Origin of the sequence: Paenibacillus chartarius (assembly GCF_042432825.1) — a bacterium.
Classification (GTDB): Bacteria; Bacillota; Bacilli; order Paenibacillales; family NBRC-103111; genus Gordoniibacillus; species Gordoniibacillus chartarius.
The window spans coordinates 1-57,671 of record NZ_JBHLWN010000101.1; the positions used below are offsets into that span (position 1 = coordinate 1).

A 57,671-nucleotide genomic window follows, 5' to 3' on the forward strand; every position below is an offset into this window, starting at 1 on the left:
ATATATCAAACAAATGTTCGCATGTGAAGGATTTGCTGAGGCAACTTGATATTCAAATAATATTTTTCGCCTGCTGATAATGGTTGGAGGTGAAGTAACTAGGGTAATTGTTTTCCGCCGCATCGATAACGCCCGTCTGCAAGGCGCTGAACACTTCGCCGTACGGCATCGGCGTCGCGTTGGCGCCAAGCGCGTTCATAAGATCGATATTGACCTTGTTCTGAATGACGCGTACCTTCTGTCCCTTCAGATCGGCGATGGAGTTGATCGGTTTGCGGGAGTAGAAATGGCGGGCTCCCGAGCTGTAGTACGCAAGTCCCTTCATGCGGGATGTCTCCAGGCTGTCCAGCAGCTTCGTGCCGTACTCGCCCTCAAGGAATTTCCACTGATGCTCTTCATTATCGAAAATATACGGCAGGCTGAATACCTCGTAATTTTTGTTGAAGCCGCCTAATGCCCCTGTGCTGACCCGCGTGAATTCGATTGCGCCCAGCTGCACCTGCTCGATAACCGCTTTTTCTTCCCCCAGCTGCGACGAGGGGAAGACGTCGATCTTAATGCGGCCTTCCGAACGCTGATTGACGAGCTCGGCGAACTTCTTGTCGCCGATCGTCGTCGGATAGTCGGCTGGATGCGTCTCGGCTAAACGGAACGTATATTTAGGCCCGTCCGCCTTTTTCTCTTGCCCGCCGGCCGCCCCCGTAGTTTCGCTCGTCCGGCTGCCGCATGCCGATAATACGACTCCGGCCAGCAGCACGAAACCCATGGATGTTGCCATTGTCTTTTTCATTGAACCCATCGCCCCTAAAAGTAAAGTTTGGAATGATTACTTAAACTTGTTCGGAAGCCACATGACCAGCTCCGGAATATAGGTGAGCACGAGCAGTACGATACACAGGACATAGAAGAACGGCATCATCGCCCGCGTGGCCTGCGATATCGACGTATTCCCGATCGCGGCTCCAACGAACAGAACCGTACCGACAGGCGGCGTCAGCAAGCCGATGCCCAGGTTCAGCATCATAATAATCCCGAAGTGCACCGGATCGACCCCGATCGCCGTCACTACGGGAAGCAGGATCGGCGTCATAATCATGATGAGCGGAGCCATATCCATCGGGGCCCCCAAGAGCAGCAGCAAAATGTTGATAATCAGCAAAATTATGATCGGACTGTCCGATATCGAGAGCATCCACTCGGTCACCAGGGCCGGCACCTTAAGGAAGGCGAGCACATAGCCGAAGGAAGCCGAGGCTGCGATTAAGAACAGGACCATGGATACGGTGCGGAGCGTTCTTTTCAAGATGACCCCCATCCGCCGCAGCGGAATGTCCCGGTAGACGAGAAAGGTCAGAATGAACGCGTACAGACACGCGAGCGCGCCGCTTTCCGTTGCCGTAAACCAGCCGGTGAAGATGCCTCCCAGAATAATGACCGCCGTCATCATCGACAGCAATCCGTCGCGGATGATTTTCGGCACCTCGGACATCGGAACCGCTTCGCCTTTTTGATAGCCGCGCCTTACCGCGATGATATAGCTGGTGACCATCAGCGACAAGCAGAGAATAATGCCAGGTACAATGCCTGCGAGAAACAAGCTCGTAATCGAGATGCCGCCGCCGGCTGCCAGCGAATACAGCACGAGATTGTGGCTGGGCGGAACGACGACGCCTTGAATGGAAGCGGATACCGTTACGCCGACGGTATAATCGGTATCATAGCCTTTTTTCTTCATCATCGGAATCATAACCGACCCGATCGAGGATACGTCGGCCACCGCGGAGCCCGATATGTTCCCGAAGAACATGCAAGCCACACAGTTGACCATGGCCAGCCCCCCGCGAATCGCTCCCACGATGACCTGCGCCATATTGATGAGCCGCAGCGCCATCCGGCCCTCGCTCATGATTTGACCGGCCAGAATGAAGAACGGAATCGTAAGGAGCGAATAAGAATTCATCCCTTGAATCATCGTCTGGCCTACGGTCGCGAGCGGCACCTTCAAGTATAGAAGCGTCAAGATGGATGAGCCTGCCAGCGAGAGCGAAATGGGAAAGCGAAGCAGGACAAGCAGTACAAAGCTGATCGATAAGATCCAAATTGCGGTGGAAGTATCCATCATTCGTGTCCGCCTCCGATATCTCCGTGTCTGGACGTGTTGATGCCGAACAGCTGCAGCAGCGCATACACGCAGGTCATCAGTCCGGTGAGCGGCATTACGGCATACAAAATACTGTTGGGTAATCCGGTTGCCGGAAGCTCCGATTCATTCATCATTTTTGTGAAATCCCATCCGTAATACATTAAATATCCGCCGAAAGCGATGATGCTTACCGCGATCACTTTATCAAGCAACCAATTGAATTGCTGCGGCAGCTTGCTTGTAAAGGAATCGATACCCAGATGAAGCTTCTCCCGGAATCCGATCGCTATGCCCATGAATGCGAACCATACGAGCAGAAGCAGCGTAATCTCCTCGGACCAGAACAGTACGAAGTGAAACAGCTTCCGGGTCAATACCTGCAGCGTAACGATGAGAATCATCGACAGCAATCCGATGAGCGCCACGTTCTCAAAGAACCGGTCGATCGCGAGTAATGCTCGTTTGACTTGCTGCAATGCGGCCCCTCCTTTTGGTCATTGTATTCAACCGGTTATGCCGTTATTATAGCGCTTACATTTGAACGGACGTAACGCCAGCCCTTTTAGTTTTTTTTGTAGTTTTTTTAGGTATCACTATCAGATGCCATATAAAAAAAACCGAAGGCGCCTTCGCTTCGCACGGACAGCGGGACCTTCGGGTTATGTGGGTACTATTTTTTATCCAATGCTTTTCGCATAGCAGCGGCTCGACGGGCAATCTACGTATTCTCCGTAGCTCGGGATCGGCGCAAAGCCATGCTTCACGTAAAGCGCAATCGCCTCAGGCTGCTCTTCACCGGTCTCCAGCAGCAGCTCCTTAAAGCCGCGTTCAATGGAACGAGCTTCCAAGTATTCCAGCATACGCGATGCGATGCCCCGTTTGCGGAATGCCGGATCGACGAAAAAGCGCTTCAGCTCGGCTTGCTCGCCGTTCAGCGGCCGGATGGCGCTGCAGCCGACAGCCTGTCCGCTAATGAAGGTAACGATAAACGTAACCTCATCCATCTCCGGAGCATCCAAATCTAGCGTAAAAATTTCTTCAACCGGATACCGCTGCTGCAAGTCCTCGTCCAGCTTGGCGATCAAGCTGCGAAGATCGGCGTTCGTTGCCGCCACCTCGCGAATGATGAGATCATCCCATGACGGTTTATTCATGAATGGCCTCCCACAATTTACTCGACATATGATGCGGCCCCGTTTCCGGCTGCGCCTTACGCAGCGCCGCCTCTCCCCGCAGCCGCTCGTTCTCCGCGAGCAGCGCCGCAAAATCGGCCGCCAGCTGCTCATAGCTCTCGATCATGTGCAGCAGCTCTTCACGTTCATAACCGGCATCGGCAAACAACTGCCGAAGCGCTTCCCGCCACACTAGCGGACTTCCTTTTCCCGACACAATAGCATCCCCTTTCCCGTTAAGCGTCGCCGAACCGGATTTGCACAGCCGGCAGCGGCGCACCGTGCAGCTCGTGCGGATACCCAAGCGAACCGTTCACGAACCGGCAGCCATGCCGCACATAATCATCCCGGCGATGAACATGTCCGTAGCACCACAGCTTCCCTTCGGCATGCTTCCGGTACGGCTCCGCGTCAAAATAATAATAACTCGTCGAACGCTCCAGCTCCCGTCCTTCCGGCACGCGGCTCCAATCCGGAGCCACGTGCGTGACGATAACGTCGGCTCTCTCCACGATCCGTCCCAGCTTCCGCTTCTCTTCCCGGATCAGCTCCTCGAGCCACCCGGCCGGCCCGGCAATAAAGCGGGAATCGTTCGAGTGCTGTTTCCAATGATCGTAAATGCGCGCATAATGGCCGCCCAATATTTGAATGCCGTATTGAAAATCGTACCACATCGTACAGCCGCCGTAGGTGACCCCGTCCACCTTCACGCAGCTGCCGTCCAGGAAATGGACGTTCGGTATGCGCTGCAGCATTCGGCGCAGCTCGTCCACCCGGAGCGCGGACCGGTACTTATATTTGTGACGCTCCGCCGGCGTTTGCAAATAATAATCGTGATTGCCTGCCACGACGAGCACATGCCGGTACACTTCAGCCAGCTTGCGCAACAGCGTTACGTTTTGTTTATTGATATGTCCGACATCCCCGGCAACGACAAGCACCTGCGAAGGAATGTCCGGTACGACGGCCTTCAACAGCCGATGCAGCTGCTGCGCGGAGAAGATCGGATTCCACGACGGCCGCACCCAGAAGTCCACATGGAGATCGGAAATCAGGTCAAAGCTTGGCATGCGTTCACCCCCGGCTAGACGTCTCGATGTCGATATGGATAGATTACCATAGGTTGCAACATGGAAAAAGATGCATTTCCACCCGACCTACAGATCCGCCTCACTTCCCCGCTCCGCCCGCATGCGGGGCATCGCCGCCCAGCGCACCCACGCCCAAGTGACCAGTAGGCCTACAGCCGTAATCCAGTACGGCAGCAGCGTATTCCTCGATTGCAGCACAATGCCTCCGACGTAGGCGGCCAGCGCGCCTCCCCCGGCGCGAAATACGCTGCGCAGCGCGGCGAACCGGTTGCGTTCCGCTTCGGGCACAGCCGACATCGTCTCGCTTTCAATCATGTTGTTCAACAGCGTAAAACAGCCTCCGCGCACAACCAGCACGGCGGCAAACCAATAAGCCCCGAGCGGGATACCGAGCGCGAACGAAAATAGGACATTCAGCGCGAACACTGCATCGAACGCTTTGGCAGGTCCCAGCCTTTCCAGCAGCATCGGCATCAGCAGCGACCCGATGAACAGCGCGAAGCCGTTCGCACTCAGCAGCAGCGACACTTGCTCATCCGACCATCCGTACCGGTATTGCACGATGACATTCGCATAAGGACCGGCAATATTGAAGCTGAAGCTGAATAAAAAGACGGAGCCCGATAAAATGAGCAGCTTGACCGGGGATGAACGTCGGAGCGGCGGATTGGCGGACACGTATGTCGACCGTTCCGGCGGCGGCCGTTTGGCCGGCTTGTCGACCGGAAGCAGAATAGCGCGCAGAACGGCTCCTGCCGCTATGCAGGCTGCTCCCAAATAAAACGTGTTTTGATACAATGTCGTCATCCCGCCCAGCAGACCGGGCAAATAGCCGCCGAGCAGCGTACCGACGCCGGTGAACAAAGTGAATACCGCGAAGAGCATGGAATACGCAAGCGTCTCTTGTTTTTTCTCCGAACAATACTGAAAGAGCAGCTGGATTTCGCTTGTGACGAGAAACGTCAGTCCGACCGACCACGTCAGCATCGCAAGGAGCATATGCAGCTGCGTGAAGCCGAGGCCGAAGCCTGCGGTCGCGGCGCCCATCAGCAGCATGCCGGCCGTGAGCATCCGTTTGCGTCCGAGCCGGGTAACGAGCATGCCGGCGGGCAGTCCGACAAGCCCGGCCGCGAGCGTGCCTGCGGATGTAATCATCCCGATCTGCTGCGGATCGATGTGCAGGGCAAGCATGTGGAGATTTTGAATCATTGTGAGAATGCCGATCCCGATACCGAGCAGCATCTCGGTACCGATAAAGCGAAGAACGCCATCCGGCAGCGCAAGTACCGCGCGAAACGTTGACATTTGTTGTGCCGGTTCCCCCTTCGTTGTCGCGGTCCCAATTAATAGTCCTGTGGTCAATTAGTCCGCATGTCCATATGCTACTCCCGATGGATATTATTTGCAATATGCACTGGCTATTCTGCGCTAAAACTGGGACAATAGAAGGCATAATTCCATATGGGAAGGTGACCCTCCTATGCAGCTCATCGATCGAAAACGGCTGGAGACGGCACTCTCCAGCTTTGCCGGCGCTACCGTCTTCACCCATATCGAGGTAACTCCAGGCGGCTTTGCCCGCAACATCCCGGTCCATATTATTGAAACCTATCTTCACGGAGAAGGCCCTTATCGTGCGGCGCTCAGGCTGGAGGAGCAAGGCTGGATTCGCGTGGAAGGCTTGACCCACATGGTACTGGACGAGAACGGACGGCTGCTGCTCGCCGGACACGACGCCGAGGGCAAGCTGACAACGGCTCTCGAGCTGTCCCGCACTCGTTTTGATTAGAAAGGAGACCTGCCAGATGACCTCATCAACGCTGCGAATGCTGCTCGTCCTTGCCCATCCCGACGATGAAACGTTTATATTCGGCGGTACGATCGCGAAGTACGCCGAGCAAGGCGTCGAGATCTCCCTCGTCTGCGCAACGAAGGGAGAGATGGGACGGCGCATGGGCAATCCGCCGTTCGTAAACCGGGAAACGATGCCGCTGCTGCGCGAAGGCGAGCTGCGCGAGGCGTGCCGGCTGCTCGGCATTCGGGAGCTTCATTTTCTCGGCCTTCGGGACAAGCTTGTAGAGTGCGAACCGGTCGACCGTCTCGCCGGTACGGTTGCCGCCCATATTCACCGTCACCGGCCCCACATCGTCCTGACCTTCCATGAGAGAATCGGCGGCCATCCGGACCATTGCGCCATCGGACGGGCGACCCGAGTCGCTTGCGAATCGCTGCGCGTCGTCTACCCCGAGCTGCGGCTCTACTATATTTCGTTCGGCGAAGCGATGAAGCGACCGGAGCGATACGGCTTCTGTAGAGAGCAAGTTACGAGAATCGACATCAGCGCTTACCGGAAAGCGAAAATGCTGGCGTTCCGGGCCCACCGTTCCCAAACCGAGCTGGACCGCGGACTGTGGGGCCCGGACGAGGAAGTAGCCCGGCAATTCGGGACAACGGAATACTTTATTCAGGCCGAACCTCCGTTCTCCCCCGGCGAAAACGACTTGTTTTCAGGATTTCGATGAAAAAAGTTTCAAACTGTGATGTGATTCCTATTTATCCTCGCCGCAACGTCCTATAATGAAATTATCTTCTTAGCCGATTGCAGGTGAGCTCATGATGACAGATGACTTGATGTATCCAAAAGACTCGCGGCTCAAAGAGACGGACGAGCGATATCGATCCTTGTTTGAATACAATCCTAATGCCATATTTATCCTTGACCGGGAAGGCGTTTGCCAAGCATACAATCCGGCTGCAGCGCTGCTCTTGGGCGGCTGTACGCCGGACATGCAGGATCAGCCCCTGGCGGCATGGTTGAAATCGGAGGAAGCTTCCGTATTCGCCGAAGCATGCATCCGCACTTGGGAAACAGGCGAAACTGCGCATGTAGAGACGACGCTGCTCCTTCGCGGCTCGAGACGCATCGATGTTACGATTACGCTGCTGCCAAGCCTCGTGCAAGGACATATCGACAGCCTGTTTTGCATCGTTCAGGACATTACGCAGCGCAAGAGCGACGAGATGACGATTAACCATCTCGCATATCACGACAGCTTGACCGGACTTCCGAACCGTCGTTTGCTGCAGGATCGGCTGACTGCCATGCTCTCCCCATCTTCTGTTGCACGTCCGGGCGCAGCGGCAAGCTTCGCGATCATGCTGCTCGACCTGGACGGCTTCAAAAACGTCAACGATACGCTAGGTCACTTGATCGGCGATGAAACGATCCGCTATGCCTCCATGCGATTGGAAAACTGCGTAAGGGATCTCGACCTGGTCGCCCGCATCGGCGGCGACGAATTCGTCGTGCTTCTCTCCTCCATCGATACGCCGAAGCAGGTGGCCGAGATTGCCGAACGCATGATCGGCGAGCTGTCGAAGCCGTTCTTCGTCCACGGCCATTCCGTCACCTTATCGGCCAGCGTCGGTATCGCGATGTATCCCGACGACGGCGATTGTCCGGATTCGCTGCTGAGGCTCGCCGACAAGGCGATGTACCGTGTCAAAGAACGCGGCAAGAACGATTACGCATTCGCCTATGGAGAACATCAGACGATCGCTTACAACAGCTTAGCGGGGATGCGCGATGCGCTTGCCGCAGGACAGTTCCTCCTGCATTACCAGCCGCTGATGGATACGCAGCTTGACCGTCCGGTCGGCTTTGAAGCGCTGCCGCGGTGGCGGCCGGACGGCGGAAGGCTGCTGCTGCCCGATCAATTTATTTCCATCGCCGAAGCGAACGGGTTCATCGAACCGTTGACCGACTGGGTGCTGCGTTCCGGCTGTGCCCAAATCCATGAATGGAACTCTGCATGGAACGCGGCCCTGCGCCTGCACGTAAACGTCTCGATTCGCCAGCTCGGCCGCAGCCGAACGGCGAACCGGCTGCTAAACGTCTTGGAAGAGGAGTCCTTTCCCCCGTCTTTGCTTACGCTGGAAATCAACGAAACCGACCTCCTGCACGATCTGGAGCAAGCCGCCCGGCTGCTGCAGGAGCTGTACGAAGCGGGCGTGCGGATTGCGGTCGACGACTTCGGCTCCGGTTATTCGCCGTTTGGCTTTCTCCGCCGCTATCCGGTGCATTCGATCAAGCTGGATCCTTGCTTGATCCGGAACATCGGCAGTGTCAGGGATTCACAGCTCGTCACGGCGATCACCCGGCTGGCGGAGCAGCTCGAGCTGGATGTCGTCGCCGAAGGCGTGGAGACGGCGGAGCAGCGGAAGGCGCTGCCCGGGCTCGGCTGCCGGATCATGCAGGGGTACCTGTTCGGCATGCCGAAGCAAGCGGAGTCGATATCGGACGAATACGGTGCTATATGAAACAATCCCGGTTTCACCTGAGACGTTGAACTGTCCGGCTGGTGAACCCGGGATTTTTGTTATTGTGTGGATGAAACGTTAGCTGCGCGGCTTGGCGCGATTCGTCGGCGTCGCTTGCAGCGGATCGTCAGGCCAATAATGCTTCGGATACCGCCCCTTTAGATCTTTTTTCACCTCGAAATACGTCGAACGCCAGAACGAAGCGAGGTCCTTCGTCACCTGTACCGGCCGCTGAGCCGGCGACAGCAGGTGCAGCGTCAGCGGCACTCGCCCGCCTGCAATGCGCGGCGTCTCCGTCCAGCCGAACACCTCTTGCAGCCGTACGGCAAGCGTCGGCTGCTCCGGATCGCCGTAATCGACCGGAATCCGCGACCCGCTAGGCACCGTAATGTGCGTCGGCGCTTCCCGTTCCAGCCGGGAGCGCTGCTCCCAGCTTAATCCCGCCTCAAGTACTGCCGTCATGGAAAGGCGCTGCAGGTCGGAGCGTCCGCGCATGCCGCCGACATGCGGGCCGAGCCAGTCGTCGAGCGCTGCCAGCAAGCCCTCCTCCGACATATCCGGCCATGAATCCGGATCGTTGCGATGCAGGAAGCCGATTCGCTCCTTTAGCTGCTCGGATGCCTTCGACCATGGAAGTATCGTTAAGCCTGCGCTGCGAATGCCGCTTAGCAATGCCGCGCGCAGCTCATCCTCAGGCGGCTTGTCCCAGATCGCTTCCTTGAGCGTAAGCACGCCGAGCTTCCGTTTTATTCGCGCCAGCACCTGCTGCCGTTCGCCGTCCCATTCGAACGAGGCTTCTTGGACGATGCGATCCGGCATCGCCCGCTCCAGTTCAGGGAGGCTGACCGGCGCGGCGAGCCAGATCCGGCTCTCGGTGCCGCCGTCGTCCACATCGGCGGCGACGATATACGGCGCTGCGGCGAGCCGCTGATCGCCGCCCAGCGCGGCGCCCCGCCCGCCGCTCAGCAGGAACTTGCCGCCGCCGCGCGCTTGCCCGACCCGGTCCGGGTAAGCGAAGGCGAGCAGCATCCCGGCTTCGTCCGGGATGCCTCTCGCGCCGGCGGGGATGCCGAGCATCCGCCGCCAGGCGCCCGCTTCGGCGGCGGCGCGGCTCGCCGCCGCCGGGTCCGCGCCGGCGGTCCGGGCGTCTGCGCCGGCCGCCAGGGCGTGCAGCGCCTCCACGCGGAGGCGCATATCCGCGTCGGCGCCGCCGGGGGCGCCGCGCAGCAGGTCCCGCTCGCCGAGCAGAGCGGCGAGCTCGCAGGCCAGCGCGCCGCGCCCGAGCTCAGCGCCGCGCAGCAGCATGTGCGCGAGCCGTGGCGCTGCGCCCAGCTCGGCCATACGCCGGCCGTGGGCGGTCACCGTCCCGGCCGCGTCCAGCGCGCCGAGCTCCGCCAGCAGCTCGCGCGCCTGCTCGTACGCCGCCGCCGGCGGCGGCGTGAGCCAAGCGAGCTCGGCCGGATCGCGAACGCCCCACACGGCCAGCTCGAGCGCGAGCGAGCTCAGGTCGGCCTCCAGCACTTCCGGCTTGCCGTGCGCCGGCAGCCGCCGCTCCTCCTCCTCGCTCCAAAGCCGATAGCAGACGCCCGGTCCGAGACGTCCGGCGCGGCCGCGCCGCTGATCCGCCGAAGACAGCGGCACAGGCACCGTCTCAAGCCGCGTCATCCCGCTCCGCGGCGAGAACCGCGACACGCGCGCAAGACCGCTGTCCACGACGATGCGAACCCCTTCGACCGTCAAGCTCGTCTCGGCGATCGCCGTGGCCAGCACGACCTTGCGCGTGCCGTCTGCCGCAGGCTGCAGCGCCCGATCCTGCGCCTCCTGCGGCATCGCTCCGTACAGCGCCGCCAATCGTACCCGGCCGCCGCCCGGAGCCGATCCTGCGCTGAGCGCTTGGCCGAGCAGCGCCTCCGTACGCCGAATTTCTCCCGCTCCGGGCAGAAACACCAGCACATCGCCTTCCGTCTCGTCCCGCAGCGCCTCCAGGACAACCGCGGCGACCGCTTGTTCGATCCCCCGGCCGAGCGGATGCTGCGCAGCCGTCACCGCCGCCGTCTGAACCGGCCGATACCGCATCTCTACCGGATACGTCCTCCCCCTGCTGCGGACGACGGGCACGCCGCCCATCAGACCGGAGACCGGTTCCGCGTCCAACGTCGCCGACATGACGAGCAGCCGCAAATCCTCGCGGATCAGGCTCTGGGCCTGCAAGCAAAGCGCCAGCCCGAGATCCGCCTGCAGACTGCGCTCATGAAACTCGTCAAAAATAACCGCACCGATACCGTCCAGCGACGGATCGCTCTGCAGCATGCGCGTCAATACGCCTTCCGTGATGACCTCGATGCGCGTCGCCGCGCTGACCTTCGTTTCGCCTCTCACCCGGTAGCCGACGGCAGCCCCGACCGGCTCGCCGAGCGAGCGGGCCATATAGGCGGCCGCCGAACGGGCGGCCAGCCGGCGCGGCTCCAGCATAACGACGCGCTTACCCTGCAGCCAGTCCTCCTCCAGCAGAGCGAGCGGTACACGCGTCGTCTTTCCCGCACCCGGCTCGGCCACCAGCACCGCACCGGTTTGTTCTCTCAAGCATTGCCGCAGCTCCGGCAGCACCTCGTCGATCGGCAATGTCACCCCCGTCATCCGACGTCCACTCCCCTTCTCCCCACTTCTGTCCTCCGCTACAATTTGCTACAATAGATCAACAGTATGACATATTCTTGGCAACCCCGTATACAAAGGAGACCGCAAACGATGATCCGCTGCCGCTTTGCGCCCACACCGTCCGGACAGCTTCATCTGGGCAACGCCCGCACCGCTCTGCTCGCCTGGCTAGACGCCCGCAGCCGCGGCGGTACGATCGTCCTGCGCATCGAAGACATCGACAAGCAGCGTTCCCGCCCCCAGCATCAAGCATCCATTATGCAAGACCTGCAATGGCTCGGTCTGGACTGGGACGAAGGACCCGACAAGGGCGGCCCATACGCCCCATATATTCAGAGCGAGCGCGAACAGCTGTATGCCGAAGCGTTAGCTCAGCTGCAAGCCGCCGGCAAGCTGTATCCTTGCTACTGCAGCCGCGCCGAGCTATTGACTATGGCCAATGCTCCGCACGGATTGACGTCCGAAGGCCCGATATACCCCGGCACATGCAGAAAGCTGACCGCAGCCGAGCGCTTAGAGCGTGAACGGCACAAGCAGCCTTCCATGCGTTTCCATATGCATACAGCAGCCGACGAGAAAACGTTCGCCTTCGAAGACCGCGTCGCCGGCATGCAGCGCTTCCCTAACGGCGGCGATTTTGTCGTCCTTCGGGCCGACGGCATGTTCAGCTATCAGCTCGCGGTCGTTGTCGACGATGCCGCAATGGGCATCACCGATGTGCTGCGGGGCGCCGACCTGCTCGACTCCACGCCGCGCCAGCTCGCCTTGTTCGTCGCGCTCGGACTCCCGGCGCCGCAGTACGCTCACGTGCCGCTGCTGCTCGATGCGGACGGCAGCCGTCTGGCCAAACGGCACCGTGCACTGAGCCTCGCCGAGCTGCGAGCACAAGGCGCATCGCCCGAGCGGATCATCGGCGTGCTCGCTTGCCTGAGCGGCCTGCTCGATCGCCCTGAGCCGGTACAAGCTCACGAGCTGGTCCGAGAATTCTCTATCAGCCGCGTGCCTCGCGAGCCGGCAAGACTTCAAGCGGAATATATCGGCTTTATGCTCTCCTAATCGCGCAATACTACAGGGCGTACCCACCGCTCATTAATGTACGCGAACATAGTTCCCCGCTTATCGACGAAGCTGCTTCGCATCATTTCTGCAGCCGAACAAAAAAACTCCCGTCGCCGGGAGTTTTTCGTCTTTTATTCGCAGCTCGCCGGCGCCGACACCGTTCCGGCTTCCACATTGATTTTATCCGCAACTTGATCGCGAATAACCGTAACGACCAGCTGCAGCAAGTAATTGATATCCTGCTGCGTCTGCTTAAACTCGCTGACGACCGGAATGCCGTCGAGCTCATCCTGCAGCGCTTCGATCTCCGATTCAATCTTCGCGACCATATCGGGATTTTTGAACGTCGTCTCGAACGCGACGATCTCTTTTTGTTTTTTCTTAATGGCACTAATTAATCCTTGCACCCGCTCGTTTTGCTGAATCAGCTTCTCCGCCTTCTGGTACTGCTGTACTTCAGCGGACTCCGAGATCAGTGCCGCCAATTCTTTCGCCTTCTGAAGCACATCCTCGCGGACGATCATTTCCGTATTCGAGTACGTCTCCATGACCCCGTTCGCCGCAAACTTTCGCAGCAGCTCTTCCTTCTCCGACATTCCTGCACACTCCTTCTGCTATTCCGATCCGTCAAACCGACAGCTGCAGCGGCTCTTCCACGAGCTCGCCCTTCAGCGTCCATGTGTTTGCCTCGGTTACGCGTACAAACGCCATTTTTCCTTCCAAGCTCTTCGGCCCGGCAAAATGCACCAGCTTATTCGTCCGGGTCCGGCCGGCCAGCACATCCGGGTTCGTCTTGCTCTCGCCCTCGACCAGCACCTCGACAACTTCGCCCTTCAGCTTCAGATTCGAAGCGCGAGCCGAAATCATCAGCTCATCGTTGAGCCGCTGCAGGCGCCGTTTCTTGACGTCCATCGGCACGTTGTCTTCCATCGCGGCGGCCGGCGTCCCGTCCCGCGGCGAATAGATGAACGTAAACGCGTTATCGTAGCCAACCTCTCGGACGAGCGACAGCGTCTCCTCAAACTGCTCCTCCGTCTCGTTCGGGAAGCCGACGATGATGTCCGTCGTCATCACGACGTTAGGAATCGCCGCCTTCAGCTTCCCGACCAGCTCCAAATACTGCTCGCGCGTATATTTGCGGCTCATCAGCTTCAGTACCTCGGTCGAGCCCGACTGCACCGGCAGGTGAATATGCTCGACCAGATTGCCGCCTTTCGCCAGTACTTCGATCAGATGATCGTCGAAATCGCGAGGGTGCGATGTCGTAAAGCGGATACGCGGAATGTCGATTTTGCGGATATCGTCCATCAGATCGCCGAACAAATAGTTGATATCGTCAAAATCTTTCCCATATGCATTCACGTTCTGTCCCAGCAGCGTAATCTCCTGCACGCCTTGACGAGCGAGGTCGCGCACCTCCGCCAGCACGTCCTGCGGACGGCGGCTGCGCTCCTTGCCGCGCGTATACGGCACGATGCAGTACGTGCAGAACTTGTCGCAGCCGTACATGATGTTGACCCACGCCTTCATACCCGAGCGTTTGCGCGGCAAGTTTTCAATGATGTCGCCTTCCTTGGACCACACCTCGACAACCGATTCCTTACTGAACGAAGCGTCACGAAGCAGGATCGGCAGGCGGTGAATATTGTGCGTGCCGAAGATCAGATCGACGAAGGCATGCTTCTGCATAATCCGATTGACGACCGCTTCTTCCTGCGACATACAGCCGCAAACGCCAAGCACAAGTCCCGGGTTGCGCGTCTTCAGATGCTTCAGATGTCCGAGCTCGCCAAACACCTTATCTTCCGCATTTTCACGGATAGCGCAAGTGTTGAGCAGGATGACGTCGGCCTCTTCCTTGTCCTCCGTCTCGGTGTAGCCCATCTGCTCAAGCAGACCCTTCATCGTCTCTGTATCGTTCTCGTTCATTTGGCAGCCGTAAGTGCGGATCATATACGACTTCCCGGCCCCGAACAGCTTCAGCTCCTCCGGGATCGCAAAATCATACAGCACCGCGATTTCTTCCTTGCCGCGCTTCTTAGCGTCCTTCAAGGACGGTGGTTGAAAATATATCGAATAATCCTTGTCGGATTTCGTCTCTTTCGTCATTTCGAGGTCACCCCTTTATAAAAGCCTAATCTCATAACCTCGATTATAGCATGATTCGGGAGACCGATTCAAAAGGAAATCCGTTTCACCTCTATGATTAATGTCATTAATCTTCTAAAATCTCCGCCATTTCGCCTGTTTTCACGCCTGCCGCATTTCCTTCATCGGTATCAATGTGCATATCCAGCGCATATTGCTCCGACACCCTTGCAATCACATCCTCGAAGATCAGCGGCCGCTCACCGTTCACTCTGACCCGCAGCCTTTGTTTGTCCGTAATCCCCCACTTGGCCGCATCTTCCGTATGGAAATGAATATGCCGGGCCGCCACGATCACGCCTTCCTGCAGCTCGACCTCTCCTGCCGGACCGCGTACGATAAGCCCCGGCGTGCCGGCGATGTTGCCGGATTCCCGTACCGGCGGATTGACGCCTAACGCGAAAGCGTCCGTACGGGACACTTCAATTTGCGTTTTGCCGCGCGCAGGGCCCAAGATGCGAACCTTGTCGAATTTCCCCTTAGGCCCGATGATGGCCACCTGCTCTTCGGCGGCGAACTGCCCGGGCTGCGACAACGGCTTCAGCTCCTTCAGCTGGTAACCGGTTCCGAACAGCACCTCAATATGCTCAGGGGACAGGTGGATGTGACGCGCAGAAATTCCGATCGGCACTTGCTTCATATGTATCGCCTCTTTCGACAGTGATAATTACCCCTCAGTTTCCCCGCATACAGAAGGAGCATACGGACCTACGTCCGCATGCTCCATGTTCATGCTATGAGATTACTTGAATTCAGCCACAAGCTTCTCGAATTCCGCTTCGGTCAGCTGGATATTTTGCTTCGCGAGGCCTTCTTCTTTGAAGCCGTACACGAGATCCTCGTAGCTCTTCTTCGTTTTATCCTGATAGATGATGCCGGTCAGCATGCCGTTCGTTTCCATCAGCTTCGTCATCGCCATCACGCGGTTCGTCGGATCGTAGTCCGGAATTTCTTCCAGATCGACGACATTTTCCTTGAACCAGTCGTATGTGTTGATTTTGTTGAAGGTAACGCAAGGGCTGAATACGTTGATGAAGGAGAAGCCTTTGTGTTGAAGGCCCGCTTCAATCACAGCCGTCAGCTGCTTCAGGTTGCTGGAGAACGATTGAGCTACGAACGTAGCGCCGGAAGCGAGCGCCATCTCGATCGGCGACAGCGCCGATTCGATCGAGCCCTGCGGCGTCGACTTCGTCTTGAAGCCTTCCGCCGAACGCGGCGACGTTTGGCCCTTCGTCAGACCGTAAATTTGGTTGTCCATAACGATGTACGTCATGTCGATGTTGCGGCGGATCGCATGAACCGTATGTCCCATCCCGATTGCGAAGCCGTCGCCGTCACCACCGGAAGCGATGACCGTCAGCTCGCGGTTCGCCATCTTGAGGCCTTGTGCGATTGGGAGCGAGCGGCCGTGTACGCCGTGGAAGCCGTAGCAGTTAATGTAGCCGGAAATACGGCCCGAGCAGCCGATACCCGATACGATAGCCAGGTTCTCAGGTTCCAGGCCGACGTTCGCCGCTGCGCGCTGGATCGAAGCTTGCACCGAGAAGTCGCCGCAGCCCGGGCACCAGTTCGGTTTCACATTGTTGCGGAAGTCTTTTAATGTTGCCATACCAGCGTCAGCTCCTTGCATTCTTTATAGATTTCCGAAGGTAAGAACGGATTGCCGTTATATTTGAGCACGGAGCGGATTTTGTCCGCTTGGCCTACGTTCAGTTTGATCAGCTGAGTCAGCTGGCCGGTTGCGTTGTATTCCACAACGACAACCTGCTTTGCCTTATCCATGTATGGCTTCAGCTCTTCTGTCGGGAACGGATGCAGCTGGCGGACGGTTGCGCGGTTCGTCTTAATGCCGTCCTTCTCCAGGCGGCCGCGCCCTTCGTCGATTGTACCGCCGGTCGAGCTCATGTTGATAATGAGCAGATCCGGGTTGTCATGCTTCGCATCGACCAGAATCGGGTTGCGGATCTTAATGTGCTTCATTTTCTCCATCCGCTTATCCATCATCTTCTGACGGTTAACAGGAGACTCGGACGGACGGCCGTCTTGATCGTGCTCGACGCCGGTCACGTGGTGCAGACCGTTCTTCATGCCGGGAATAACACGCGGCGATACGCCGTTCTCTGTAAACTCATAACGCTTGAACAGCTTGTTCTCTTCAAGCGGCGGTGCTTCCGTTACAAGCGCGCCGCGGTCGATGACGACTTGCTTGAAGTCGAGCAGCTCGGAAGACTGCTTGCCGAGCGACAGCTGCAGGTCCGTCAGCAGGATGACCGGGCACTGCCACTTCTCGGCCAGGTTGAACGCTTCGATCGTATCGTAGAAGCAATCCTCGATGGAGCTTGGCGCCAGAACGATCTTCGGAATTTCGCCGTGCGTACCGTAGATCATCGCGAGAACGTCGGATTGCTCGATTTTTGTCGGCAAGCCTGTCGAAGGACCGCCACGCTGCGTATCGACGATAACGACCGGCGTTTCCGTCATACCGGCCAGACCAATCGCTTCCATCATGAGCGACAGACCGGGACCTGCGGAGGCGGTAAGCGCGCGAACGCCGCCGTAGTTGGCACCGATAGCCATCGTGATTGCCGCGATTTCGTCTTCCGTCTGGATGACGGTTCCGCCGAACTTCGGCAGCACTTTAATCAAGTATTCCATAACCTCGGAAGCAGGCGTAATCGGGTAAGCCGGCATGAAGCGGCACCCTGCGGCAACGGCGCCAAGGCCGATCGCATCGTTACCGATCATAAACAGCTTCTGCTTGCCGTCGGCAGGCTCAAGCTGGAATTCCGGGATCGGACCGCCGGCCAGCTCGAGTACGAACTCGGCGCCGCGGCGTACCGCTTCGACGTTCTTCTCTACTACAGCAGGACCTTTGCGTCCGAACTCTTCTTCTACCGCTTTATTAAACACCTCAAGCGGCAAACCGAGCAATGCCCAGGATGCGCCGGAGGCGACCATGTTCTTGAACAGGGATGTGCCGAGCTCTTCTGCAATCGCCGTAATCGGCACCGGGAACAGACGGGCTTGAATGCCTTCCGGCATCGTCGGGTTGAATTTCGCGTCGGCGACAACGACACCGTTCGCGCGCAGTTCGTGTGCGTTCAAATCAATCGTTTCCTGGTCGAATGCCACCAGAATGTCCAGGTCGTCGGAAATGCCGCGGATCGGCTTCGTGCTGATCCGGATCTTGTTGTTGGTGTGCCCGCCCTTAATCCGCGAGGAGAAATGACGGTAGCCGTACAAGTAGTACCCAAGGCGATTCAAGGCCGTAGAGAAAATCCGGTCGGTACTCTCTACCCCTTCACCTTGTTGTCCCCCGATCTTCCAAGATAACTGACTAATCAACGTAGTCCACTCCTTTGATGGTCGCCGCTTCAGCGGCTGCGAGGTTCAATCGATACAAGCCTCAATCTCGTAATAATAAAATCTTAACAAGTGTCAACCAAATTCTATGCCTTTACTTGTTAAATTGCAAGAGGATGGGACATAGCGAAAACATAGAATTTTTAGATTGAATCCATATAAAATTGAGAACGGTTTGTGTTCGGCCTAGATTGCAACTGTCAAGCTGTTATCTCCACTGCGGATCGGGATATGGGGGCTACGGCTTCGTTAGCCTCTTGTCCCATTTCATACTATAAATAAGGAGGGGACAAGAGGTTAAAAGCGCACGCTCCGCTCTCCGCCCCCCATAACCCATCCTCCGTTCCGACTAGAGACGACAGTAAAACCAGACCGAACGCAAACCGTTGAAGCGGGAAGCGGAATCGAATCGACCTTATTTACTAGTCGATTCTGTTGATGTGCATGTGCTGACACAGGATTGGCCGACGATTCTTGGAAACACCCCTGCCTGCATTCGGGGCTTTTGATAATTATGTCCCCTGAAACTTTACCGCACCTCGGGCGTCTGGCCTCATACTCTTAGATGCATGAGACCTAGAATTTGTACAGCGACAATAACTCGATAAGTCTGCATACATGCTTGCAAAAATGCAGGGAATTCGGTGTATGGACATCGAGTCTCTCTCAATGCCTGCAAATCTGCAGGGAAATGGAGCAGCTTCTGCCCAATCGACAGCCTAGCAGGCTTTTGTTCCAATAGGTCCGATATCGGCGATTTCGCTGCACAATTGCAGGCATTCGCTTATTAACGGCCGTTCTAGCCCTTGATAACTCTGCTCTTGCGAGAAGTCTTCGTTTGCCGGCCTCCATAAATCTTCGTGTGACCGTCAATAGCGGCTGATACGAGAATGATGGATCAGACCCTATAGCGCAGCGTCCTGGTGCATTTTCCGTCAGTCCGGCAAGTTCTCGCTCAAGAACCGAGTCCAGTTACCTTGGAGGAACAGCGCCGCGTCGTCGGGCTTATAGTGCTTGTAAAGCTCCTCTGCTATAGTTTCGTACTTTCCGGCGTTTTCTAAACCTTGAACCCATTGTTCAATGCCGTCAAAATCGGAGCCGAACGCGATGCTGCGAACCCCGCCCAGCGAGGCGATCCTGTCGATATGGCGAAGTATGTCAGCCGTACGCACGGGAGGCTCGGATTTGACGAAGTACGGGACGAAGGTAATGCCGATGAGGCCCCCGCTGCGGATCATATGCTCGATTTGCGGATCGGTCAAGTTGCGCGGATGCGGGCACAGCGCCTTGGCGTTGGAATGCGAAGCGATGAACGGGCGCGCGGAACGCTCGGCCAGCTCCCAGAAGCCGGTCTCGGATAAATGCGAAACATCAAGTATCATGCCGAGCCGGTCGCATTCTTCTATCAGCTTTCGCCCCCGAAGGGAAAATCCCCCTTTGCGGGGCTCAAGCACACCGTCCGCCGCCCAATTGCCGTAATTCCACGTTATGCCAACGGCACGCACCCCTAGGTACCAGCACGTTCGCAGGTTGAGCAGATCGCCGGCGAGCGCGTCGACTCCCTCCAGCGTCAATATCGTCCCAAGCCGATCGCCGGCGAGCACGGCCTTCAGTTCCGCCTTTGTACTCACTTGCTCCGTCACTCCGGCCTTTAGCACCTTCCGCCGGAACGTATCCACGTATTGCAGCACATCGCGCATACTTGGCCGAATGGAGCGCTCCGGTATGTATATCGCCATTAGCTGCACCTTCACTCCGCCGCGCCGAAGCCGTGCGTACCCGCTGTCGAGCTCGTCATTTTCCACATAGAAATCCAAATGCGAATGATGGACCAGCTTGTCAAGCACGTCGCAGTGACCGTCTATAATCGTTTTATCCAACCCGATCCTCCCTTCCATTTCCGGAAGCCGCAAAAAAACCTGTCTACACTGTAAACAGGCTTTGCTCCTCCATATAAGTTTCGGTCAGCGCGGTTCAACGATCAGCTTGATGGCTGTCCGATCTTCCCCGTCGATAATGATATCGGTAAATGCCGGAACACATATCAGATCGACCCCACTCGGAGCTACAAATCCTCGGGCGATCGCTACGGCTTTTATGGCTTGGTTCAGCGCTCCGGCCCCTATCGCCTGCAGTTCGGCAGCCCCGCGTTCGCGAAGCACCCCGGCCAGTGCGCCTGCTACGGAATTTGGATTGGATTTTGCTGAAACTTTTAATACTTCCATGATTAGTACCTCCTCGGGAATGATGAGTATGGATTCCATTACCCATCCTATTCCCGCAGAAGCCTAAACATTCCGGCTATTCCATGACGAACTCGTCTTCGATGTAACGGATCTTGGCGATCGATTTGGCTTTGCCCGTCTGGGCATCGAGCTCCACCGTCACCGCGTGAAAATGATACTTCCCCTCATCCACGACGAATCGCACCGGCAGCTGCGTCTTGAATTTTTGCAGCACGCCGGCGCGCTCCATCCCGAGCACACCATCGCGCGGCCCCGTCATCCCGACGTCGGTCAAGTAGGCGGTCCCGTTCGGCAGGATACGGTCATCATTCGTCTGGACATGCGTATGTGTGCCTACGACGAAGCTGACGCGCCCGTCCAGGTGCCAGCCCATCGCGATTTTCTCCGAAGTTGCCTCGGCATGAAAATCGACCATGATAAACTTATATTTGTTCTTAAGCTGCTCCAAAATATCGTCGACCTTCCGGAACGGGTCGTCGATCGCCGGCAAAAACGTCCGTCCCTGCAAATTGATGACAGCCAATTCTTGTCCGTGCGCTTTGACGACCATATGTCCTTTGCCGGGGTTGCCCTGCGGGAAATTCGCCGGCCGTACGATCCGCGGCTCATCGTCGATCCATTCAAATATATCCTTATTGTCCCAAGTATGATTGCCCATCGTCAGCCCGTGAACGCCCTGGTCGTAAAACTCCTTTGCAAGCGCCGCCGTAATGCCTCTGCCTGCCGCCGCATTCTCGCCGTTGGCAATATATATCGCATTCGGGTACAGCTTCTTCAGCTTGGGCAGCGATTCCTTAAGCGCTTTTCGGCCAACTGCACCGACAATGTCTCCAATAAATACGATTCTCATCATTGCGAGCCCCTCTACAAAAAAAATCGGAAAGCAGCTCAAGCCGCTTTCCTCATTATACCCTTTCGGGCGGTTATTTCGCGTATTCGACCGCGCGAGTTTCCCGAATAACCGTAACCTTGATATGGCCCGGATAATCGAGCTCGCTTTCGATTTTCTTCGTAATGTCGCGGGCGAGACGGAAAGCCTCGGTATCGTCAACCTTCTCCGGCTGAACCATGACGCGCACTTCGCGGCCCGCTTGGATGGCGTACGACTTCTCGACACCATCGAACGACTCGGAGATTTCCTCCAGCTTCTCGAGGCGCTTGATGTACGTCTCCAGCGTTTCGCGGCGGGCGCCCGGACGAGCTGCGGACAACGCGTCGGCGGCTCCTACGAGCATTGCGATAACGGATGTCGCTTCAACGTCGCCGTGGTGAGAAGCAATACTATTGATGACAACCGGATGCTCCTTGTACTTCTTGCCGATCTCGACGCCGATCTCCACATGGGAGCCTTCGACCTCGTGATCGAGCGCTTTGCCGATGTCGTGCAGAAGTCCTGCACGCTTGGCCAGCGTAACGTCTTCGCCAAGCTCGCCGGCCATGAGTCCCGTCAAATAAGCGACTTCCATCGAATGCTTCAGCACGTTCTGGCCGTAGCTTGTACGGAACTTGAGGCGGCCGAGAATCTTGATCAAATCCGGATGCAGGCCGTGCACGCCAACTTCGAACGTCGCCTGCTCGCCGTATTCGCGGATACGCTCGTCCACTTCTTTGCGGGACTTCTCCACCATTTCTTCGATCCGTGCCGGATGGATGCGTCCGTCCGCTACGAGCTTCTCGAGTGAAGTACGGGCGATTTCGCGGCGTATCGGGTCGAAGCCAGACAGGATGACCGCTTCCGGCGTATCGTCGATAATGAGGTCGATACCAGTGAGCGTCTCCAGCGCGCGGATGTTGCGGCCTTCGCGGCCGATGATGCGGCCTTTCATCTCTTCATTAGGAAGCGCAACGACCGAAACCGTCGTCTCTGCCACGTGGTCCGCAGCACAGCGCTGGATGGCAAGCGTAATAATCTCTCTTGCCTTCTTGTCGCCTTCTTCCTTCGCCTGCAGCTCGATCTCTTTAATCATTTGCGCGGTTTCATGGCGCACTTCCTGCTCGACGTTGGTGAGAATGATGCTCTTCGCCTCTTCCATCGTCAGTCCGGAAATGCGTTCCAGCTCAGACACCTGACTTCTATAAAGCTGATCGATCTGCGTTTGCGTTTCTTCGATGCGTTTTTCCTTGTTGGCGACTTGCTCTTCCTTGCGCTCGAGGGACTCTAATTTTTTATCCAGCGATTCCTCTTTTTGCAACAATCGTCTTTCTTGTCGTTGAATTTCAGCTCGACGTTCACGAATGTCTTTTTCAGCTTCGGCTCTCAGCTTATGGACTTCGTCCTTCGCTTCAAGGACCGTTTCTTTTTTCAACGCCTCCGCTTCTTTCGAAGCGTTCTCCCGAATGAGCCGGGCGGCTTCCTCGGCGCTGGAAATTTTCGCTTCTGCAAGAGACTTGCGGATAAAATAACCTATCCCTAAGCATAGAAGGCCAACAACGAGAACGATCGCGATCCAAACTAAAGTGTTGGGCATCGTGTTCACCTCCTCGTTGATTCTCCAAGGTGTTAGCTTGGGATCTGCGCGGTTAATTAACCGCTTTCTTTGGGATTGTGAAGCTCATTATATTCATTTTTAAATAAATATACATGAATTATTGTAGCTTTTGACGAAGAAGCTTGTCAAGGGAAGCAGCAAAACTAACAAACTCCATTTATTATTAATATCATTAATAATTATTGTCGTTAAGTGTCGAAATGCGCCGCAGCACCTGCTGCACTACCTCGTTCGAATACCCCCGACGCAGTAAGAAAGCGGCCGTTTTTCGTTTTCGTTCGAAATTCTCTCCGCTTGTTTGGCGCCACTTTTTGACACCGATATCGACGGCACTCGCCAATTCCTCTTCGGGATCAATCGCTTGCAGAACATTCTGGATATCGTCTCGCGGCACACCTTTCAGAATCAGCTCCTGACGGATGAGCGCCTTTCCCTTGTGTTGGGAGCCGACACGCTGCTCCGCCCACATCTTGGCAAATAGACGATCATCCAAATACTTTTGATCGACCAGCCGTCGGATCGTCTCCTCGATCAAAACTTCCTCATAGCCGCTTTCCTTCAGCTTCAGCCGCATTTCCTTCTCCGTACGAGGCCTCACCCCAAGAAACCGCAGCGCCTTCAGATACGCGTCATTGCGCTCCTCGTCTTGCAGCAACTCTTCCAGCCATTCATTGGTCACCACATCCCCCTTGAACAGCCGATGCTTGATCATAATGTCCTCATGCACCGCAAACGCAAACTCGTCATTCAAAAAAATGTTATACCGCCGCTTATTCTTCTTCTGAACCTCAATCTTGGTAATGATTCTCTCCGCCGATTCTTGCTCCCCTTCCCTCTCTTCCCCCACAAAGGACATGGACCGTCGCTCCCTCCGTCTTTCTTTTTTTCCACCGCAAACGTGACAGGGACGGCATGGAGGATGAGAAATAGGGCGGAGAGCGAAGCGCGCGCTATGAACTTGTGTTCTCTTCTTTGACCTATACATTCAAGGAACACAAGTTCAACGAAGCCGAAGCCCTATTTCTCGAAGCCCTATTTCTCAATCCACAGTGCGTCCCCACCACGATGTATCGCCAAGTAAAAAAAAGAAACACCCGGACCCCAAACGGTCCAGGTGCCTTAGCCCCTTACTCGAACAACGCCGCTTCTTCCGCCTCGTCGTCCACGCTGACCCCCGCAGCCGGGATCACGTTCGTCAGCTGGCTCGCCTCGCGAATTTGCTTTTCGATCGTCGCCGCCACTTGAGGGTTGTCCTTCAGGAACTGCTTCGCATTTTCGCGTCCTTGGCCAAGTCGATCGCCATTGTAGGAGAACCAAGCGCCGCTCTTTTGCACGATTTCCAACTCTACTGCAATATCGATCAGACTGCCTTCGTGAGAGATGCCTTCTCCGTACATAATGTCCATTTCAGCTTGCTTGAACGGAGGCGCCACTTTGTTCTTCACAACCTTAACGCGCGTCCGGTTACCGACAACATCGTTGCCCTGCTTGATCGATTCAATGCGGCGAACATCCAGACGAACGGAAGAGTAGAACTTCAGCGCACGGCCGCCCGGTGTCGTCTCCGGATTCCCGAACATAACGCCGACTTTCTCGCGAAGCTGGTTAATAAAGATCGTGATGACCTTCGACTTGTTGATCGCGCCGGACAGCTTACGCAGCGCCTGAGACATAAGACGCGCCTGCAAACCGACATGGGAATCGCCCATCTCGCCTTCGATCTCCGCCTTCGGAACGAGCGCAGCTACCGAGTCGATGACAATAATGTCGACAGCGCCGGAGCGAACGAGAGCTTCCGCAATTTCGAGCGCTTGTTCCCCGGTATCCGGTTGAGACAGCAGCAGCTCGTCGATGTTAATGCCCAGCTTGCTGGCGTACAGCGGATCGAGCGCGTGCTCCGCATCGATGAAAGCGGCTTGTCCGCCCGCCTTCTGCACCTCTGCGATCGCATGCAATGCGAAGGTTGTCTTACCTGCCGATTCCGGGCCATAGATCTCGATAATACGGCCCCGAGGGAAACCGCCAACCCCCAGCGCAATATCCAGAGCGATCGAGCCGGACGACACCGTCTCCACCTGCATATGTGCCGACTCTCCGAGCTTCATGATCGAACCTTTCCCGAATTGCTTCTCAATTTGACGCAATGCTTGTTCAAGTGCTACGCGGCGATCTGTCAACACGGTCACTTCCTTATCCCATGAAATTGATATACCTATGATAACTTGTTTCGCGGCATTTGCCAAGAGAAAAATCGAACATACATTCGATTCGAAGTCCAAACAAAAACCGTAAGCAAGTTATCCTTGGTTACGGTTCTTCCGTAAACTATAAACCTACTATACCAAATCCGAATACACCCGTCAAACGGTTTTCAGCCGCTGCCACAGCTTCGTCAGCGCGCTCTTCGAAGCCCGCAGCTTGATCGTTTCGCGATTGCCCGAAAGCTTCAGCTCGAACGTTTCGGCAGCTTTCCCCCGCTCTGCTAATCCTACAAACACGAGACCGACCGGCTTCCCTTCCGATGGATCAGGACCGGCGACGCCTGTAATGGAGAGCCCGAAGTCCGCGCCCGTCCGGTCGCGCACACCTTCTGCGAGCAGTCCGGCCGCCTGCGCACTTACCGCCCCTGGGGCCCCTTCCCCCTCCAAAACGTCCAGCGGAACCCCTATCAGCTTATTCTTGAGCGCATTCGAATAGCAGACCACTCCGCCCAAGAACGTCTGCGACGAGCCGGGAATCGCCGTAAGCATATCACTGAGCTGCCCTCCCGAGCAGCTTTCAGCTACTGCCAGCGTGCGGCCGCTCGTTTTCAACAGCTCCAGCACAATCGTCTCCAGCGGCACATCGCGTTCAGCGAATATAAATTCACCGACGCGGCGGCGAATTTCCGCTTCAACCGGCGCAATGGCCGCCAGCCCTTCCCGCTCGGATGCCGCTCTCGTCGTCAAGCGAACCGCCACTTCCCCTTCCTTCGCATAAGGCGCGATCGTCGGGTCCGTTTGCCCGCGAATCAGATCCAGGAGACGATCCTCCAGCAGCGATTCCCCGATCCCGGCAAATTTCAGCATACGCGAAACGAGCGGAACTTCATCCTTCATCACGCCGCGCAGCCATTGCACACCATAGTTCAAGAACATCGGCTTCATCTCTTTGGGCGGCCCCGGGAGCAGCATGTAATGCGTGCCATCCTGCGTCAGGGCGATACCGACGGCAAGCCCCGTATCGTTCGGCAGCGGATCGCTGCCCTCCAGCATATGCGCCTGCCGTTTGTTGCTGTCGACCATGACAACGCCGCGCGACTCGAAAAACTCCGTCATGTAGCGGAGCGAGGGCTCATGCATGATCAGCCCCCGCCCCAAATAAGCGGCGAGCACATCCTTCGTCAAGTCATCCTGTGTAGGACCAAGTCCGCCCGTGCAAATAATCAGATCGGCTCTGCTGCGGGCAAGCTCCAGCGATTGTCTCATTCTCGATTCGTTGTCGCCCACCACGGTTTGAAAATAGACGTTAACGCCAAGACGGGCCAGTTCCTGGGAGAGAAACTGGCCGTTCGTATTGGCGATCTGGCCCATCAGCAGCTCCGTGCCGACGGCGATAATTTCTGCGTTCATACCCGATCCCCTCATTCCGTTATCAGCTGTTTGCCATGTTCAATAGCTCTTTGTTCTTCGCAAAATAGTCGACACCCGACCAAATCGTAGCCCCGGCCATGACCCAGCTCGCTATCGTAGCAAAAGGAATATGTATGAATTCGAAAGGAAAATTATTGATCAGTAGCGCTATAATCGCGGTAATCTGGGTTGCGGTCTTAATTTTCCCCCATTTGCCCGCCGCCATCACTTTCCCTTCCAGCAAAGCGATTTGTCGAAGGCCCGTTACGGCGAACTCCCGGCTAATAATGACGATAACGATCCACGCATCCACCTTCCCCATCTCGACGAGCGAGACGAGGACGGCGGACACGAGCAGTTTATCCGCAAGAGGATCGAGCAGCTTGCCGAGATTCGTCACCATTTTGCGGCTGCGCGCGATATAACCGTCAAGGCTATCGGTGCTGGCCGCAATAATGAATATCAGGGCGGCGACAATTTGATTATAGGTGATGCTGAATTCCTTGAACTGGACCGGCGGCAAATCGAGATTGATCAACAGGAAAAACATGATGATCGGCACCAGAAAAATTCTCGCCAGCGTGATCCGATTCGCCAAATTCATGCGAGTGCCTCCCCGGACAAATCAAAATCAAACGAATGCGTGACGCGCACTTTGGACACTTTACCGATCTCAAGCCCTTGTCCGCGCACGAACACTTCGCCGTCAATTTCCGGAGCGTCAAACATGGAACGGCCGATATAGACGTCGCCGCGGCCGTCGTATCGTTCGATCAGCACGTCGATGTCGGAGCCGATGCGGCGGCCGTTGCGGCGGGAGGCAATTTCCCGCTGCAACTCCATTAAAGTGTTCGCCCGGTATTCCTTTACATCGTCAGGCACTTGATCCGGCAGACGGGAAGCAGGCGTATCCTCTTCCTTCGAGTACGTAAACACGCCGAGCCGATCGAATTCCACATCCGCTACGAACTGCTTCAGCCGCTCGAAGTCTTCCTCCGTCTCGCCGGGGAAGCCGACGATGATCGAAGTGCGCAGCGCTACGTCCGGCATCGCAGCTCGAATCTTCGCGATCAGCTCGCGCGAGTCGCGCTGACGGCCCGGCCGGCGCATCCGCTTCAGAATGGAGTCTTCGCTGTGCTGAAGCGGCATGTCGACATACTTGCAAATTTTCGGATTGTTCGCCATCGTCTCGATCAGCTCGTCCGTAAAGAAGCCCGGATAAGCGTAATGCAAACGCACCCACTCGATGCCGGGCACTTCGCTGACTTTGTTCAAAAGTGCAGGCAGCATGAATTTGTCGTACAGATCGGTTCCGTAATTGGTCGAATCCTGAGCGATCAGACTGATCTCCTTCACACCCTGCGAAGCCAAATCCTGCACTTCGGCGATAATCGACTCGATGCTCCGGCTGCGGAACGCTCCGCGCATAATCGGAATCGAGCAGAACGTGCAGGCGTTGTCGCAGCCTTCGGCGATCTTCACATAGGCAGTGTAACGCGGAGTAGCCACACGGCGCGGCAGCGCCGTCTCATAATTAAACACCGGATTGCCGACGTAGATCGGCTTGCGGCCGGCAAGCGCCTGGTCCACGATCTCGTTAATACGGTGGAAATCCCCCGTGCCGACGATCCCGTCGATCTCAGGCATCTCCTGCATCAGCTCTTCCTTATACCGCTGCGTCAGGCAGCCGGATACGATCAGCGCTTTGAGATTGGCGGTCTTCTTCAAATCGGCCATATCGAGAATCGTATTTACGGACTCTTCCTTTGCAGCATCAATAAAGCCGCAGGTATTGACGATAATAACCGTCGCATCCTGGGCGTCATCCGTTAACGTGTATCCGCGTTGATCGATGAGACCCGACATAATTTCGGAGTCTACCAAATTTTTCTCACAGCCTAATGTAACGACTTTCACTCTTTCTGTCATTCTTAATAAAACCTCCACTTTATGCCCATATTCCTTTAGTATAAAGGAAAAAAGCCCGGGCGGTCAAACGCCCGAGCTCTTAGCGGAAGTTCATAAACTGTAATTCCAGCGGCAGGTCCGCCTTGCGAAGCAGCTGAATAACCGCCTGCAGATCGTCTTTGCTCTTGCCTGTTACCCGAATTTGGTCGCCTTGGATTTGGCTCTTCACCTTCAGCTTCGAGTCGCGGATGAGAACGTTGATCTTCTTTGCGTTGTCTTGATCGATGCCCTGCTTCAGCGTTACCCGTTGACGAACCGTTCCCATCGAAGCCGGCTCGACTTTGCCATATTCCAAATTTTTCAAGGATATGCCTCGTTTGGCCATCTTCGCAATCAAGATATCGCGAACGTTTTGCAGCTTGAAATCATCGTCCGACAGCAGCACGACCTGATCCTTCTCCAGCGTAATGTCGCTCTTGCTGCCCTTGAAGTCGAATCGGGTCTCAATTTCCTTCAAGGCTTGATTGATTGCATTCGTCATCTCTTGCATGTCCAGCTTGGACACAATGTCAAAGGAGCTTTCGGAGCTCATTATTCACACCTCGGTACGGTTATTGCAGGTCGATCTGGATGTTTTTCGGATTCGGGCTGTTCCCCGGCGGTATGACGGTGCCATTCAAAGTGATTTCCATCGAATCCGCCTTGCCCACCCGCAGGAATGCCGATGAATCCAAGCTGTACGTCGTGGTGTAGCCTGCTTCTTTCTGTTCTTGCTTGACCATCTTGCGCTTGCCGTTAATCAGCGTATCGAGCTGATACCAGCAGTCGGCATTCATAACCTTGAGCTGGATTTCCAGCTTGCCGCCGCCTGTGACTTGATAGTAGTCGATATTTTTATCCTCGTCGCTGCGGACGAACGTAACGTTAGTGTTCGGGTTCGGTGCAGGCTTTGGAGAAGGCTCGGGTTGAGGCTGCGGCGCCGATGTGATGATCGGCTGCTGCCCGCCTGGCTGTGCTTGACCGTATGTACTTGACGCAACCGACCCTGCCGCTCCGCCCGGCTCCGGAGTCGTCTTTACAGGCGGCGTGCTATCGGTAATCCGATTGTTCTGTGTCGTTGCGCTATTGTTCGCGCTGTTCGGCGACTTGGCATTATTATAAAAATAAAAATACAAAGCCCCCAAAATAAGCAGTACGAACGACACCATCACCATACTGGATACCCAGCGCGAAATGCGGTCGGCGCTTCGTGTGCCGGCGCGCGTCCGCTTCAGCGGTTTGGCAGATACCGGCTCCGGCTCCGCTGCGGGGATATCCGCTTGATACAATTCCAGTACCTCGTTCGGGTCGAGACCGACCGTCTCGGCGTAGCTTTTGATAAAGGCACGTACATAGAAGCTGCCGGGCAGCACCTTAAAGTTCCCTTCTTCAATTGCTTCCAGATACCGTTTACGAATCTTCGTTACTTCCTGCAGTTCATCCAATGAAATCTTTTGTTCGATACGGGCTTTGCGGAGCAATTGACCGAGCTCGGACACGGGCTCACCTCCTGGTGTACTTGGCATTTACTTCAGCATGCTTGTCCGTCTGGCGGCAAGCGCATCAGAAGCCTTCAATGCTGTTCGTAAAGCTTTCGTAGTTGATTTCTTCTTCCGGCGTATTGCGCAGCTCGATAATATAATTAAACGTACTATAATCGTATTCGGATTCCCGCACAAAAATATCGGGATGCTCGATTACTTTCGTCGAAGGCATCGCCATAATTTCCCTCAGAAGACTGTAATGCTTTTCATTGGAACGAATCGTCGATACGATTCCGTCGATGATGAATACGTTATTCGGCGACATTTCATCGTCGGACAGCTGGCTGCGGACCGTTTGACGAAGCAGCGTCGAGGAAACGAACGTCCACCGCTTATTGGAGCAAACGCTTCCGGCAATGATTGATTCCGTCTTTCCTACCCGTGGCATACCTCTCAGGCCGACAACCTGATTGCCTTCCTTCTTGAAAATTTCACCGAGAAAGTCGACCAATAGACCGAGTTCATCCCTGGTAAAACGGAACGTCTTGCGGTCATCGGAATCGCGCTCGATATACCGGCCGTGCCGAACGGCGAGAATATCGACCAGCTTCGGCGTACGGAGAGCGTTAATGGTAATATTATTCACCTTTTTCAACATTTTACCCATGAGTTCGATTTTTTCTTCGTCGTCGGTTTGCAGCAGCATGCCTCGCGTGCGGTCCTCGACTCCGTTGATCGTAACGATATTAATATCGAGCATCCCCATCAGCGAGGCGATATCGCCGAGCAGACCGGGGCGATTCTTATGTATCGTATACTCCATGTACCACTCTTTAACCTCTTTTGGTTCCTTCACATCCAACTGAAACACCTCCATAGCTACAATTCTACAAGATTCGGCAAAATCCTGCCACTGCAGAGAAAAGCCCCCAGGTTAATGGGGGCCGAACGTTTAGGCGTTGTTCTTCGCCAATTTGACCATGACTTTCGCAATTGCTTTGCGCTCCTGGTCGTCAGCAACGTCCCACAGCTCTTTCAGGACGCGCTCCTCTTTGTTTTCAGGATCGACCTTATCGGCCAGAAAGCCGCCGATCTGGAAGGCGATCTGCGCGATCGATTCATCGTTGAAGCCGGCTTTCTCCGCCGCTTGAACGCGGTCGCCGAGGAATGCTTTCCACTTGTCGAATACTTCCAATACTGCTGCCATGTGTGTTCCTCCTCATCGGTTTGAAAGTAGGCATTACACCGTTTACTATTCGCCGGGGAGGACGCTTTTATTCTTCATCAGGTCAGCCATCCGCCATTCGGGGATATGATCTGGCCCGTAATATAACCGGATTCGGGAAGCGCCAGAAAATAAACTAATGAGGCAATTTCATCCGGCTGGGCGAAACGCCCCGCCGGAATTTCGTTCTGAAGCAAGCTCTTCTCGTCCGGATCGAAGCCCTGCATCATATCCGTATCCACAACGCCGGGAGCTACCGCATTGACGGTAATACCCGACGGCGCCAGCTCCTTCGCCAGCGCCTTCGTGAAAGCATTCATCCCGCCTTTGGCTGTCGAATACACCACTTCGCAGGACGCGCCGGATATTCCCCATACGGAGGAAACATTAATGATTCTGCCGTATTTGTTCGCTACCATCGCCGGAAGGAACGCCTGCGTACACAAGAACGTCCCTTTCAAATTAACGGCCATCACATCGTCCCACACCTCTTCGGTGATGTCGGCGAGCATGCCGTAATGGGAAATGCCCGCATTATTGACGACGATGTCCGGCACCATTCCGCGTGCCTCCAGCTTCTCCCGCATCTTCTCAATCTGCTCTTTCGAGCGGATGTCGGCGGAGACGGTAAGCACCTTGGCACCGCTTTTCATACACTGCCGCGCAACCTCATTGGCTGCCTCGTGAGATTCCCGGTAATGAATCACGACGTTCATACCGATCGAGGCGAACCTCATGGCTATTGCCGCCCCGATGCCGCGGCTTCCGCCCGTAACGAGGACGGTTTGTTCGAGGAACGGCTTATTCGCTGCGCCTGCCGCGTTCACACGACGTCACTTCGCACGATAGATACCGCCGAACGGTTCCAGTCGAAATGCTCCTGCAAGCGCCGGTTCAAGCTGTCGAGGGTCAAGCTTTCGTAAACCGGCAAGATCGAAAACAGATCGATGCCGCGGAACTTGTATTTCGTGAACTCGCCCGCCAGCGATTCCGGCGAATTCAGCATGCGCAGAAACCCGCCGACACGCTTCTTACGTGACCGTTCGAAAGCCGCCGCTTCGAATCCGCTGCGCTGTACCGCTTCGATTTCCTCACGCAATCTCGCTATTAACCCGTCCGGATCCTTCGTGTCGCCGCCGACGATCGAGAACGCCTGGTTGCCGACTTGATTGTATTCGTGTCCGAAATTGTCGGAAATCATGCCTTCGTCGTAAAGCTTCTGGTAGATCGTTGAGCTTTGACTGAACAGCATATCAAGCACCAGCTTCATCTCCAGCTCTCGGCGCAGCAGCGCTTCGCCTTCCAGCTCCTGCGGCGGTTCCTTAAACCCGATGAGGCACTTGGGCAGCGATACGGGCAGCCGAATCCGGCGCTCCTTCTCGTTCACCGCTACCGGCTCCGGATCGAAATAGCGTTTGATCTCCCCCTGCGGCTTGAACGTCTTGGCTGCCTGATTAGCGCGGATCAGCTCCATCATCGGCTCAGGCTCGAAGCCTCCGACAACGAACAGAATCATGTTGGACGGATGGTAGAACGTATGGTAGCAGTCATACAGCGTCTCCTTCGTAATTTGCGCAATGGAGTCGACTGTTCCTGCAATGTCAATGTGCACGGGATGATTTTTGTACAGCGCTTCGATCAAGCCGAAATACGACCGCCAATCCGGATTATCGCGGTACATATTGATCTCCTGGCCGATGATCCCTTTCTCTTTCTCCACATTTTCATCTGTGAAGTATGGGTTTTGGACGAAGTTGATCAGCGTCTTCACATTATCTTCGATATGATCCGTTGCGGAGAACAAGTAAACCGTTCGATCAAAGCTTGTATACGCATTAGAAGACGCGCCTTGGGATGCAAAGGTTGCAAAAATGTCGCCTTCCTGCTCTTCAAACATCTTATGCTCGAGAAAGTGTGCAATCCCGTCCGGCACGCGGTGCTCCGGACCCCCCTCTACCTGAAAGCGGTTATCGATAGAGCCGTACTTGGTCGAGAACGTCGCATACGTCTTCTGGAACCCGGGCTTCGGAAGCAAATACACATGCAGGCCGTTCGGCAGCTGCTCGTGATAGATCGTCTCCTGAACATGCTCATATGGAATTCGTTCCATCGTTATTCCCCCTTCTGCCCGGTCAAGAAATAGATCGTATCCAGCTTGACGCTTTCGGCTACGGCACGTATACGCTCCGGCGTCACCGCTTCTACGGCGGCGATCAGCTCGGGAACCGTCCGCTGCTTGCCGGAAAGAATCGAGTTGAAGTCGAAGCCGATAATCTCGAACGCCGAGTCCTGCAGCTCGCGCAAATGATTGATGATCATGGCGCGCGTTTGGCTCAGCTCGGTTTCGCTGTATGTACCAGCCGCCATGGCATCCAGCTGCTCGCGAATGATCGAGACCGCCTTTTCGTAATTCTGGATCTCAATCCCGGACTGTATGGTCATTATGCCCTTGTGGCCATCGTAACGGGAAGATGCGTAGTACGCCAGACTGGCCTTTTCCCGAACATTCGTGAACAGCTTGGCGTGCGGGAACCCGCCCAGAATGCCGTTGTACATCAGCGCAGCGGCATAAGCCTCATCGCTGTACGTTACCGGAATCCGCAGCCCCATATTGAGCTTGCCTTGCGTCACATCGAGCCGCTCAACGACCGTATTCACTTGACCGGGCACAACGGCGGCAGGCCGGCTCGTATAGGCGGCGCCTGCGTTTCGGGATATCGTCAGTGACTTCTCCAGCAGCCGCAATACTTCTTCCGTGGTGGTATTGCCGACAACGTACAAATCGATTGGTGCGGAAGCCAGCCAGTTCTTATAATGCTCGTACAGGGACTGCGGCGTCGCCTGCTTCAGCTGCTCGATCGTGCCAAGCGGATGCAGGCGATATGGCTCGTTCTTGCACATTTCCTCAATGCATCGCTCTGCGGCATACTTGATTTTATCGTTGACGATCGACTCGATCCGCTTCTGCAGCGTTTCCTTCTCCGACTCCACGTATTTCGACCGGAAAGCCCCCTGTTCCAAAGCAGGCTGCAGCAGCACATCGGACAAGAAGCCGAGTCCTTGCGCGAGAAGCGACTCGCTTGAGGCGACAAAACGGTCGTTAATGATGTCCATGCGGAAATGGACCATTTGGTAATCCCCGCGTTTATAAATATCGAAACCGAAGCCGGCGCCGTACAGATCGTCCAGCTTCTCCCGGAATTGCTTCGTCTCCGGATAGCGTTCGGTGCCGCGGCGCAATACGAAAGGTGTTAACGCTGTTGGCGTTACCGACGATTCGTTCAGCGGCGTACCGATGTAGACGGAAATGGCAAACGTTTTGAACTGTTCCGTTGGCAGCACATGCACGCGCAGTCCGCGAAATTCGGTGCGCTCGAAAGTTATCATTTTCAAGGGCGGCGATCCTCCTCTGGCTTCAAGCGGAATGATACCATTATATTCCTTACCAAGAAGAAGAAGCAACCGAAGCGGCTGCTTCCTTCGTTCTGCGATCAGCGGCAAAAAATATGCTGACCGATGCGTTTATATTGCGGTCTTGACCAGATCCATTTCGATGTCGCTGTGGCCGGGTTAAAATAGTACAGGCAGCCGTGCGTCGGGTCCCAGCCGTTGATCGCGTCCCGAACCGCACGTTTCGCCGTTTCGTTCGGTGTCATGTAGATTTGTCCGTCCGCTACAGCAGTGAAGGCTCCCGGCTGGAAAATGACACCGTACGGCGTATTCGGAAAGCTCGGCGATTCGACCCGGTTCAAAATAACCGCCGCGACAGCCACTTGCCCTTCATACGGCTCGCCGCGCGACTCTCCATACACGGCGTTCGCCATAAAATCCAAATCCCTCTGCGAAAAGCCGAGATGACTCGATGGCGTCAAGTTCGTCGCTCCGCCCGTTGACGTCGCTTTGGCTCCGCCGCCTCCGGAAGATGCCGGTGCGGTTGGCTTCCATGCTTTGGTTGCTTCCCATAACTTCAGCTTCGTCTTGCTGCCGACTACGCCGTCTACTTTCATGCCGAATTTGTACTGAAAATCTTTCACGGCGCGCAAGGTTTGGTAGCCATAGTCCCCGTCGATATTGCCGTTGTAGTAGCCCAAATACTTGAGACGCCCTTGCAGCTCATATACGTCTCCGCCGTTTGCTCCGTACACGATATCCGTTTTACCGAACGTCGGCGACGATTGAAGGCTGGTCTTAACTTGGAACCCCGCGAATAGCACGAGTACAACGCAGCACGTGATGATGATCAGTCGTTTGTTCATTCCCGAGATCAACCTTTCTGTGTTGTTTGCAGCATTTTTGCTTATTATTTGGTTGAGTTGGATTCGGTATGCACGGGTTGACGGGATTGCTTGTTATTGGGAGCAAGCTGCTTGGGAAAATGGGGCTCTTCGGATGGACTCTGCCGGGAAATTAAGACTGCGCGGCGGATTGGGCTATGGGGTCTACGGCTTCCTTAAAGTCGTGTTCCTAGATGAACCGAAATCGGTTGGAACACGACTTTAAAAGCGCACGCTTCGCTCTCCGACCCCATTGCCCATCCTCTGCTCCGCACATTTCCCTAGGCGGGTGCGGCCCCGCAACAATGCTGCGGCTTTGGGGATAACTTGCGCGATGGAACCTCCACCGCGCTCGCTACGGTTTGGGTTGCTCGTCCGCATGCCGCAAGGAGGGGCCGCAGTTTTTTTAATGGGGATAAGGTTTTGCGGGAGGATGGAAATGGGCCGGAGAGGCGCCTTTAAAGCTGCGTTCTTACCGCATAGGCAAATTAGAGAGAACGCAGGTTTAAGAAGACCGGAGGCCCGTTTCCAATCCGTGTGCATAACCGTCATTTCCCAACAGTAAATAAAAACTGCGAAGGGAACCCCTCCGCAGCGCATTGTCAACCTGTATATTGTTCCAAAGACATCAACACCTCGCGTGGCTTGCTGCCCTCGTATGGGCCGACGACTCCTTTGGCTTCCATGTAGTCGATCAGCCGCGCGGCGCGCGTATAGCCGATCCGCATACGACGCTGCAGCAGCGAGACGGAAGCCTGCTTGGCTTCCAGCACGATTTGAACGGCCTGGTCGAACAGCTCGTCCTCATACTCGTCGGCTTGCTCCGCCTGCTCCTCAACCTGCGGCACAAGCTCTTCCTGGTATTTCGCCTGCTCTTGGGTCCGGCAGAAATTGACGACCTGCTCAACCTCCTGGTCGGACAAGAATGCCCCCTGCACACGGACAGGCTTCGATGCGCCAACCGGCAAATACAGCATATCGCCGCGCCCGAGCAGCTTTTCGGCGCCGACCATGTCGAGAATAGTCCGGGAATCGACCTGGGACGAAACGCCGAAAGCGATCCGCGACGGAATATTGGCCTTGATGACGCCGGTAATAACATCGACCGACGGACGCTGTGTCGCGATAATCAGATGAATGCCCGCGGCACGCGCCATCTGGGCAAGCCGGCAGATGGAATCCTCAACATCGTTCGCCGCGACCATCATCAAATCCGCAAGCTCATCCACAATGACGACGATGAAAGGCAGCGGCGCATCCGTCCCGTTCTCAGCCAGCATCGCGTTATAGCCTTCGATATTTCGTGTGCCGCTTTTCGAGAACAGCTCGTAGCGCTTCTCCATTTCGACGACGATTTTCTTCAAGGCAAGCGAAGCGCGGCGCGGGTCCGTGACGACCGGCGCAAGCAGATGCGGGATGCCGTTATACACGTTCAGCTCAACCATCTTCGGGTCGATCATCAAGAACTTCACTTCATTAGGCTTCGCTTTGTACAAAATACTCGTAATAATTCCGTTAATACAGACGGATTTACCGGAGCCCGTCGCCCCAGCTACGAGCAAGTGAGGCATCCGCGCCAGGTTGCCGACGATCGGCTGACCGGAAATATCGCGTCCGAGCGTAATCGATAAGCGCGAGGCGGAGTCCTGGAATGCCGCCGTCTCCATCACTTCGCGCATGGTGACAACTGAAACCTCCGTATTCGGCACTTCGATACCAATGGCCGATTTGCCCGGAATCGGCGCTTCCATCCGGATATCCTTGGCGGCAAGCGCCAGTGCGATATCGTCGGTCAAGCTGACGATGCGGCTTACTTTCACCCCGACGTCCGGTTGAATCTCATAACGGGTAACGGCCGGACCGCGAACGACCTCCAGCACTTTGGCCCGCACGCCGAAGCTTTCCAGCGTCGCCTCCAGCTTGCGCGCATTCGCTTTGTAGTCGGACAGCTCCGAGCCTTTCCCGGCCGGGGGCTTGGCCAGCAGCGAAAGCGACGGGAGCTCGTACGGAACTTCGATTGGCTTGTCGTTCACGAACTCGACCGAGACCGGCCCTTCCTCTGTGCCGTTCGCTGCTTCCTCCCCGCTTGCCGCTTGTACCGCAACTACACTCAGCTTCGGTTTCTGCACAGGCGCAGCCTGATGCACTTCCGCCGGCGGTTCATCGACCGCCGCATCCGGATGGTCCTGAAAATCCCGGATGACAGGGATATGTTCGTCCTTTTCCACAGGCACCGGTTCGGAAACAGATCTCGGAGCTTTTTGCGAGCGGTATACAATCTCTTCCCCTTCCATCTCAAGCGGGTCGTCCGCAGCGATGTCCGGCTGTGCGATTTTTTTCGGCTTGTTCGGGTTTTGCAGCAGCTGGAAGAAGGCAGGCGTCTTGCGCGGCTTCTTGACAGCAGGCAGCTCCTCCTCATCGAACTCATCGTCCGGAGGTATGAACGGCGCTGCGGCCGGTTTGGCAGCCTTCTTCTTAGCGGCGGCCGCAGCAGCCTTCTTGGCCTCATGACGCTCACGGAGCATTTGCTTAATCCGCTCCTTCAAGCCGTCGCTGAGCCAGCGGAAGCGGGCGCTGAGCTGACCGCCCAAGTCGACAAACGAGAGCCCGGTAGCCAAAATAAAACCGATTACAAAGAGCGTAAACTGCAGCAGCCGAGCCCCCAAATTGTCAAACAGCCCGTAGAAACCGGCGTACAGCAAAGCTCCGAGCATGCCGCCGCCGACATCATGCGTCAGCACGGCTTGTCCGTCGGCAGTCGGGTTTAAGCCCTGCATCATGCTGTCCCACGTTTTCGATACAATCATCCCGGCCGTATAGTCCCCGCCGGGGTACCACTGGCTGAATAATGTAATATGGCTGCTGACGAGCAAACCGCACAGAAACAGCAGCAGGCCAAGCTTCTTGGACGTCCGGATCGGCGGCCATGCCCGCTTCATCATGACGAACAAACCTATGTAGATGCAAAACAGAGGACCTACGAAATCCCATGTACCGACGAAGAATCGAAACAAATAGCTTAGCGAACGGCCGACAGGACCTTGCAGCGCCAGCGTTATTACGGAAAAAATGAGGATGAGAATCCCATACAATTCAAACTTCAAGCTGGTTTTCAAAGACTTCGCTTTCTTCTTACCTTTAGCCAACACAGACACCCCCACATTGTGGTATTATACCACACAACTGCCTGTGGAGGTATCGCAAACAGAACAAAGGTTTGGTTGTTTTCGTTACACTTCGCCGAACTGCGGAGCCATGTACACGATCGTTCCGGGAGCATGCTCCGGCTTCAAATAATCTTGAGGATTGGGGCTGAGCAGCCGCACAATTCGCGCTTGACGCTCGCCGCACGGCTCCAGCATCATTTGCACGCCGCCCACGTTCGCTTCGAACGCCGTGGCCTTCATGTCCTCTACTCCGTCAAAAACTAGCTCGAGAGGAATCGGCGTGTACATGATCATTGCACGAGTCCCCCCTCGACCGCTCCGGTTCGCTTCTCTTCGATGCGCTTGTTCAGCTCTCGGATCGCATCGCCGAGGCCGCCGACGGAATCGATCAAGCCGTACTTGACCGCATCCGCGCCGATGACGGTCGTACCGATGTCGCGCGTCAGCTCACCCGTTTTGAACATGAGCTCTTTAATCTTTTCCTCGCTCACGCGGGAATGACTCGTAATAAAGCGGATGACACGCTCCTGCATTTTATCCAAGTATTCAAAGGTTTGCGGAACACCGATGACAAGCCCGTTCAAGCGGATCGGATGAATCGTCATCGTCGCCGTTTCGGCGATAATACTGTAGTCTGCGGACACGGCGATCGGAACGCCGATACTATGTCCTCCGCCAAGCACGAGAGCAACGGTCGGCTTCGACATCGTCGAGATCATTTCAGCTATGGCCAGTCCCGCTTCAACGTCGCCGCCAACCGTATTGAGAATAATCAAGACGCCCTCGATTTTCACATTTTGCTCCGCTGCCACGAGCTGCGGGATCAGATGCTCATACTTGGTCGTTTTATTTTGCGGAGGCAGTACGAGATGACCTTCCACCGTGCCGATAATCGTCAAGCAAAATATATTGCTTTCGCCGGTGGTCGGCGTCGCCACTTGTCCTAACTGCTGAATCGATTCAACCGTAGCGTTCTTGCGACCTTCTTCCGTCACCGGTTCCTGCTGCTTCGTATCGTTTGCCATTCTTTCTCGTGCCCCCTTGAGCTCAATCATCTGTCCTAGTATGAGGAAGAAATGGCATTTTCATGCGGCGCAGCCACAGCAAAAAGACGACGGCCGGTCGCTCAACGGTTGAGCGGCGGCCATCGCCTGTGTAAGTGGTCTGGTTAGGTTGTAGCATCCTCGTCGCAAAAGGATGATGGGTTAGTGATTGGATCAAACTTCCATGATGATCGGAAGAATCATCGGCCTTCTACGGGTTTGTTCGTATAAGAATCGTCCGAGCGCGTCCTTCACATTCGTCTTCAGCGACGCCCACTCGTTTACTTTATCGTTCATTAATTTATTCAGCGTGTTCGTGACGATCCGGTTCGCTTCATCAAGAAGCCCTTCCGACTCACGCACATACACGAACCCGCGCGAAATGATGTCCGGACCGGACAATATCGTTCCGTCTTGCTTGCTCAGCGTAACGACAACAACAAGAATACCGTCTTGTGAAAGCAGCTTGCGGTCGCGCAGGACGATGTTTCCGACATCGCCGACGCCGAGGCCGTCAATCAGGATGTTTCCGGACTGCACCTTCGAGCCTTTACGGGCTACGCCGTTCTGCACTTCCACTGTGTCGCCGATGTCGATGATGAAAATGTTCTCTTTGTCGATACCGACCGACTCCGCCAAATTCCCGTGAATCCGCTGCATCCGATGCTCGCCGTGAATCGGAATAAAGTACTTCGGACGCATCAGGTTGAGCATCAGCTTCAGCTCTTCTTGGCTGCCGTGTCCCGATACGTGAACGCCGGTAACCGAACCCGGGCCGTAAATCACGTGTGCGCCGATGCGGAACAATTCGTCCACGGTACGACCGATATGGCGTTCGTTGCCGGGAATCGGCGTGGCTGCAATGATGACCGTATCGCCCGGAAGAATATCGACCTTACGATGGGAGGAACGAGCCATCCGTGTAAGCGCCGACATCGGCTCGCCTTGCGATCCTGTGGACAAAATGCAGACTCGATCCGCCGCAAGCTTGTTCACTTCCTCCGGCTCGATCAGAAGACCGTCCGGAATGTGCAGATACCCGAGCTCCGAAGCGATCGATACCACATTTACCATGCTGCGGCCGATTACCGTCATCTTGCGGCGAGTCGCTTCACAAGCGTCGATAATTTGCTGTACCCGATGAATGTTGGAAGCGAATGTTGCGATGACGACTCGCTGCTTCGCTTTACGGAACATCTCCTCCAGCTCGATGCCTACCGTGCGCTCCGAAGGCGTAAAGCCGGAACGCTCCGCATTGGTACTGTCCGACAGCAGCGCCAGGACGCCCTTCGCCCCGATCGCAGCCATCCGCTGCAGGTCCGCATACTGCTCGTTCACCGGAGTATGGTCGAACTTGAAGTCACCGGTATGAACCACATTGCCTTCCGGCGTTTCCAAACAGATGCCGACGGAATCCGGAATACTATGGTTTGTTTTGAAGAACGTCGCTCGGATCGTTCCCATCTGGATTTCGGAATCGGCGTTGATCAGTATACGCTTCGTCTCGCCCAGCAAACCGGCTTCCTTCAGCTTCGCTTCCACGAGGCCGAGAGTCAGCTTCGTCCCGTATACGGGAACGTTCAGATGCTTCAGCACGTAAGGCAATCCGCCGATGTGATCTTCGTGCCCGTGCGTCAGCAGAATGCCTCTTACTTTATCGCGGTTCTCCGTTAAATATCCGATATCGGGAATAACGATATCGATCCCAAGCATGTCTTCCTCGGGAAACTTCAGACCGCTGTCAATGACAACGATATCGTTGGCATATTGCACGCAATACATATTCTTACCAATTTCGCCCACGCCGCCCAGAGCGAAAATGAGTAGTTTATCTTGATTTTTCTTTGACAAGACTATACCTCCTAAAATAATTTGCGACGATTTATACAAAACCAAACCGTTAAGGAACCGAACCCAGTCACTTGCCACCATTATACATGATCGAAAACACGAATTACAAGTCGGCGCCCGGACAAGTGTGCGCCTCCTATAGTGATGGTTAGTATGCTCAATGCGAACGGAATCATGTGAAAATTCTGTCAAGCCCAGGAACACAGCAAGTCCCCTGCCGGATACGGTTCAACGGCAAAAATCCCTCTACAGCCGAAAGGCCGCAAAGGGATTCGTTTTCCGTATCGTTTTACTTCAACAGGGACTCCACGAACTGTGCTTCGGACTCGTTTAATTTGACCAAAGGCAGTCTTACGCCGCCCACATCGATCCCTTTGACCTTAAGCGCATGCTTGACCGGGGCCGGGCTCGGCGCCGTGAACAACCCGGTAAACACCGGATGCAGCTTGCGGTTCAGAAGAGCCGCTTCCGCCGTTTCCCCATTCAAATAGTGCTGAATCATCGCCTTCATTTCCTTGCCGATCACGTGACTGGCTACGCTGATGATGCCGTGGCAGCCGATCGCCAGAGCAGGCAGTGTCATCGAGTCGTCCCCGCTGTACACCGTAAATCCTTCGGCTACTCCACTTAGGGTAACCGTCAATTGATCGGTCGAGGTGCAATCCTTGGTCGCCACGATATTGGGCAGCCTGGATAGCCGAATTGTCGTCTCCGCGCTAATATTGACAGACGTCCGGCTAGGAACGTTGTACAGGATAACGGGAGTCGACACCGCTTCGGAAACCGCCTTAAAATGCTGATACAAACCTTCCTGCGAAGGACGGTTGTAATACGGGGCAACAACGAGGAGTGCATCGACGCCGAGCTTCTCCACTTCGCGGGAAAAATGAATCGTATGCGCCGTATCGTTACTGCCGGTTCCGGCGATAATTTTCGCACGGCCTTTGGCATGCTTCACCGCGATTTCGATCAGCTTCAGCTTCTCCGCTTCCGTCAGCGTCGGAGATTCTCCGGTAGTGCCGTTAATAACGAGCGCGTCGCTTTGCTGCTCGTCGATCAAATAGTCGATCAGCGGTTCGACAGCACTCCAGTTTACTTGCAGTTGTTCGTCCATCGGGGTTACCATTGCGGTAATGAGCCTTCCGAAATCCACAGCCTACGCCTCCTATGACTGATTGATAAGTTTCCTATATCATTTGTGCAGCTCGAATGTTTTGTGCAGCGCCCGGACAGCGTCGGCCATATGATCACCGGGAACAAGTACCCATATCGTTGCGTTCGAATCCGCAGATTGCAAAATCGGAATATCTTCCTTCGCAAGCGCCTCGACGATGTAGGCCATAATTCCGGGCACTCCGCTCATACCGCCTCCGATAACGGATACTTTCGCGCAGCCGCGCAGCAGCTTCGGTTCAAATCCGAGACTGCGAATGATTTCTTCCGCTTTATCGGCTACGTGGTCGAACACTGTATAAGCGACGCCGGATGGCGTGACATTGATCAGATCGACGCTGATGCGGTGTTGTGCCATCGCTTTAAACACTTGGAGCGACATATCGTAATGCGTATGATCGCTGCGAGTGACCTGCACTTGGGTTACGTGAGGAAAATGGGCGATTCCGGTAACGAATTTATCGTGTACCTGCTTGGCATCGCCGCGCAGTACGTCCGACGAAGCGACAAGCGTTCCGGTATCCTTGGAGAACGTCGAGCGGACACGGATCGGAATGCCTGCCTGCATCGCCACTTCCACGGCCCGGGGGTGGATCACTTTCGCCCCGTTATGGGCCATGTTGCATATTTCGGTGTAGCTGACTTGTTCAAGCGGCTTTGCATCTTCTACGATACGCGGGTCCGCCGTCAAGATGCCGTTCACATCGGTGAAAATATCGACATATTCCGCCTTCAGCGCCGCTCCGAGCGCCGTTGCCGACGTATCGCTGCCGCCTCTGCCCAGGGTGGTGAAGTCGTCATCCGCCGTTTTGCCTTGAAAGCCGGTGACGATCACAACATGCCCTTCATTCAGCAGCTTCTTTATGCGGCTCGTATCAATGGATACAATTCTGGCGTCGCCGAATACTGCGTTCGTCACGATACCGGCTTGACCGCCCGTCAAAGCGACGGCGGAAATACCTGCCGCCTGCAGCAAGCTGCACATCGTAGCGGCGGAAATGATTTCCCCGCAAGCGAGCAGCATGTCTTTCTCGCGGTCCGGCAGACGATTTCCATTGCTGCGGACGAGCTCCAGCAGCGTATCTGTTGCGTAAGGCTCGCCCTTTCTCCCCATCGCGGAAACGACGACTACGACTTGAAATAGTTGCTGCAGCGCATCTTGAATGTGTTCGATGACGAGTGCTCTAGCTTCGGCGGTGGAGAGGGAGGTGCCTCCGAATTTCTGCACCAGGATAGGCATCCGCTTCCCCCCTCGCTATTCCATTCGTGTATTCAATAATATTATTGCTCGATCGCGATATATTCGGCAATTTGTACGGCGTTCCATGCCGCGCCCTTTAACAAGTTATCCGATACGATCCACATATGAAGCCCGCGCGGATTGCTCAGATCGCGGCGAACGCGGCCGACGAACGTCTCGAGCTTGCCCGCAGACGTTACAGCTAGCGGGTACAGCTGGCGGGACGGATCGTCTTGCAGGACAAGTCCGGGCGCGTCCGCGAAAAGACGTTTAACGTCCTCCACGTCAAAATCGCTGTTCAATTCAACGTATACCGACTCGGAATGTCCGTAAGCTACCGGAATCCTTACGCATGTAGCGGATACTTCGATCGAATCGTCGCCCAAAATTTTCTTTGTTTCCCTCGTCATCTTCATTTCCTCGTTCGTGAAGCCGTTGTCGAGGAATTTGTCGATTTGCGGGATTGCGTTAAATGCGATCTGATGTTTGACCGGGAGTGAGCCGACTGGCAAAATGTCCGGAGTAACGTCGTTGCCGCTCGAAACGTCCCTCGTCTGACGCCACAGTTCTTCGACCGCTTTAGCGCCGGCTCCCGAAACGGCCTGATATGTGGAAACGACGACCTTCGACACGCCAAAGCGCTCATGGAGCGGTTTAAGCGCCAGCACCATCTGGATCGTCGAGCAGTTCGGGTTGGCGATGATGCCTTTATGTTCGTTGATTTTGTCGATATTCACTTCCGGCACGATGAGCGGTGTTTCCGGGTCCATCCGGAACGCACTCGTATTATCGATGCAAACGGCCCCGGCGGCCGCTGCGATCGGACACAGCTCTTTACTGACGTCGCCGCCCGCACTGGACAGAGCGATCTCGACGCCTCGAAAGCTGTCCGGCGTAGCTTCTTCAACCGTCAGCTCCCGGTCCTTAAAGCGAATCTTCGTTCCAGCGGAACGCTTGGAAGACAGCAGCTTTAATTCTTTGACAGGGAAGTTGCGCTCGGCGAGAAGGCGAATCATCTGCTCGCCTACAGCGCCTGTGGCTCCGACAACGGCTACGTTAAACAACTTCTGATTCGACATGTACAGCTACTCCCCTCAACCTGGGTTGCCTCAATATTATAAAAGAGAGTAAGGCATTCGCAGCCAGGTCAACATCGACCCGGCGCGGTACCTTACTGCTTTTTAATAATTAAATCGTTCGATTAATACGGGCTGGAGCTGTTTGCCTTGCAGCGCCGCTTCGCAAGTTTCCATAATCAGATCCATACGGGCCACAAGCGAATTCGGCTTTGCCGCAGGCGCGTCCTGTCCGAAAGGAACGAAATAAATATGTTTCATATTCAGCAGCTTCGCGATATTCGTCGCGTTAAGACCCAAGCCGTCGTTCGTCGAAACGGCGATGACGAGCGGACGCTGATTGCGCATTTGCGCTTTGGCCGCCATCAGCACAGGACTTTCCGTCATGGCGTTGGCGAGCTTGCTGGTCGTATTCCCCGTGCATGGGGCGATTACCATCACATCGAACAGCTTCGACGGTCCGAGCGGCTCCGCCTTCGGAATCGTGTCGATAATCTCATTGCCGGTAATGTCAAGCAGCTGCTTCTTCCAGTCTTCCGCCTTGCCGAAGCGAGTGTCCGTCATTTGCACCGAATACGATGTTACCGGTACGACATTGGCGCCGGCATCGACAAATCGCTGAATTTGCGGCATGACCTCTTCGAGCGTACAATGCGAGCCGGTTAAAGCATAGCCTACCGTTAATCCTTGCCAATTCATCACGCATCTCTCCCTTTCTGCATATCGCTCTCCAGCAGCTGAATTAATGTGTTCGCCATTATGCGGCCAGCCGTTTTGGGTGAGACGATGCCTGGGAGACCGGGAGCCAATATCGCCTTAATCCCCCTCTTCTCGGCGAACCTGAAATCGGTTCCTCCGGGCTTCGAGGCAAGGTCAATAATGACCGCACGGTGCGGAATATTGGTGATGACTTGCGCTGTGACTATCATAGTTGGAATTGTATTAAAAAGCAAGTCAATATTCCCCACTTGATGGTACAGCTCCTCGGTGTAAAACGGCTGAAAACCCATTTCGTACGCCCTAGCAAAATGCTCTGCCCTCCGCACGCCAACCTTCACCCGGGCACCTAAACCTTGCAGCGTCCGCGCCATCGTGATGCCGGTCCGTCCGAAGCCAAGAACCATGCTATTCGAACCGTGAATCGTAATATCCGTGTTCTGAATCGCAATCATGATGGCTCCCTCGGCCGTCGGAATCGAATTGTAAATCGCTACGTCATCCCGTTCGAACAGCTCGATCAGTCTGATCCGGTGCTTTTCGCACAGCCGCTTCAAATATGGCTTCGCCATGCCGGTAAATACTTTCGTATCCCGCTTTAATGAGGCGATATGCGCTTCCGTCAACATGAGCTCCTCGGACGCAAAGATCGAATCGACCTTGCCCTGATCGTCCGTTCCTACTGCCGGCAAAATCACGACGTTGGCCTCCGCAAGCGATTCGGGGGTCAACTGCTCTTTGCTGGCACCTGCAAAATTGTTTTGCAAATTATCGAAGCCGTACAATGTAACCGCTGCGTCCATCTCGATAAAACGGCCAATAATTTCAAGTTGCCTTGCGTCACCGCCGATAAAGGCGGCTTGCACTCCAGTCAGCACGTTCAACCTCACCCCTTCCCCGTTCCCGCATGCCCAGGCGTTCAGCACACGGTAATATGTAACGCAAATGCCCATCATTTCTTGCGGACCTCAACGCCTAGGTTATCGTATGCATGCGCCTAGTTCGGGGTGACTGGCAGCGCGAAAGGCAAAACATAAAACACCCGCCGTTGACGCGTCAGACTGTCGACAAAGCCATGGAATGTTTCGGGACTTTGAGTAAAAATAATGAAGATCGCCCTCATCCTGCCCGCATGGCCAGGTGGTTGGCGATCTTCTTCACGTTCTGGCAGATGGCCGTCATCAAGATACGAGGTCTTCAATACAGACAAGCTCATATGTATTCTGAACGTTGGGATTAGAACGAATTGCTTGTGCCGCGGTGGCAAGACAAACATAGCGCCCTTTTTCGCAAGTACATTTATTCAACGGTGTGTTTCGTTGCCTTATACATTTTTTCTGTGTATATGTCAACTTCATCCCGTGACATGCGTAGGCGATTCACAGAAGTACCGTATCCAATTTCCTGCTTTCCCTCTTCCAAACCTTTGAAAATTCCATCCGCGAAGGCATCTAACGGTTCCCCTTGCGTATGCAGCCCCGCTCCGCCTAATTCCGTATTCACTGCCGGAGGAGCGATTTCAATGACTTCTACAGACGTTTCGGAAAGCTGGTGTCTTAGACTCATCGTAAAGGAATGAAGCGCCGCTTTGGTTGCTGAATAAATCGGAGCAATCGCAAACGGTGTAAAAGCTAACCCGGAGGTCACGTTTATGATAGCCGCTTCATCCTTTGTTGCAAAAAATGGAGCGAACAGCATAGCGAGATGGATAGGCGCTTCTAAGTTGGTTGTGATTTCTTTGCTGAAATAACTCCAATTGTTCTTCGCATCCGCTTTTAACACATTGAAGCGTTGCTGGATCCCTGCATTATTAACTAACACATTCACGTCCGGATAGTTCGCTGTTACCCAATCAAACAATGCTGCACGCTCGGATTCCATATCCAAATTACTTACTCGAGTGATAAGACTAGGGTTATTTTCTTTCGCCTGCTGAAGTGCAGATTCCCGTCGTCCGCAAACAATGACTTTATTTCCAGCTTTGATAAAGCGCTCTGCAAAAGCTAATCCTATTCCGGCACTTCCGCCGGTAATCAGTACTGTGTTTCCTGAAAGTTTCATTATAAATCCTCCTGAATGCGGTTTGTATAACGTGTAATTTTAAAGTCGATTCCTTTAATGGATTGTGTCATCAACGAAATTTCAGCTAACACAGCTTGTTTGTGTTTCTTCATCATTTCAAGACGAAGCCCAATGGTGGCATCTCCTTCTACTACCCAATCGATATATTGCTTGATGTCATTTATTGGCATGTGCGTGTTTTTTAAACACATAACGGTTTCAAGGAGTGCCATTTGATTTTCTGAAAATAATCGCCTACCGACTTCATCTCGCTCGATTAAGGGTAATAGTCCTTTTTTTTCATAATAACGTAACGTGGATTCTGGAATATTGAATTTGGCTGAAGCTTCGCTAATTGAACAATACTTCATCTGGAGGCCTCCAAATTTTATCTTTCATTGTCGACAGGAATAGAATACGACTTAAACCATGGTTTAAGTCAATACAAAACGGCGATAAACAAAAAGACAGACCCAATCGCAGCTGATTGGGTATTCAGGCTGTCGACAACGCCCCGGAATTTTCCGGGGTTTTGCTTTTTCAGCACGACATTTTTAACAATCCGGTTTTCTACAAGTTATTTGAGTAAAAATAACGAAGATCGCCCTCATCCTGCCCGCTTGACAGGTGGTTGGCGATCTTCTTTACTTTCTGGCAGATGGCCTTCATTAGGTCTTGCTCCTGCACCTTCCGCCGGCCGCGGAAACGGCAATAGCGAAAGTCCATGGAGCTCTTTGGAATCCGCGAAACTTCGCTCAAACGTTTGGTACCGCAATCGGTATAACTATTTGCCCGATCGGCTCAATCGGTTTATCCGGTTTAATCAAATTATACCACATTAACGCGGTGATTTGATGAAGGTGTTGGATTAAAAAATAGACTGTTGAGACTTTCTCAACAGTCTGACCCGCCGTAGGCGGGTGTTATACTTATGCTTCTATTGTTGTCCAGTATGGCCAAAACCGCCGGAGCCGCGCTCGGTATCCGTCAGTTCGGCGACCTCTTCCAGGCGAACTTGGGGAAGAAGCTGAAACACCATCTGGGCGATGCGCTCCCCGCGTCGGATCGTGAACGGCTCGTCTCCCAAATTTATGAGAAGCACTTTCACTTCACCGCGGTAATCCGCGTCAATCGTCCCCGGCGTATTGAGACACGTAATGCCTTGCTTGAAGGCAAGCCCGCTGCGCGGGCGAATTTGCGCTTCCAGCTCCGGCGGCATGCTGATGGCGAAGCCGGTCGGAACGAGCGTTCGTTTGCCCGGCTCCAGTACGAAATCTTCCGTTACGGCCGCATACAGGTCGAAGCCGCTCGCCTGATCGGACATTCGTCGGGGCAGCGGCATATCTTCCGCTCCCTCCAGCCTCTTGATTTGTACATTATACGGAAACAAGCGCATCCCTCCTGAAGCCTCGCAGCGGCTCATCGCTTGCTCCAACCATAGCAACTGCGAACGGATTCGAGAACATCGATGCGATCAAGCTGTTGATATGCTCCATCGTTACGCCGTCAATGCGCCGGATCATATCGTCGAGCGTGTAATGCTTGCCTAGCATCAATTCATTTTTGCCAAGCCGGTTCATCCGGCTGCCGGTGCTTTCAAGACTGAGGATCAAGCTGCCTTTCAGCTGCTCCTTCCCCTTCTTCAGCTCATTGACCGTGAGACCGTTACGCTTCACCGCTTCGAGCAGCTCGAGCGTAACCTTGAGCACTTCTTCGGTTTGCTTCGGCGCGGTACCGGCATAGATGGTGAATAACCCGCTGTCCGCATGTGCCGTATGGTACGAATAAACGGAATAGGCGAGACCGCGCTTTTCGCGAATTTCCTGGAACAGCCGCGAGCTCATGCCTCCGCCCAGCGCGTTGTTCAGCAAAATCATCGGATACAGCGTTTCTTCCCGTACCGACAAGCCCGGTAACGTTAGACACAAATGGTTTTGCTCCGTCTGCTTTTCATGAAACAGCAAATCTCCAAGGAAATCGGGCTCCCGCTCGACGTCCGTCCGGCCGTGAACGGCAAAGCGGCCGAAATGCTTCTCGATAAGCTCCAACGCCTTGTCGTCCAAATTGCCGGCTGCGGCGATGACGGTATTTTCCACCGTATAATGCTCGTTCATATAGTTTCGCAGATCGTCCGGCGTCATCGCCGCCAAGTTGTCCTGCGTGCCGAGAATCGTAAGCCCCAGAGGGTGCGAGCCGTGCGACGCCTTTGCAATCAAATCGTGAACGAGATCGTCAGGCGTATCCTCGTACATCGATATTTCCTCGAAGATGACGTTCTTCTCCTTCTCCAGCTCAGTTGGGTCTAGCTGCGAATGGAAGAACATGTCCGAGAGTACGTCGACAGCAATCGGCAGATGTTCGTCGAGCACCTTGACGTAGTAGCATGTATATTCCTTCGAGGTGAAGGCATTGACGTTGCCGCCGATGCCGTCGAATACTTCCGCGATATCTTGAGCCGTATGCCGCTCCGTTCCTTTGAACAGCATGTGCTCGATGAAATGCGAAATCCCATTGTTGCGGTCATTCTCGTTCCGCGATCCGGTCTTGACCCAAATTCCGAACGATACGGATCGGCAGGTTGGAATTTGTTCGAGTACGACCCGCAGGCCATTCGGGAGAGTTTTATGTATCAACGAGAGTTCCTCCTTGGTGTGGTCCGGCTCCAATTGTGCGATGTTGAAAGTGCACTTGTTACAGTCTAACAAAAATCTGGTGCGGCTTCAATGTGCCGGGTAGTTTGTCGGTTATGCGAGGGGCGCTCCGGCTGCGGATTGGTATATGGGGGCTCCGGCTTCATGCAGGTATTACCAACTTTCGGCAGCATGAGGATGGAGCCGCATGGGATCAAAAAGAACATTTCTTCCTCTAGTTGCGTACTAAGCGCACCAAACTATATTAGCACGAGCACTTAACCGTATGGTTCATCGATTGACGCGTTCGCCTTCCGCAGCCTATATGTCGTCTAAGTTTGGACGCACCGGAGAAGCAGACAGCAAATATTCCTGCGCATCTTGCAAGCATCATTTTTCCGGCCCATCGACGCGGTCGGAGGACAATACCTCGCTGACGGTGCCAAGCTTGAGGTTTTTCGCGCGGATAGCTCGAATCATGCCTTCAAGGGCATCGCTGGACGATTTGGTCGGATGCATCAGGATCAGCGAGCCCGGCTCGACACGGGTGCCGATCTTACGGACAATAACTGCTCCGCCGGGGTTCGTCCAATCGACGGTATCGAGTGTCCAGAGCACGGTTTTGAGACCTTGCTCCGCGGCGATCCGGACCGTTTCCTGGTCGTAATCGCCGGAAGGCGGCGCAAACCAGCGGTTGCTGACCCCCAGCTTGTCCTTAAGCAGCGTCTCGGTCTTGGCGATTTCGGAGCGGGCTTGCGCCGCGGACAGACGACTCATATTTTTGTGGGAATAGGCGTGGTTGGACAGCTCATGGCCCTGGGCTCCGATTTGTTTAGCCGTTTCGAGATGCGTCGAGAGCCACGATCCGTCAAAGAAAAATGTGGCGTGCACATTTTCTTTACGCAGCGTCTCCAGCATGCCCGGCAAAAATTCGTCCCCCCAGGCGACATTGATCATTAGCGCGGCCATCGGCTTCTTCGGGTTTCCTTTATAAATCGGATGAGCACCCAAATCGTCGAGAGAAATGTTCGGCGGAATTTCCCGGGTGACGATCGGCAGCGGATCTTGCATCGGCTGCATGGAAGCAAGCTTCAGCGACTGCTCAATATCTACTTCCAGCCCGTTATAGCCCGGTATCGCTTTCCAAACACGGTCCACTTTGGCGTCGATCGGCGCGATGTAAGTCCGCTTCGCTTCTTCTCGTATCCGCGTTTCCAGGTCGTTGTCGAGCGCCGTCCCCGACTGCAGCCCGAAAGCTTGCCGGGACGACGACCGACTGGATGGATCTCCTCCTTCGCCCTTCGTTTCTCGGATAAATTCGTCCACAGAGCCAGATATGTCTAGTGCAAACCACACTGCTGCAAACATGGCGGCGAGGATGAACCATTTGCTTCGCATATGCTTATTCCTCCGGACAAGTCCAGTTTTCTGAACCAGCATATGCACGTTGGGAGCGATATAGAAGGCTTTTACCGAAAAACACAAAAAAGTTTGCGCCCCTTGCCCAGCGCAAACTTGTTGTTCGTGATCTGTGTATTACGATTGTGCCGGTTCAGCCGGCTGAAGAGTTGCCTTGCGCGACAAGTTGATCCGGCCTTGATTGTCGATCTCGGTTACTTTCACCGTAATCTGATCGCCGATCTTCAGCACGTCCTCCACCTTCGCCACACGCTCGGTGGAAATTTGCGAAATGTGAACAAGACCTTCCTTGCCCGGCAGCACCTCGACGAAGGCGCCGAATTTCTCGATCCGCTTGACCGTTCCGAGGTACACTTCACCGACAACGACTTCGCGAACGATGCCTTCGATGATGGAACGGGCTCTTTCGATCATATCGGCATTGGAAGAAGCGATAAAGACGCGGCCGTCCTGCTCGATATCGATTTTGACACCGGTCTCGTCAATAATCTTGTTGATGATTTTGCCGCCGGCGCCGATCACATCGCGAATTTTGTCCGGGTTAATTTGCATGACGACGATTTTCGGTGCGTACGGGGACAGCTGACCCTTCGGCTCCTTGATGCGCTCAACCATTTTGCCGAGAATGTGCATCCGGCCTTCCTTCGCCTGTTCCAGCGCCTCTTCCAGAATACTCCGGTTGATGCCGTCGATCTTAATGTCCATCTGCAGCGCAGTGACACCCTTCTCCGTTCCGGCTACTTTAAAGTCCATATCGCCGAGGTGGTCTTCCATGCCTTGAATGTCGGTCAGGATGGAGAAGTGATCGCCGTCTTTGATAAGCCCCATCGCTACGCCGGCAACCGGCGCTTTGATCGGCACGCCGGCATCCATCAGCGCCAGCGTCGAAGCGCATATGCTCGCCTGCGAAGTGGAGCCGTTCGATTCCAATACTTCGGATACGAGGCGAATCGTATAAGGGAATTCCGCTTCGTTCGGAATAATCGGCTCAAGCGCCCGCTCGCCCAGTGCGCCGTGACCGATTTCGCGGCGGCCCGGAGCACGAAGCGGTCTTGCTTCGCCGACGGAGAACGGCGGGAAGTTATAATGATGCATGAAACGCTTGGATTCGACCAAATCGATACCGTCGAGAATTTGCACTTCCCCGAGCGGTCCGAGCGTACATACGGACAGCGCCTGGGTTTGACCGCGCGTGAACAAGCCGGAGCCGTGTGTACGCGGAAGCAGCGCAATGTCGCACTCGATCGGACGAATTTCGTTCAGCTTACGTCCGTCCGGACGAACCTTGTCATGCGTAATCAGGCGTCTTACCTCTTCCTTCACGATGTCATAGAGCACTTCCTTGACGTCGCTCAGCTTCTCCGGAGTTTCGGCATACACCGTCGTGAAGTGCTCGACCGTCTCCTTGTTGATCGCTTCGATCGCGTCGGCGCGGGCATGCTTCTCGGGGATTGAAACGGCTTGTACGAGGCGTGCCGATGCAAAGTCGCGAACGTCTTTGTTCACGTCCTCCGCTACCGCATGGAGCTGTACTTCCATCTTCGGCTTGCCGGCTTCTTGTACGAGCTGCTCCTGGAGTGCAACGATGTTCTTGATCTCCTCATGACCGAACATAATCGCTTCCAGCATCACTTCCTCCGGAACTTCCTTCGCTCCGGCCTCCACCATCATAATCGCGTCCTTCGTCCCGGCAACGACCAGATGAATATCGCTGTGCTCTTCCTGCTCCTTGGTCGGATTAATGACGAATTGGCCGTTCACACGGCCGACAATAACGCCGCCTACCGGACCGTTAAAGGGAATTTCCGATACGCTGAGCGCAGCCGAGCAGCCGATCATCGCCGCGATTTCCGGTGCGCAATCCTGATCCACGCTCATGACCATCGCTACGATCTGAACGTCGTTGCGGAATCCTTCCGGGAAGAGCGGACGAATCGGACGGTCGGTCAAACGTCCGGACAAAATCGCCTTCTCGCTCGGACGGCCTTCGCGCTTAATGAAGCCGCCGGGAATTTTGCCTACCGAATACAGGCGTTCTTCGTAGTTCACGGTAAGCGGGAAAAAATCGAGCGGCTTCGGCTCCGGCGACACCGTCACCGTACAGAGCACAACCGTCTCTCCGTAACGCACATTAATCGCCGCCGCCGCTTGCTTTGCCAGACGGCCGGTTTCGAGGATCAGCGGCCTGCCCGCTAAATCCATTTGGACTGTTTTCACGTAAAAGTCAACCTCCTGCTATGTATGAACATCCGTATCGCGAAAAACTTCGCATTTGCATCTATGTACCATTCTGCGTTATGCCTAGTATTTCCTTCTTTCCGGAAGAAAAACGTGCTTGACAATACGAGAAAGCAACCGGCCTCCTCGGCATCGCCATTCGCAGGTGCGAATCGCGGCACCGGAAGCGGCGGTTGCTTCCCGGGTCAATCTTATCGGCGAAGGCCGAGCTTCTCAATCAATGCGCTGTAACGGCTCACGTCTTTGTTCTTCAGGTATGTCAGCAGCTTGCGGCGTTGACCTACCATCTTGAGCAGACCGCGGCGGGAATGATGGTCTTTCTTGTGCTCCCGCAGGTGGTTCGTCAAGTTGACGATGTTTTCCGTCAGGATAGCCACTTGAACTTCCGGGGAACCCGTATCGCTCTCGTGAGTCTTGTGCGTTTGAATGAGCTCTTGTTTACGCTCTTGCGACAATGCCATCCTCGTCACCTCCTATATCTTCAGAATCGCCGATAGCCCAGAATGCGCCGGTGGAGCGCCAATCCAAGCTACGGTTCGCTGTCGTCAAGGCTAGTGTCTTGACAACGTTCCCTAGTATAACATGATCTAGAACGAAAGTAAATGCGCCTTCGCTTCTTCCGCATCGCGGCGAATTTGCTCCACGAGCTCTTGAACGGATCCGAACTTGCGCTCGCTGCGAAGCCGAGAGATCAGCTGTACCTCGAGTACGGCACCGTAAATATCGCGGTTAAACTCGAACAGGTGCGCCTCCAGGGTTGGCACGGGTACGCCGCCCGAAGCAAACGTCGGCTTCACTCCGACGTTCATCACGCCGTCGTAGCGCTCGCCGTCCAGTTCGGCACGAATCGCATATACGCCGTTAGCCGGCAGTACGTAAAGACCTTCAGGTTCTATATTGGCGGTCGGGAACCCGATCGTCCGGCCGCGGGCGTCGCCATGGACGACGGTGCCCCGAACGGCATACGGCCGGCCGAGCAGCTTGTGTGCCTCGGCCACATCGCCGCGTTCCAGCGCTTCCCGAATCGCAGTCGAGCTCACTTTGCTCCCCTCGATCTCGAAGGGTCGAATCACTTCCACGGCAAACGCCCCCTTGCTAAGCTGTGCCAATGAATCCGGTGTGCCTAACCCGCGGTGTCCAAACGTGAAATCAAAGCCGACAATGGCCGTGTCAAGTCCAAGCGGGAGCAGCACACGCTCAATAAATTGCTCCGGCGTTACGCGCATAAGCTGCTCGTCGAAGGAAACAACGTAAGCGATATCGACGCCAAGCTGTTCTAACAGCTCCAGCTTTCTCTCCAAAGGCGTCAAGCTGTAAGCGTATTTGGCGATACCCAGCACCTCGCGCGGATGCGGATCGAATGTCATCACCGCCGCCGGAGCCCGGAGGCTTTCCGCATCGGCAACAGCGCGCCGGATCACTTCGCGGTGACCGAGATGGACTCCGTCGAAATCCCCGATCGCCATCACTTTACGAGGCTGCAAAGCATCAAAAGGCGGCATAGGCTCCTGATAAGATAAACGATAAACGAGCATCATGCGCCCCCTCCCGTACTAACGGGTTGTTTACGTACGTATCGGCGCCGCTTCCCGCCCGAACGAAGTGCTGAAGATTTTGTTCGGAACGAGCAATCCTTCCGCCTCGTCCCAGCTCATCAGCCCGATGAACAGACGCTGTGGTGAATATACCCGCACCAGCTCGCCGGAACGCAGCGTCTGCCCGACAGATGCGGGGAGCCGCAGCTTTTTCCCTTGAAGCGCATGTGCGGTTTGCTGCTCGCTTACCGTCACATCCGGCAGATGATCGACAGCATCGCCCAGCGGAACGAGCTGCTTGGCAAGCTCGCCTTGCTTGTGTAATTGTTCGATTTGCTCCAGCGTCAAGCACTGTTCCTGCGACCAGTGCCCCGTTTTCGTGCGGACCAGCTCCTTCATGACCGAAGGAACGCCAAGCGTGCGGCCAATGTCGACGCACAAAGTACGGATGTACGTCCCCTTGGAGCATTGTACTTCGATACTTGCTTCAGGAAGCGGCTGATCGAGCTGCGTGTCCAGCAGCTTCAAAGTGTAGACGGTGACCGTCCGGGCTTTGCGATCAATTTCTTCCCCGCTGCGGGCAAGCTCGTACAACCGTTTTCCGCCGACCTTTACCGCCGAATACATGGGCGGGATTTGTTCGATTTCACCGACAAACTTCCCCAGCGCTTCGGTAAGCCGGTCGCGGTCGACCCGTACGTTCTCGTCGCGGTCGATAATGGTTCCCGTCAGATCTTCCGTATCGGTAGCGATACCGAACACAAGCCTTGCGACGTAAGTTTTCGGCAGCTCCTGAATATGCTCGACAAGACGGGTCGCATGCCCGATGCAAAGCGGCAGGACACCGGTTACCTGCGGATCCAGCGTACCGGTGTGGCCGATACGCTTCTCCTTCGTAATGCGCCGCACCTTGGCGACGACGTCGTGCGATGTCATCCCGGCCGGCTTCCAGACAGGGAGAATGCCTTCCAAAACGGTCATTTCAACGTCTCCCCGACTTTCCGAATGACGCGTTCCACCACTTCCTGCAAGTCGCCTTCCACCGTACAACCGGAGGCCCGTATATGGCCCCCTCCTCCGAAGTGCTGGGCAATTTCGGCAACGTTGACGGTATTCGATCGCAGGCTGATTTTCCAAGTAGTAGGACCGCGCTGTTTAAACAAAAGTCCGACAAGGACCCCTTCCACATTGCGAGGGTAATTCACAAGACCGTCCAAATCTTCGCTTGCCGCTTCGATAGCCGCCATATCGTCCAAACTGACGTGCAGCCAAGCCACTTTCCGGTCATAAGCGAACTGCAGCGAGGCAAGGCCTTTTTGCAGCAGTAAGATTTGGGGGTAGGTCAGCTTCTCCAGAAGCTCCTCTGCGAGCCGGTGCCCGATAACGCCAAGCTTCAGCAAGTCGGCTGCCGTCTGCATAACCTTCGGTGTGACGCTTGCGTATCGAAAGCCGCCAGTATCGGTTAATAACCCTGTATATATACAATTGCCGAACGGGACGTCCAGCTCCAATCCCATCCAAACGGCCAAATCATAAATGATTTCTACGGTCGCCGCGGCGTGCGGCACGATAAGCGCGCAGCTGCCGAAACCGTCGTTCGTCGGATGATGGTCGATATTTAACAGCTTGGCTTCCGGAGCGAACAGCTCGCTAACCCGGCCGATTCGTGCAAAATCCGCACAGTCGATGCTCACGACATGACGAAACAGGCGCTCGGGCGCCTGGTCCGTGAACGAAAGAACATGCTCGAAGCCCGGCAAATCGCCGAATTTCGTTGGCAGCGCACCTTCGTTCATCATCGTAAACGTCTTGCCCAGCTTCGAAAGCATCCATCCGATTGCCAGCGTAGAGCTGACGGCGTCTCCGTCCGGCTGGACGTGAGACACCACCAGGAAATCGTCATGCTCCCGCAAGAAATCGGCAGCCGCATGAAACCGCTCGTAATCGGCCGCCACAGCGGCTTCCGGTCTCATACTTCAGGATTCCTTCCAGATTGAAGCTGGTGAAGCAAGTTGTCGATGCGGCTGCCGTAATCGACGGAAGTATCCGTCTTAAACAGCAGCTCTGGAACTTTGCGCAGCCGGATTCGCTTGCCGATCTCGGTGCGCAGAAAGCCGTTCGCCTTCGCGAGGGCGCGAAGCGCGTCCTGCTTCTGCTCTTCCGATCCAAGCACGCTCAAGTACACTTTCGCCTGCGACAAATCTCCGGTTACATCGACGCCGGTAATCGTGAGGAAGCCGATGCGCGGATCTTTGAGCTCCTGCTGAATGAGCTGAGACAGCTCCTTCTTG

The 57,671-nt window shown here is 55.2% G+C and carries 54 protein-coding genes and 1 pseudogene (1 of these 55 running past the window's edge); 4 read left to right on the plus strand and 51 right to left on the minus strand.

What is annotated here, in order from left to right; all coding sequences use genetic code 11:
* Window positions 1–52: 52 nt before the first annotated feature.
* From ACFFK0_RS24955 to ACFFK0_RS24985, 7 genes are all read right to left on the minus strand, one after another.
* On the minus strand, window positions 53–790 hold the full coding sequence (locus ACFFK0_RS24955; protein WP_377473107.1) for a TRAP transporter substrate-binding protein: 738 nt from the start codon (window positions 788–790) through the stop codon (window positions 53–55).
* Window positions 791–826: 36 nt separating this feature from the next.
* Complete coding sequence (locus ACFFK0_RS24960) at window positions 827–2,119, minus strand: TRAP transporter large permease (RefSeq protein WP_377473158.1); 1,293 nt, start codon at window positions 2,117–2,119, stop codon at window positions 827–829.
* Window positions 2,119–2,619, minus strand: a complete 501-nt coding sequence (locus tag ACFFK0_RS24965; RefSeq protein WP_377473108.1) for a TRAP transporter small permease — start codon at window positions 2,617–2,619, stop codon at window positions 2,119–2,121. Before ACFFK0_RS24965 ends, ACFFK0_RS24960 begins: the two co-directional genes overlap by 1 nt.
* 201 nt (window positions 2,620–2,820) lie before the next feature.
* On the minus strand, window positions 2,821–3,297 hold the full coding sequence (locus tag ACFFK0_RS24970) for a GNAT family N-acetyltransferase (protein ID WP_377473109.1): 477 nt from the start codon (window positions 3,295–3,297) through the stop codon (window positions 2,821–2,823).
* Window positions 3,290–3,532, minus strand: coding sequence for a hypothetical protein (locus ACFFK0_RS24975; RefSeq protein ID WP_377473110.1), 243 nt, complete (start codon window positions 3,530–3,532; stop codon window positions 3,290–3,292). The genes ACFFK0_RS24970 and ACFFK0_RS24975 overlap by 8 nt, the downstream gene beginning before the upstream one ends.
* 19 nt (window positions 3,533–3,551) lie before the next feature.
* Window positions 3,552–4,385 carry a metallophosphoesterase gene (locus ACFFK0_RS24980; RefSeq protein ID WP_377473111.1) on the minus strand — a complete coding sequence of 278 codons (834 nt, stop codon included), beginning with the start codon at window positions 4,383–4,385 and terminating at the stop codon, window positions 3,552–3,554.
* Between the two features lie 87 nt (window positions 4,386–4,472).
* Window positions 4,473–5,711: an MFS transporter gene (locus ACFFK0_RS24985; protein WP_377473112.1), complete on the minus strand. Its 1,239-nt coding sequence runs from the start codon at window positions 5,709–5,711 to the stop codon at window positions 4,473–4,475.
* A gap of 175 nt (window positions 5,712–5,886) precedes the next feature.
* Between ACFFK0_RS24985 and ACFFK0_RS24990 the strand changes: the two genes are divergently transcribed.
* The 3 genes from ACFFK0_RS24990 (at window position 5,887) to ACFFK0_RS25000 (ending at window position 8,726) form a co-directional block, all read left to right on the plus strand.
* Window positions 5,887–6,195, plus strand: a complete 309-nt coding sequence (locus ACFFK0_RS24990) for a DUF1806 family protein (RefSeq protein WP_377473113.1) — start codon at window positions 5,887–5,889, stop codon at window positions 6,193–6,195.
* A 16-nt stretch (window positions 6,196–6,211) separates the two neighbouring features.
* Window positions 6,212–6,928, plus strand: a complete 717-nt coding sequence (locus ACFFK0_RS24995) for a PIG-L family deacetylase (protein ID WP_377473114.1) — start codon at window positions 6,212–6,214, stop codon at window positions 6,926–6,928.
* A gap of 91 nt (window positions 6,929–7,019) precedes the next feature.
* Window positions 7,020–8,726, plus strand: coding sequence for a sensor domain-containing protein (locus tag ACFFK0_RS25000; protein WP_377473115.1), 1,707 nt, complete (start codon window positions 7,020–7,022; stop codon window positions 8,724–8,726).
* A 78-nt stretch (window positions 8,727–8,804) separates the two neighbouring features.
* On the opposite strand, the gene hrpB is transcribed toward ACFFK0_RS25000, so the two are convergent.
* Complete coding sequence (gene hrpB / locus ACFFK0_RS25005; RefSeq protein ID WP_377473116.1) at window positions 8,805–11,363, minus strand: ATP-dependent helicase HrpB; 2,559 nt, start codon at window positions 11,361–11,363, stop codon at window positions 8,805–8,807.
* Between the two features lie 111 nt (window positions 11,364–11,474).
* On the opposite strand from hrpB, the gene gluQRS reads away from it, so the two are divergent.
* Window positions 11,475–12,440, plus strand: coding sequence for a tRNA glutamyl-Q(34) synthetase GluQRS (gene gluQRS / locus ACFFK0_RS25010; RefSeq protein WP_377473117.1), 966 nt, complete (start codon window positions 11,475–11,477; stop codon window positions 12,438–12,440).
* 134 nt (window positions 12,441–12,574) lie between these two features.
* Here the strand turns inward: gluQRS and ACFFK0_RS25015 are convergent, their stop codons facing one another.
* The 43 genes and pseudogenes from ACFFK0_RS25015 to rbfA form a co-directional block, all read right to left on the minus strand.
* Window positions 12,575–12,991 (minus strand): YlbF/YmcA family competence regulator, encoded by a 417-nt coding sequence (locus tag ACFFK0_RS25015; RefSeq protein ID WP_377473159.1) that lies wholly within the window; start codon window positions 12,989–12,991, stop codon window positions 12,575–12,577.
* 79 nt (window positions 12,992–13,070) lie between these two features.
* Window positions 13,071–14,552, minus strand: a complete 1,482-nt coding sequence (gene miaB, locus ACFFK0_RS25020) for a tRNA (N6-isopentenyl adenosine(37)-C2)-methylthiotransferase MiaB (protein WP_377473118.1) — start codon at window positions 14,550–14,552, stop codon at window positions 13,071–13,073.
* Window positions 14,553–14,658: 106 nt separating this feature from the next.
* Complete coding sequence (pduL, locus tag ACFFK0_RS25025; protein WP_377473119.1) at window positions 14,659–15,231, minus strand: phosphate propanoyltransferase; 573 nt, start codon at window positions 15,229–15,231, stop codon at window positions 14,659–14,661.
* 102 nt (window positions 15,232–15,333) lie between these two features.
* On the minus strand, window positions 15,334–16,200 hold the full coding sequence (locus ACFFK0_RS25030; RefSeq protein ID WP_377473120.1) for a 2-oxoacid:ferredoxin oxidoreductase subunit beta: 867 nt from the start codon (window positions 16,198–16,200) through the stop codon (window positions 15,334–15,336).
* Entirely contained in the window at window positions 16,188–17,936 is a 1,749-nt protein-coding gene (locus tag ACFFK0_RS25035; protein ID WP_377473121.1) for a 2-oxoacid:acceptor oxidoreductase subunit alpha, read from the minus strand. Before ACFFK0_RS25035 ends, ACFFK0_RS25030 begins: the two co-directional genes overlap by 13 nt.
* A gap of 953 nt (window positions 17,937–18,889) precedes the next feature.
* Window positions 18,890–19,834: a dipeptidase gene (locus ACFFK0_RS25040; RefSeq protein ID WP_377473122.1), complete on the minus strand. Its 945-nt coding sequence runs from the start codon at window positions 19,832–19,834 to the stop codon at window positions 18,890–18,892.
* Window positions 19,835–19,918: 84 nt separating this feature from the next.
* Window positions 19,919–20,179: a stage V sporulation protein S gene (locus ACFFK0_RS25045; protein WP_377473123.1), complete on the minus strand. Its 261-nt coding sequence runs from the start codon at window positions 20,177–20,179 to the stop codon at window positions 19,919–19,921.
* A gap of 76 nt (window positions 20,180–20,255) precedes the next feature.
* Window positions 20,256–21,050 (minus strand): TIGR00282 family metallophosphoesterase, encoded by a 795-nt coding sequence (locus tag ACFFK0_RS25050; protein WP_377473160.1) that lies wholly within the window; start codon window positions 21,048–21,050, stop codon window positions 20,256–20,258.
* A gap of 73 nt (window positions 21,051–21,123) precedes the next feature.
* A complete protein-coding gene (gene rny / locus ACFFK0_RS25055) occupies window positions 21,124–22,668 on the minus strand; it encodes a ribonuclease Y (RefSeq protein WP_377473124.1) in 1,545 nt (514 codons plus the stop codon).
* A 193-nt stretch (window positions 22,669–22,861) separates the two neighbouring features.
* Entirely contained in the window at window positions 22,862–23,545 is a 684-nt protein-coding gene (locus ACFFK0_RS25060; RefSeq protein WP_377473125.1) for a RecX family transcriptional regulator, read from the minus strand.
* A gap of 271 nt (window positions 23,546–23,816) precedes the next feature.
* A complete protein-coding gene (gene recA / locus ACFFK0_RS25065; protein ID WP_377473126.1) occupies window positions 23,817–24,866 on the minus strand; it encodes a recombinase RecA in 1,050 nt (349 codons plus the stop codon).
* 183 nt (window positions 24,867–25,049) lie between these two features.
* Window positions 25,050–26,300 (minus strand): competence/damage-inducible protein A, encoded by a 1,251-nt coding sequence (locus ACFFK0_RS25070; protein WP_377473127.1) that lies wholly within the window; start codon window positions 26,298–26,300, stop codon window positions 25,050–25,052.
* A gap of 22 nt (window positions 26,301–26,322) precedes the next feature.
* Complete coding sequence (gene pgsA, locus ACFFK0_RS25075) at window positions 26,323–26,904, minus strand: CDP-diacylglycerol--glycerol-3-phosphate 3-phosphatidyltransferase (protein ID WP_377473128.1); 582 nt, start codon at window positions 26,902–26,904, stop codon at window positions 26,323–26,325.
* Window positions 26,901–28,229 (minus strand): 30S ribosomal protein S12 methylthiotransferase RimO, encoded by a 1,329-nt coding sequence (gene rimO, locus ACFFK0_RS25080; protein WP_377473129.1) that lies wholly within the window; start codon window positions 28,227–28,229, stop codon window positions 26,901–26,903. Before rimO ends, pgsA begins: the two co-directional genes overlap by 4 nt.
* 79 nt (window positions 28,230–28,308) lie before the next feature.
* Window positions 28,309–28,800 (minus strand): YajQ family cyclic di-GMP-binding protein, encoded by a 492-nt coding sequence (locus ACFFK0_RS25085; protein WP_377473130.1) that lies wholly within the window; start codon window positions 28,798–28,800, stop codon window positions 28,309–28,311.
* Window positions 28,801–28,819: 19 nt separating this feature from the next.
* Entirely contained in the window at window positions 28,820–29,746 is a 927-nt protein-coding gene (locus ACFFK0_RS25090; protein ID WP_377473131.1) for a helix-turn-helix domain-containing protein, read from the minus strand.
* 64 nt (window positions 29,747–29,810) lie between these two features.
* Window positions 29,811–30,554 (minus strand): DUF3388 domain-containing protein, encoded by a 744-nt coding sequence (locus ACFFK0_RS25095; protein WP_377473161.1) that lies wholly within the window; start codon window positions 30,552–30,554, stop codon window positions 29,811–29,813.
* Between the two features lie 129 nt (window positions 30,555–30,683).
* Window positions 30,684–30,938, minus strand: a complete 255-nt coding sequence (locus tag ACFFK0_RS25100) for a DUF3243 domain-containing protein (RefSeq protein WP_377473132.1) — start codon at window positions 30,936–30,938, stop codon at window positions 30,684–30,686.
* Between the two features lie 77 nt (window positions 30,939–31,015).
* Window positions 31,016–31,783 carry an elongation factor P 5-aminopentanone reductase gene (ymfI, locus tag ACFFK0_RS25105; protein ID WP_377473133.1) on the minus strand — a complete coding sequence of 256 codons (768 nt, stop codon included), beginning with the start codon at window positions 31,781–31,783 and terminating at the stop codon, window positions 31,016–31,018.
* Complete coding sequence (gene yfmH / locus ACFFK0_RS25110; protein ID WP_377473134.1) at window positions 31,780–33,066, minus strand: EF-P 5-aminopentanol modification-associated protein YfmH; 1,287 nt, start codon at window positions 33,064–33,066, stop codon at window positions 31,780–31,782. Before yfmH ends, ymfI begins: the two co-directional genes overlap by 4 nt.
* Window positions 33,067–33,068: 2 nt before the next feature.
* Window positions 33,069–34,349: an EF-P 5-aminopentanol modification-associated protein YfmF gene (gene yfmF / locus ACFFK0_RS25115; protein WP_377473135.1), complete on the minus strand. Its 1,281-nt coding sequence runs from the start codon at window positions 34,347–34,349 to the stop codon at window positions 33,069–33,071.
* A gap of 98 nt (window positions 34,350–34,447) precedes the next feature.
* Window positions 34,448–35,212 (minus strand): spore cortex-lytic enzyme, encoded by a 765-nt coding sequence (gene sleB / locus ACFFK0_RS25120; RefSeq protein WP_377473136.1) that lies wholly within the window; start codon window positions 35,210–35,212, stop codon window positions 34,448–34,450.
* Window positions 35,213–35,832: 620 nt separating this feature from the next.
* Window positions 35,833–38,376 (minus strand): FtsK/SpoIIIE family DNA translocase, encoded by a 2,544-nt coding sequence (locus tag ACFFK0_RS25125; protein ID WP_377473137.1) that lies wholly within the window; start codon window positions 38,374–38,376, stop codon window positions 35,833–35,835.
* A gap of 84 nt (window positions 38,377–38,460) precedes the next feature.
* On the minus strand, window positions 38,461–38,691 hold the full coding sequence (locus ACFFK0_RS25130; RefSeq protein WP_377473139.1) for a YlzJ-like family protein: 231 nt from the start codon (window positions 38,689–38,691) through the stop codon (window positions 38,461–38,463).
* Complete coding sequence (locus ACFFK0_RS25135; protein ID WP_377473140.1) at window positions 38,688–39,422, minus strand: ClpP family protease; 735 nt, start codon at window positions 39,420–39,422, stop codon at window positions 38,688–38,690. Before ACFFK0_RS25135 ends, ACFFK0_RS25130 begins: the two co-directional genes overlap by 4 nt.
* 192 nt (window positions 39,423–39,614) lie before the next feature.
* Entirely contained in the window at window positions 39,615–41,291 is a 1,677-nt protein-coding gene (locus ACFFK0_RS25140; RefSeq protein WP_377473141.1) for a ribonuclease J, read from the minus strand.
* Window positions 41,292–41,580: 289 nt separating this feature from the next.
* Window positions 41,581–42,444, minus strand: a complete 864-nt coding sequence (dapA, locus tag ACFFK0_RS25145; protein WP_377473142.1) for a 4-hydroxy-tetrahydrodipicolinate synthase — start codon at window positions 42,442–42,444, stop codon at window positions 41,581–41,583.
* A 39-nt stretch (window positions 42,445–42,483) separates the two neighbouring features.
* Window positions 42,484–43,704, minus strand: coding sequence for an aspartate kinase (gene dapG, locus ACFFK0_RS25150; RefSeq protein WP_377473143.1), 1,221 nt, complete (start codon window positions 43,702–43,704; stop codon window positions 42,484–42,486).
* A gap of 41 nt (window positions 43,705–43,745) precedes the next feature.
* Entirely contained in the window at window positions 43,746–44,783 is a 1,038-nt protein-coding gene (locus ACFFK0_RS25155) for an aspartate-semialdehyde dehydrogenase (protein WP_377473144.1), read from the minus strand.
* Between the two features lie 102 nt (window positions 44,784–44,885).
* Window positions 44,886–45,479, minus strand: a complete 594-nt coding sequence (locus ACFFK0_RS25160; protein WP_377473146.1) for a dipicolinate synthase subunit B — start codon at window positions 45,477–45,479, stop codon at window positions 44,886–44,888.
* Window positions 45,479–46,375: a dipicolinate synthase subunit DpsA gene (gene dpsA, locus ACFFK0_RS25165; protein WP_377473162.1), complete on the minus strand. Its 897-nt coding sequence runs from the start codon at window positions 46,373–46,375 to the stop codon at window positions 45,479–45,481. Before dpsA ends, ACFFK0_RS25160 begins: the two co-directional genes overlap by 1 nt.
* A gap of 421 nt (window positions 46,376–46,796) precedes the next feature.
* Window positions 46,797–47,558 carry an SDR family oxidoreductase gene (locus ACFFK0_RS25170; RefSeq protein ID WP_377473147.1) on the minus strand — a complete coding sequence of 254 codons (762 nt, stop codon included), beginning with the start codon at window positions 47,556–47,558 and terminating at the stop codon, window positions 46,797–46,799.
* Window positions 47,558–47,929, minus strand: a complete 372-nt coding sequence (locus ACFFK0_RS25175; RefSeq protein WP_377473148.1) for a MerR family transcriptional regulator — start codon at window positions 47,927–47,929, stop codon at window positions 47,558–47,560. The genes ACFFK0_RS25170 and ACFFK0_RS25175 overlap by 1 nt, the downstream gene beginning before the upstream one ends.
* Window positions 47,930–48,128: 199 nt before the next feature.
* Window positions 48,129–48,375 (minus strand): annotated as a pseudogene (locus tag ACFFK0_RS25180) (transposase); the annotation flags it as partial.
* Window positions 48,376–48,495: 120 nt separating this feature from the next.
* A complete protein-coding gene (gene dut, locus ACFFK0_RS25185) occupies window positions 48,496–48,948 on the minus strand; it encodes a dUTP diphosphatase (RefSeq protein ID WP_377473149.1) in 453 nt (150 codons plus the stop codon).
* Window positions 48,935–50,191 carry a M16 family metallopeptidase gene (locus tag ACFFK0_RS25190; RefSeq protein WP_377473150.1) on the minus strand — a complete coding sequence of 419 codons (1,257 nt, stop codon included), beginning with the start codon at window positions 50,189–50,191 and terminating at the stop codon, window positions 48,935–48,937. Before ACFFK0_RS25190 ends, dut begins: the two co-directional genes overlap by 14 nt.
* A 387-nt stretch (window positions 50,192–50,578) precedes the next feature.
* A complete protein-coding gene (locus ACFFK0_RS25195) occupies window positions 50,579–51,586 on the minus strand; it encodes a polysaccharide deacetylase family protein (protein ID WP_377473151.1) in 1,008 nt (335 codons plus the stop codon).
* 138 nt (window positions 51,587–51,724) lie between these two features.
* Window positions 51,725–53,809, minus strand: coding sequence for a polyribonucleotide nucleotidyltransferase (pnp, locus tag ACFFK0_RS25200; protein ID WP_377473163.1), 2,085 nt, complete (start codon window positions 53,807–53,809; stop codon window positions 51,725–51,727).
* A 227-nt stretch (window positions 53,810–54,036) separates the two neighbouring features.
* The gene (gene rpsO, locus ACFFK0_RS25205) at window positions 54,037–54,306 is read right to left on the minus strand and encodes a 30S ribosomal protein S15 (RefSeq protein ID WP_377473152.1); all 270 of its coding nucleotides are present in this window, start codon (window positions 54,304–54,306) and stop codon (window positions 54,037–54,039) included.
* A gap of 126 nt (window positions 54,307–54,432) precedes the next feature.
* Window positions 54,433–55,383 carry a bifunctional riboflavin kinase/FAD synthetase gene (locus ACFFK0_RS25210; protein ID WP_377473153.1) on the minus strand — a complete coding sequence of 317 codons (951 nt, stop codon included), beginning with the start codon at window positions 55,381–55,383 and terminating at the stop codon, window positions 54,433–54,435.
* A gap of 27 nt (window positions 55,384–55,410) precedes the next feature.
* Window positions 55,411–56,361 carry a tRNA pseudouridine(55) synthase TruB gene (gene truB / locus ACFFK0_RS25215; RefSeq protein ID WP_377473154.1) on the minus strand — a complete coding sequence of 317 codons (951 nt, stop codon included), beginning with the start codon at window positions 56,359–56,361 and terminating at the stop codon, window positions 55,411–55,413.
* Window positions 56,358–57,353, minus strand: a complete 996-nt coding sequence (locus ACFFK0_RS25220; protein WP_377473155.1) for a DHH family phosphoesterase — start codon at window positions 57,351–57,353, stop codon at window positions 56,358–56,360. Before ACFFK0_RS25220 ends, truB begins: the two co-directional genes overlap by 4 nt.
* Window positions 57,350–57,671, minus strand: the 3' portion of a protein-coding gene (gene rbfA / locus ACFFK0_RS25225; RefSeq protein ID WP_377473156.1) for a 30S ribosome-binding factor RbfA. The gene runs 38 nt beyond the window's last position; 322 of the gene's 360 nt are visible here — the last part of the coding sequence; the start codon falls outside the window, past its right edge; the stop codon is at window positions 57,350–57,352. The genes ACFFK0_RS25220 and rbfA overlap by 4 nt, the downstream gene beginning before the upstream one ends.

Excerpts from the sequence above, each read along its gene's own strand:
- ACFFK0_RS24955 (WP_377473107.1), bottom strand. The coding sequence starts at position 790 with ATGAAAAAGACAATGGCAACATCCATGGGTTTCGTGCTGCTGGCCGGA.
- ACFFK0_RS25130 (WP_377473139.1), bottom strand. The coding sequence starts at position 38,691 with ATGATCATGTACACGCCGATTCCTCTCGAGCTAGTTTTTGACGGAGTA.
- ACFFK0_RS25100 (WP_377473132.1), bottom strand. The coding sequence starts at position 30,938 with ATGGCAGCAGTATTGGAAGTATTCGACAAGTGGAAAGCATTCCTCGGC.
- ACFFK0_RS25155 (WP_377473144.1), bottom strand. The coding sequence starts at position 44,783 with ATGTCGAATCAGAAGTTGTTTAACGTAGCCGTTGTCGGAGCCACAGGC.
- ACFFK0_RS25210 (WP_377473153.1), bottom strand. The coding sequence starts at position 55,383 with ATGATGCTCGTTTATCGTTTATCTTATCAGGAGCCTATGCCGCCTTTT.
- ACFFK0_RS25015 (WP_377473159.1), bottom strand. The coding sequence starts at position 12,991 with ATGGAGACGTACTCGAATACGGAAATGATCGTCCGCGAGGATGTGCTT.
- ACFFK0_RS24960 (WP_377473158.1), bottom strand. The coding sequence starts at position 2,119 with ATGGATACTTCCACCGCAATTTGGATCTTATCGATCAGCTTTGTACTG.
- pnp (WP_377473163.1), bottom strand. The coding sequence starts at position 53,809 with ATGGATTTAGCGGGCAGGCCGCTGATCCTCGAAACCGGCCGTCTGGCA.
- ACFFK0_RS25070 (WP_377473127.1), bottom strand. The coding sequence starts at position 26,300 with ATGAACGCAGAAATTATCGCCGTCGGCACGGAGCTGCTGATGGGCCAG.
- ACFFK0_RS25060 (WP_377473125.1), bottom strand. The coding sequence starts at position 23,545 with ATGTCCTTTGTGGGGGAAGAGAGGGAAGGGGAGCAAGAATCGGCGGAG.
- ACFFK0_RS25195 (WP_377473151.1), bottom strand. The coding sequence starts at position 51,586 with ATGCGAAGCAAATGGTTCATCCTCGCCGCCATGTTTGCAGCAGTGTGG.
- ACFFK0_RS25050 (WP_377473160.1), bottom strand. The coding sequence starts at position 21,050 with ATGAGAATCGTATTTATTGGAGACATTGTCGGTGCAGTTGGCCGAAAA.
- ACFFK0_RS24970 (WP_377473109.1), bottom strand. The coding sequence starts at position 3,297 with ATGAATAAACCGTCATGGGATGATCTCATCATTCGCGAGGTGGCGGCA.
- ACFFK0_RS25045 (WP_377473123.1), bottom strand. The coding sequence starts at position 20,179 with ATGGAAGTATTAAAAGTTTCAGCAAAATCCAATCCAAATTCCGTAGCA.
- ACFFK0_RS25095 (WP_377473161.1), bottom strand. The coding sequence starts at position 30,554 with ATGGAGTATACGATACATAAGAATCGCCCCGGTCTGCTCGGCGATATC.
- ACFFK0_RS24980 (WP_377473111.1), bottom strand. The coding sequence starts at position 4,385 with ATGCCAAGCTTTGACCTGATTTCCGATCTCCATGTGGACTTCTGGGTG.
- ACFFK0_RS24990 (WP_377473113.1), top strand. The coding sequence starts at position 5,887 with ATGCAGCTCATCGATCGAAAACGGCTGGAGACGGCACTCTCCAGCTTT.
- dapG (WP_377473143.1), bottom strand. The coding sequence starts at position 43,704 with ATGCCTATCCTGGTGCAGAAATTCGGAGGCACCTCCCTCTCCACCGCC.
- ACFFK0_RS25160 (WP_377473146.1), bottom strand. The coding sequence starts at position 45,479 with ATGAATTGGCAAGGATTAACGGTAGGCTATGCTTTAACCGGCTCGCAT.
- pduL (WP_377473119.1), bottom strand. The coding sequence starts at position 15,231 with ATGAAGCAAGTGCCGATCGGAATTTCTGCGCGTCACATCCACCTGTCC.
- rny (WP_377473124.1), bottom strand. The coding sequence starts at position 22,668 with ATGCCCAACACTTTAGTTTGGATCGCGATCGTTCTCGTTGTTGGCCTT.
- ACFFK0_RS25220 (WP_377473155.1), bottom strand. The coding sequence starts at position 57,353 with ATGAGACCGGAAGCCGCTGTGGCGGCCGATTACGAGCGGTTTCATGCG.
- miaB (WP_377473118.1), bottom strand. The coding sequence starts at position 14,552 with ATGACGAAAGAGACGAAATCCGACAAGGATTATTCGATATATTTTCAA.
- ACFFK0_RS25175 (WP_377473148.1), bottom strand. The coding sequence starts at position 47,929 with ATGAAGTATTGTTCAATTAGCGAAGCTTCAGCCAAATTCAATATTCCA.
- ACFFK0_RS25135 (WP_377473140.1), bottom strand. The coding sequence starts at position 39,422 with ATGGCAAACGATACGAAGCAGCAGGAACCGGTGACGGAAGAAGGTCGC.
- sleB (WP_377473136.1), bottom strand. The coding sequence starts at position 35,212 with ATGAACAAACGACTGATCATCATCACGTGCTGCGTTGTACTCGTGCTA.
- ACFFK0_RS24985 (WP_377473112.1), bottom strand. The coding sequence starts at position 5,711 with ATGTCAACGTTTCGCGCGGTACTTGCGCTGCCGGATGGCGTTCTTCGC.
- gluQRS (WP_377473117.1), top strand. The coding sequence starts at position 11,475 with ATGATCCGCTGCCGCTTTGCGCCCACACCGTCCGGACAGCTTCATCTG.
- ACFFK0_RS25030 (WP_377473120.1), bottom strand. The coding sequence starts at position 16,200 with ATGGCAACATTAAAAGACTTCCGCAACAATGTGAAACCGAACTGGTGC.
- yfmH (WP_377473134.1), bottom strand. The coding sequence starts at position 33,066 with ATGGAACGAATTCCATATGAGCATGTTCAGGAGACGATCTATCACGAG.
- ACFFK0_RS25000 (WP_377473115.1), top strand. The coding sequence starts at position 7,020 with ATGATGACAGATGACTTGATGTATCCAAAAGACTCGCGGCTCAAAGAG.
- ACFFK0_RS25085 (WP_377473130.1), bottom strand. The coding sequence starts at position 28,800 with ATGAGCTCCGAAAGCTCCTTTGACATTGTGTCCAAGCTGGACATGCAA.
- ACFFK0_RS24995 (WP_377473114.1), top strand. The coding sequence starts at position 6,212 with ATGACCTCATCAACGCTGCGAATGCTGCTCGTCCTTGCCCATCCCGAC.
- rimO (WP_377473129.1), bottom strand. The coding sequence starts at position 28,229 with ATGACAGAAAGAGTGAAAGTCGTTACATTAGGCTGTGAGAAAAATTTG.
- ACFFK0_RS25170 (WP_377473147.1), bottom strand. The coding sequence starts at position 47,558 with ATGAAACTTTCAGGAAACACAGTACTGATTACCGGCGGAAGTGCCGGA.
- pgsA (WP_377473128.1), bottom strand. The coding sequence starts at position 26,904 with ATGAATTTGGCGAATCGGATCACGCTGGCGAGAATTTTTCTGGTGCCG.
- truB (WP_377473154.1), bottom strand. The coding sequence starts at position 56,361 with ATGACCGTTTTGGAAGGCATTCTCCCTGTCTGGAAGCCGGCCGGGATG.
- hrpB (WP_377473116.1), bottom strand. The coding sequence starts at position 11,363 with ATGACGGGGGTGACATTGCCGATCGACGAGGTGCTGCCGGAGCTGCGG.
- rpsO (WP_377473152.1), bottom strand. The coding sequence starts at position 54,306 with ATGGCATTGTCGCAAGAGCGTAAACAAGAGCTCATTCAAACGCACAAG.